The sequence below is a fragment of the Falsiroseomonas sp. E2-1-a4 genome, assembly GCF_051433165.1.
GTDB lineage: Bacteria > Pseudomonadota > Alphaproteobacteria > Acetobacterales > Acetobacteraceae > Falsiroseomonas.
In genome coordinates this window covers 1-57,025 of record NZ_JBHMFS010000008.1, presented here as the reverse complement: position 1 = coordinate 57,025, position 57,025 = coordinate 1, and the positions used below count along the sequence as shown (strand labels likewise).

The 57,025-nt window shown below is 69.4% G+C and carries 48 protein-coding genes (1 of these 48 cut by a window edge); 23 read left to right on the top strand and 25 right to left on the bottom strand.

What is annotated here, in order from left to right; translation table 11 throughout:
• The 8 genes from ACFHNC_RS10670 to ACFHNC_RS10635 form a co-directional block, all read left to right on the top strand.
• Positions 1-82, top strand: the 3' portion of a protein-coding gene (locus ACFHNC_RS10670) for a glucan ABC transporter ATP-binding protein/ permease (RefSeq protein ID WP_437169199.1). It extends 1,682 nt beyond the left edge of the window; the window shows 82 of its 1,764 coding nt (coding positions 1,683-1,764); the start codon falls outside the window, past its left edge; the stop codon is at positions 80-82.
• Positions 83-225: 143 nt separating this feature from the next.
• Entirely contained in the window at positions 226-663 is a 438-nt protein-coding gene (locus tag ACFHNC_RS10665; RefSeq protein ID WP_437169198.1) for a CBS domain-containing protein, read from the top strand.
• 5 nt (positions 664-668) lie between these two features.
• On the top strand, positions 669-2,231 hold the full coding sequence (locus tag ACFHNC_RS10660) for an ABC transporter substrate-binding protein (protein ID WP_437169197.1): 1,563 nt from the start codon (positions 669-671) through the stop codon (positions 2,229-2,231).
• 78 nt (positions 2,232-2,309) lie between these two features.
• Complete coding sequence (locus ACFHNC_RS10655) at positions 2,310-2,576, top strand: hypothetical protein (protein WP_437169196.1); 267 nt, start codon at positions 2,310-2,312, stop codon at positions 2,574-2,576.
• A gap of 79 nt (positions 2,577-2,655) precedes the next feature.
• Positions 2,656-3,639 (top strand): TRAP transporter substrate-binding protein, encoded by a 984-nt coding sequence (locus ACFHNC_RS10650; RefSeq protein ID WP_437169195.1) that lies wholly within the window; start codon positions 2,656-2,658, stop codon positions 3,637-3,639.
• 142 nt (positions 3,640-3,781) lie between these two features.
• Complete coding sequence (locus ACFHNC_RS10645) at positions 3,782-4,765, top strand: TRAP transporter substrate-binding protein (RefSeq protein WP_437169194.1); 984 nt, start codon at positions 3,782-3,784, stop codon at positions 4,763-4,765.
• Positions 4,766-4,826: 61 nt separating this feature from the next.
• A complete protein-coding gene (locus ACFHNC_RS10640) occupies positions 4,827-5,306 on the top strand; it encodes a TRAP transporter small permease (RefSeq protein ID WP_437169193.1) in 480 nt (159 codons plus the stop codon).
• A 2-nt stretch (positions 5,307-5,308) separates the two neighbouring features.
• The gene (locus tag ACFHNC_RS10635) at positions 5,309-6,640 is read left to right on the top strand and encodes a TRAP transporter large permease (protein WP_437169192.1); all 1,332 of its coding nucleotides are present in this window, start codon (positions 5,309-5,311) and stop codon (positions 6,638-6,640) included.
• Between the two features lie 63 nt (positions 6,641-6,703).
• On the opposite strand, the gene ACFHNC_RS10630 is transcribed toward ACFHNC_RS10635, so the two are convergent.
• The 3 genes from ACFHNC_RS10630 to ACFHNC_RS10620 all read right to left on the bottom strand — a co-directional run bounded on the left by ACFHNC_RS10630 (position 6,704) and on the right by ACFHNC_RS10620 (position 12,762).
• On the bottom strand, positions 6,704-7,642 hold the full coding sequence (locus ACFHNC_RS10630; RefSeq protein WP_437169191.1) for a peptidoglycan-binding domain-containing protein: 939 nt from the start codon (positions 7,640-7,642) through the stop codon (positions 6,704-6,706).
• 220 nt (positions 7,643-7,862) lie between these two features.
• Positions 7,863-12,371 carry a DUF4011 domain-containing protein gene (locus ACFHNC_RS10625; RefSeq protein WP_437169190.1) on the bottom strand — a complete coding sequence of 1,503 codons (4,509 nt, stop codon included), beginning with the start codon at positions 12,369-12,371 and terminating at the stop codon, positions 7,863-7,865.
• A gap of 232 nt (positions 12,372-12,603) precedes the next feature.
• Positions 12,604-12,762, bottom strand: a complete 159-nt coding sequence (locus ACFHNC_RS10620) for a hypothetical protein (RefSeq protein ID WP_437169189.1) — start codon at positions 12,760-12,762, stop codon at positions 12,604-12,606.
• 222 nt (positions 12,763-12,984) lie between these two features.
• Here ACFHNC_RS10620 and ACFHNC_RS10615 point away from each other — a divergent pair, with 222 nt between their 5' ends.
• Positions 12,985-13,494, top strand: coding sequence for a ferritin-like domain-containing protein (locus ACFHNC_RS10615; RefSeq protein ID WP_437169188.1), 510 nt, complete (start codon positions 12,985-12,987; stop codon positions 13,492-13,494).
• A 34-nt stretch (positions 13,495-13,528) separates the two neighbouring features.
• On the opposite strand, the gene ACFHNC_RS10610 is transcribed toward ACFHNC_RS10615, so the two are convergent.
• From ACFHNC_RS10610 to ACFHNC_RS10575, 8 genes are all read right to left on the bottom strand, one after another.
• On the bottom strand, positions 13,529-14,803 hold the full coding sequence (locus tag ACFHNC_RS10610) for an ATP-binding protein (protein ID WP_437169187.1): 1,275 nt from the start codon (positions 14,801-14,803) through the stop codon (positions 13,529-13,531).
• Positions 14,803-15,648 (bottom strand): response regulator transcription factor, encoded by an 846-nt coding sequence (locus ACFHNC_RS10605; RefSeq protein WP_437169186.1) that lies wholly within the window; start codon positions 15,646-15,648, stop codon positions 14,803-14,805. The genes ACFHNC_RS10610 and ACFHNC_RS10605 overlap by 1 nt, the downstream gene beginning before the upstream one ends.
• A gap of 161 nt (positions 15,649-15,809) precedes the next feature.
• Complete coding sequence (locus tag ACFHNC_RS10600) at positions 15,810-19,877, bottom strand: PAS domain S-box protein (protein ID WP_437169185.1); 4,068 nt, start codon at positions 19,875-19,877, stop codon at positions 15,810-15,812.
• Positions 19,878-20,053: 176 nt separating this feature from the next.
• A complete protein-coding gene (locus ACFHNC_RS10595; protein WP_437169184.1) occupies positions 20,054-21,106 on the bottom strand; it encodes an Ldh family oxidoreductase in 1,053 nt (350 codons plus the stop codon).
• Positions 21,107-21,116: 10 nt separating this feature from the next.
• A complete protein-coding gene (locus ACFHNC_RS10590; protein WP_437169183.1) occupies positions 21,117-22,217 on the bottom strand; it encodes a 4-oxalomesaconate tautomerase in 1,101 nt (366 codons plus the stop codon).
• Between the two features lie 20 nt (positions 22,218-22,237).
• Complete coding sequence (locus ACFHNC_RS10585; protein ID WP_437169182.1) at positions 22,238-24,208, bottom strand: tripartite tricarboxylate transporter permease; 1,971 nt, start codon at positions 24,206-24,208, stop codon at positions 22,238-22,240.
• Between the two features lie 66 nt (positions 24,209-24,274).
• Positions 24,275-25,381, bottom strand: coding sequence for a Bug family tripartite tricarboxylate transporter substrate binding protein (locus tag ACFHNC_RS10580; protein WP_437169181.1), 1,107 nt, complete (start codon positions 25,379-25,381; stop codon positions 24,275-24,277).
• Positions 25,382-25,583: 202 nt separating this feature from the next.
• Positions 25,584-26,522, bottom strand: a complete 939-nt coding sequence (locus ACFHNC_RS10575) for a LysR substrate-binding domain-containing protein (protein WP_437169180.1) — start codon at positions 26,520-26,522, stop codon at positions 25,584-25,586.
• 138 nt (positions 26,523-26,660) lie between these two features.
• On the opposite strand from ACFHNC_RS10575, the gene ACFHNC_RS10570 reads away from it, so the two are divergent.
• Positions 26,661-27,911 (top strand): CaiB/BaiF CoA transferase family protein, encoded by a 1,251-nt coding sequence (locus ACFHNC_RS10570; protein ID WP_437169179.1) that lies wholly within the window; start codon positions 26,661-26,663, stop codon positions 27,909-27,911.
• A 79-nt stretch (positions 27,912-27,990) separates the two neighbouring features.
• Positions 27,991-29,778 carry a DEAD/DEAH box helicase gene (locus ACFHNC_RS10565; RefSeq protein ID WP_437169178.1) on the top strand — a complete coding sequence of 596 codons (1,788 nt, stop codon included), beginning with the start codon at positions 27,991-27,993 and terminating at the stop codon, positions 29,776-29,778.
• An 88-nt stretch (positions 29,779-29,866) separates the two neighbouring features.
• Here the strand turns inward: ACFHNC_RS10565 and ACFHNC_RS10560 are convergent, their stop codons facing one another.
• On the bottom strand, positions 29,867-30,841 hold the full coding sequence (locus tag ACFHNC_RS10560) for a Bug family tripartite tricarboxylate transporter substrate binding protein (RefSeq protein ID WP_437169177.1): 975 nt from the start codon (positions 30,839-30,841) through the stop codon (positions 29,867-29,869).
• A gap of 106 nt (positions 30,842-30,947) precedes the next feature.
• On the opposite strand from ACFHNC_RS10560, the gene ACFHNC_RS10555 reads away from it, so the two are divergent.
• The 11 genes from ACFHNC_RS10555 to ACFHNC_RS10505 all read left to right on the top strand — a co-directional run bounded on the left by ACFHNC_RS10555 (position 30,948) and on the right by ACFHNC_RS10505 (position 42,881).
• A complete protein-coding gene (locus ACFHNC_RS10555) occupies positions 30,948-31,652 on the top strand; it encodes a hypothetical protein (protein ID WP_437169176.1) in 705 nt (234 codons plus the stop codon).
• A gap of 45 nt (positions 31,653-31,697) precedes the next feature.
• Positions 31,698-32,630, top strand: a complete 933-nt coding sequence (locus tag ACFHNC_RS10550) for an aminotransferase class IV (RefSeq protein WP_437169175.1) — start codon at positions 31,698-31,700, stop codon at positions 32,628-32,630.
• 18 nt (positions 32,631-32,648) lie between these two features.
• The gene (locus tag ACFHNC_RS10545) at positions 32,649-33,662 is read left to right on the top strand and encodes an extracellular solute-binding protein (RefSeq protein ID WP_437169174.1); all 1,014 of its coding nucleotides are present in this window, start codon (positions 32,649-32,651) and stop codon (positions 33,660-33,662) included.
• Complete coding sequence (locus ACFHNC_RS10540; protein ID WP_437169173.1) at positions 33,659-34,840, top strand: ABC transporter permease; 1,182 nt, start codon at positions 33,659-33,661, stop codon at positions 34,838-34,840. The genes ACFHNC_RS10545 and ACFHNC_RS10540 overlap by 4 nt, the downstream gene beginning before the upstream one ends.
• Positions 34,840-35,640 carry an ABC transporter permease gene (locus tag ACFHNC_RS10535; RefSeq protein WP_437169172.1) on the top strand — a complete coding sequence of 267 codons (801 nt, stop codon included), beginning with the start codon at positions 34,840-34,842 and terminating at the stop codon, positions 35,638-35,640. Before ACFHNC_RS10540 ends, ACFHNC_RS10535 begins: the two co-directional genes overlap by 1 nt.
• Positions 35,637-36,701 (top strand): ABC transporter ATP-binding protein, encoded by a 1,065-nt coding sequence (locus tag ACFHNC_RS10530; RefSeq protein WP_437169171.1) that lies wholly within the window; start codon positions 35,637-35,639, stop codon positions 36,699-36,701. The genes ACFHNC_RS10535 and ACFHNC_RS10530 overlap by 4 nt, the downstream gene beginning before the upstream one ends.
• 83 nt (positions 36,702-36,784) lie before the next feature.
• Positions 36,785-38,317: an ABC transporter substrate-binding protein gene (locus ACFHNC_RS10525; RefSeq protein ID WP_437169170.1), complete on the top strand. Its 1,533-nt coding sequence runs from the start codon at positions 36,785-36,787 to the stop codon at positions 38,315-38,317.
• Positions 38,317-39,267, top strand: coding sequence for an ABC transporter permease (locus ACFHNC_RS10520; protein WP_437169169.1), 951 nt, complete (start codon positions 38,317-38,319; stop codon positions 39,265-39,267). The genes ACFHNC_RS10525 and ACFHNC_RS10520 overlap by 1 nt, the downstream gene beginning before the upstream one ends.
• Positions 39,264-41,084: a dipeptide/oligopeptide/nickel ABC transporter permease/ATP-binding protein gene (locus ACFHNC_RS10515; RefSeq protein WP_437169168.1), complete on the top strand. Its 1,821-nt coding sequence runs from the start codon at positions 39,264-39,266 to the stop codon at positions 41,082-41,084. Before ACFHNC_RS10520 ends, ACFHNC_RS10515 begins: the two co-directional genes overlap by 4 nt.
• Positions 41,081-42,055: an ABC transporter ATP-binding protein gene (locus tag ACFHNC_RS10510; protein ID WP_437169167.1), complete on the top strand. Its 975-nt coding sequence runs from the start codon at positions 41,081-41,083 to the stop codon at positions 42,053-42,055. The genes ACFHNC_RS10515 and ACFHNC_RS10510 overlap by 4 nt, the downstream gene beginning before the upstream one ends.
• Positions 42,056-42,068: 13 nt before the next feature.
• Entirely contained in the window at positions 42,069-42,881 is an 813-nt protein-coding gene (locus ACFHNC_RS10505) for a creatininase family protein (RefSeq protein ID WP_437169166.1), read from the top strand.
• A gap of 21 nt (positions 42,882-42,902) precedes the next feature.
• Here the strand turns inward: ACFHNC_RS10505 and ACFHNC_RS10500 are convergent, their stop codons facing one another.
• The 7 genes from ACFHNC_RS10500 to ACFHNC_RS10470 form a co-directional block, all read right to left on the bottom strand.
• Positions 42,903-43,868, bottom strand: a complete 966-nt coding sequence (locus ACFHNC_RS10500) for an NAD(P)-dependent oxidoreductase (protein ID WP_437169165.1) — start codon at positions 43,866-43,868, stop codon at positions 42,903-42,905.
• 19 nt (positions 43,869-43,887) lie between these two features.
• Positions 43,888-45,582: a gamma-glutamyltransferase gene (gene ggt / locus ACFHNC_RS10495; RefSeq protein WP_437169164.1), complete on the bottom strand. Its 1,695-nt coding sequence runs from the start codon at positions 45,580-45,582 to the stop codon at positions 43,888-43,890.
• Between the two features lie 63 nt (positions 45,583-45,645).
• The gene (locus ACFHNC_RS10490; protein ID WP_437169163.1) at positions 45,646-46,686 is read right to left on the bottom strand and encodes an L-idonate 5-dehydrogenase; all 1,041 of its coding nucleotides are present in this window, start codon (positions 46,684-46,686) and stop codon (positions 45,646-45,648) included.
• 60 nt (positions 46,687-46,746) lie between these two features.
• Positions 46,747-47,241, bottom strand: coding sequence for a hypothetical protein (locus tag ACFHNC_RS10485; protein WP_437169162.1), 495 nt, complete (start codon positions 47,239-47,241; stop codon positions 46,747-46,749).
• 71 nt (positions 47,242-47,312) lie between these two features.
• Positions 47,313-48,293 (bottom strand): tripartite tricarboxylate transporter substrate-binding protein, encoded by a 981-nt coding sequence (locus ACFHNC_RS10480; RefSeq protein WP_437169161.1) that lies wholly within the window; start codon positions 48,291-48,293, stop codon positions 47,313-47,315.
• A 40-nt stretch (positions 48,294-48,333) separates the two neighbouring features.
• Entirely contained in the window at positions 48,334-50,139 is a 1,806-nt protein-coding gene (lepA, locus tag ACFHNC_RS10475; RefSeq protein WP_437169160.1) for a translation elongation factor 4, read from the bottom strand.
• Between the two features lie 107 nt (positions 50,140-50,246).
• Positions 50,247-51,239 (bottom strand): Bug family tripartite tricarboxylate transporter substrate binding protein, encoded by a 993-nt coding sequence (locus tag ACFHNC_RS10470; protein ID WP_437169159.1) that lies wholly within the window; start codon positions 51,237-51,239, stop codon positions 50,247-50,249.
• A gap of 82 nt (positions 51,240-51,321) precedes the next feature.
• Here ACFHNC_RS10470 and ACFHNC_RS10465 point away from each other — a divergent pair, with 82 nt between their 5' ends.
• On the top strand, positions 51,322-51,708 hold the full coding sequence (locus ACFHNC_RS10465) for a RidA family protein (protein WP_437169158.1): 387 nt from the start codon (positions 51,322-51,324) through the stop codon (positions 51,706-51,708).
• Here ACFHNC_RS10465 and ACFHNC_RS10460 read toward each other — a convergent pair whose 3' ends face one another.
• The 6 genes from ACFHNC_RS10460 to rpmI form a co-directional block, all read right to left on the bottom strand.
• Positions 51,709-52,083, bottom strand: a complete 375-nt coding sequence (locus ACFHNC_RS10460) for a PIN domain-containing protein (RefSeq protein ID WP_437169157.1) — start codon at positions 52,081-52,083, stop codon at positions 51,709-51,711.
• On the bottom strand, positions 52,076-52,360 hold the full coding sequence (locus tag ACFHNC_RS10455) for an AbrB/MazE/SpoVT family DNA-binding domain-containing protein (protein ID WP_437169156.1): 285 nt from the start codon (positions 52,358-52,360) through the stop codon (positions 52,076-52,078). Before ACFHNC_RS10455 ends, ACFHNC_RS10460 begins: the two co-directional genes overlap by 8 nt.
• Before the next feature lie 30 nt (positions 52,361-52,390).
• Complete coding sequence (pheT, locus tag ACFHNC_RS10450) at positions 52,391-54,865, bottom strand: phenylalanine--tRNA ligase subunit beta (RefSeq protein ID WP_437169155.1); 2,475 nt, start codon at positions 54,863-54,865, stop codon at positions 52,391-52,393.
• Between the two features lie 3 nt (positions 54,866-54,868).
• A complete protein-coding gene (gene pheS, locus ACFHNC_RS10445; protein ID WP_437169338.1) occupies positions 54,869-55,954 on the bottom strand; it encodes a phenylalanine--tRNA ligase subunit alpha in 1,086 nt (361 codons plus the stop codon).
• A gap of 81 nt (positions 55,955-56,035) precedes the next feature.
• Positions 56,036-56,401, bottom strand: a complete 366-nt coding sequence (gene rplT / locus ACFHNC_RS10440) for a 50S ribosomal protein L20 (protein ID WP_168054450.1) — start codon at positions 56,399-56,401, stop codon at positions 56,036-56,038.
• Positions 56,402-56,416: 15 nt separating this feature from the next.
• Positions 56,417-56,623, bottom strand: a complete 207-nt coding sequence (gene rpmI / locus ACFHNC_RS10435) for a 50S ribosomal protein L35 (RefSeq protein WP_437169154.1) — start codon at positions 56,621-56,623, stop codon at positions 56,417-56,419.
• Positions 56,624-57,025: the final 402 nt, after the last annotated feature.

The following is a 57,025-nucleotide window of genomic DNA, read 5'->3' as shown; positions in this document are numbered from 1 at the left end:
CTTCGCCGGGCTGGTGGCACTGGGTGGGCGCTTCGCGGAGCTGGTGCGGACGCAGTTGACCGGGGAAAGCACGCCCGCCTGAAATTGCGGCGCTGCACAATGGCTGCGTGCAGCGCACTCCATCCCCCGCACGCAATGCTTGCCGCGAAGCTGTCCTGCCTGTCACCATCCCTGCCTCGGCAGGACGGCTTCGGCCGCGCCTTCCGCAATGGGAGGACAATGACCATGACCATCGCCATCATCCTGAAGCGCAAGGGCACGGAGGTGATCTCGGTGTCCGCGCAGGATACAGTCGGCCAGGTCGCGCAGATTCTCGCGCAGCATCGCATCGGTGCCGCGCTGGTGCGCGATGGCGGCGAGGATGTGCTGGGCATCGTCAGCGAACGCGACCTGGTGCGCGCCATCGGCGCCCATGGTGCGGAAGCGGTCATGATGCCGGCGGCGCAATTGATGACCCGCGCGCTGCACACCGTCACGCCCCGCACCCGCATCGCGGAGGCGCTGGAGCTGATGACGGATCGGCGCGTTCGCCACTTGCCGGTGCTGGAGGAGGATGGCAGCCTCGCCGGCATGGTCTCGATCGGTGATCTCGTGAAGGCGCGGATCGAGGAAGCGGTGCATGAGGCCGAGGAATTGCGGCACTACGTCGAAAGCGCGGGGTGACACGAATGCGGCTCGGGGTTCTGACGACCATCTTCGCGGCGGCCAGCACGGCAGCCTTCGCCCAGAACCTCACGGTCGCAACGGGGGCCCCGCCCACATCCGTCGATCCGCATTTCTACAACGCGGCACCGAATTTCGCGCTGTCCATGCACATCTTCGACCGGCTGGTGGAACGCGATGCGGAGGTGAAGACCTATCCCGGCCTAGCCGAATCCTGGAACGCGATTTCGCCCACCGTGTGGGAGTTCAAGCTGCGCCGCGGCGTCACCTGGCATGACGGCACGCCCTTCACGGCGGAGGATGTGGCGTTTTCCATCGCGCGTCCGCCGACCGTGCCGAACACGCCGGCCAGCTTCGCCCCCTTCGTGCGCGCCATCCAGCGCACGGAGATCATCGATTCCCACACCGTGCGTTTCCACACCGCGGCGCCGCATCCGCTGCTGCCGGTGGAACTCGGCTCCATCGCCATGGTCGCGAAACATGCGGTGGAGGGCCGCGGGACGGAGGATTTCAACGCCGGCCGCGCCGCCATCGGCACCGGGCCCTACCGCATCACCAATTCCATCCCCGGCAACCGTTTCGAGCTGGCGCGGAACGAGTCCTGGTTCGGCCCGCGCCAACCCTGGGAACGTGTGACCTATCGCGTCGTGGCGAATGATACCGCGCGGGTTTCCGCGCTGCTCGCCGGCGATGTGGATCTGATCGATCAGGTGCCCTCGACCGACCTTGCACGCCTGCGCCGCGACAGCCGCGTTTCCGTCGCGGAGGTCCAGGGCCTGCGCCTGATCTTCATCGCCTTCGACCGCTCGCGCCGCGGCAATCTGCCGCAGGTCACGGATAATGACGGCCGGCCGATGGAGGTGAACCCCTTCGACGATGTGCGGGTGCGCCGCGCGCTGACCATCTCGGTGAACCGGGAGGCGCTGGTGGACCGGGTGATGGAGGGTGCGGCCGCGCCCGCCGGCCAATGGATGCCGCCGGGCACCACCACCCATGCGCCGGAGGTCCCGGTGCCGGAATTCGACCCGGACGGCGCGCGCCGCCTGCTGGCGGAGGCCGGCTATCCGGACGGCTTCCGGATCACCCTGTTCACGCCGAATGACCGCTACCCGAATGACGCCCGCACCGCCCAGGCGGTGGCGCAGATGTGGGCGCGAATCGGGGTCCGCACGGCGGTGGAGGCGCTGCCCTGGACCAGCTACTCCGCCCGGTCCGCGCGCCAGGAATTCCCCATCCGCCTGGCCGGCTGGGGCAGCAGCACCGGGGAGGCCGGCAGCTTCCTGATCAGCGTGCTTGGCACCTTCGACCGCGCGGCCCGGCGCGGCGCGGCCAATGCGGCGCGCTACGCCAATCCGGAGCTGGATTCGCTGACCGACCGCGCGGCGACGCTGCTGAAGCTGGAGGATCGCGCCGCGGTGCTGCGACAGGCCATCCGGCTGGCGACCGATGATGTGGCGATGGTGCCGCTCTACAACATCACCAATACCTGGGCGACCCGCCGAGGCCTGGTGCATGAGCCGCGAATGGATGAGCGCACGGTGGCCATGGGCACGCGTCCCGCCAACTGACCTCGCTTGATTCAGGTCAAGGACCCGCGCGCCGCCTGGGTGGAGACTGTCCTGGTCACAACGGCAGGGACCACATTGATGAACCACCAGCACCGCAAGGTTCTCCACGCGCTGTTCGCGCATCCGGTCAGCGCCAATATCGACCCGAAGCAGGCCTTCGCGGTGATGGAGGCGGTGGGCGCGGAAGTGACGACTGGTGGGCACGGCCAGGTGAAGGTCGCCCTGGCCGGCCACACGCACGGCTTCCACGACACGCGCCACAGCCTGTCGAAGGAGGAGGTGGTGGAGATGCGGAAATTCCTGACCACCGCCGGCATCGATCCGGCGCGCGACTACCCGCTTTAGGCTCAAGGGGGTTGCCCAGTCGGTCGATTGGGGGCGATGCTCGCGCCACGGAGAGCAACATCCGAGGGACAGCTTCACCATGATCGACCGCCGCCACCTCCTCGCCGCCACCGGCGCAGCCCTTGCCCTGCCTGCGCTGACGCGCGGCGCCTCGGCGCAGACGCGCTGGCAGATGGCCACGCCCTACGCCGACGGCAATTTCCACACCCGCAACATCCGCCAGATGGTGACGGATATCGAGGCCGCGACCAGCGGCCGCCTCTCCATCCAGCTGCATACCAATGGCGGCCTGCTGCCGATGCCGCAGATCAAGCGCGGCGTGCAGACCGGCCAGGTGCAGGCAGGCGAGATCCTGCTGACCGCCTATTCGAATGAGGACGTCTTCTTCGACGCGGATGCCATTCCGCAGCTCGTCACCAACTTCCCGCAGGCGAAGAAGCTGGCCGATCTGCAAAAGCCCTATATCGAGACGCGCTTCGCCCGCCAGGGCCTCAGCCTGCTGTATATGCTGCCCTGGCCGCCGGCCGGCCTCTATGCCCAGAACCCGATCCCGACCATCGAGGGTCTGCGTGGCCTGCGCTTCCGCACCTTCAGCCCGGCGACCAACCGCTTCGCCGCCCTGGTCGGCGCGCAGCCCACGCTGGTGCAGTCCGCCGAGCTGGCCCAGGCCTTCGCCACCGGCGTGGTGCAGGCGCAGATCACCTCCGCCGCCACCGGCGTGGACACCGCCGCCTGGGATTACGCGAAGGTCTTCACACCGCTCGGCTTCTCGATGACCAAGAACGCGGTGCTGGTGTCTCGCCGCGCGCTCGATGCGCTGTCCCCTGCCGACCAGGCCGCCGTCCGCACCGCCGCCGCGGCCGCCGAAACGCGTGGCTATGAATTGAGCGCGGAGGCGCAGCGCAGCACGGAGGCCACGCTCGGCCAGCGCGGCATGCAGGTGATTCCGCCGACCGAGGAATTCCTCGCCGGCCTGCGCCGCATCAGCGCCACCATGACCGATGAGTGGGTGGCCCGCGCCGGGGCCGATGGTGCCAAGCTGATCGCCGACTACCGCGCCTGATCTGAAAGCCCTCTCCCCCCCCAGCGCGGGGAGAGGGTTGCCTGAAACGTTCGCTGCACCGCAACACCCTCTTGCGCGCCGCGCCCTTTGGCCCCGATGATCGCCGGCAGAAATAACACGCTGCCAACCGGGGGCTTCAAACATGCTTCTTTCTCGCCGCACCATTCTGGCGGCTGGCCTCGCTGTTCCCGCGCTGCCCCGCTTGGCCCAGGCGCAGGCCCGCTGGCAGTTCGCCACGCCCTATCCGGACGGCAACTTCCACACCCGCAACATCCGGGACTTCATCACGGCGGTGGAATCCGGCTCCGGCGGCCGGCTTTCCATCCAGTTGCACAGCAATGGCGGGCTGCTGCCGATGCCGCAGATCAAGCGCGGCGCGCAGACCGGCCAGGTGCAGCTCGGCGAGATCTTGATCTCGGCCTATGGCAATGAAGATCCGCTGCTGGAAGTGGACAGCATCCCGCAGCTCGTCACCACCTACGCCGGTGCCAGGAAGCTGGCCGACCTGTCCCGTCCGATGCTGGAGGCGCGGCTGGCGCGGCAGGGGCTTTCCCTGCTGTACACGGTGCCCTGGCCGCCTTCGGGCTTCTACACCAACTTCCCGGTCGATACGCTGGAGGCGCTGCGCGGCACCCGGATGCGCACCTTCAACGTCATGACGAACCGCTTCGCCACGCTGGTCGGCGCCACGCCCACGCTGGTGCAGGCGGCCGAGATTCCGCAGGCCTTCGCCACCGGCGTGGTCAATTCCATGGTCACCTCGGCGGCCACCGGCGTGGACAGCGCCGCCTGGGATTACGCGCGCTTCTTCACGCCCATCGGCTTCACCTGGACCAAGAACGCCGTCTTCGTGAACCGCCGCGCGCTGGAAGCGCTGCCGGCGGAGGTGCAGGCCACCATCCGCAGCGCCGCCGCCGCCGCCGAGACGCGCGGCTGGGCGATGAGCGAGGCGGCGCGCGATTCGACGCAGGCCACGCTCGCGGCCCGCGGCATGACCGTGACCGAAGCCTCGCCCGCCCTGATGGAGGGCATGGCCCGAATCGGCGCCACCATGGCCGATGAATGGGCCGGCCGGGCCGGGGAGGATGGCCGCAAGATCATCGCCGATCTGCGGGCGGCCGGCTGAGATGGGCACGCTGCGACGGGGCTTGGATCTGTTGTACCTCGCTGGGGGGATTGCCGGCGCCATGACGCTGGCCAGCATCGGCATCATCATCGCGCTGCAGGTGATCGGCCGGCAGTTCGGCCTGTCGCTGGACGGCGCGGATGACCTGACGGCCTTCGCCGTCGCCAGCTCGGCCCTGCTGCCGCTGGCCTATGCCTTCCGCAACGGCGCGCATATCCGCGTCGACCTCATCATCGGCCATGTGAAGGGCGCGACCCGCACCCGGATGGAGACACTGGCTTTGCTGATCAGCACCGGGCTTGCCGGCTTCCTCGCCTATGCGGTCGGCGACCTGGCCTATGATTCCTGGCAGTTCGAGGATGTGGCGCAGGGCACCGTGCCCTGGCTGCTCTGGGTGCCGCAATCCGCCTGCGCCGTGGGCTGCACATTGTTCGCGCTGGCGCTGCTGGATGATCTGGTGGTGCATCTGGCCGGTGGCACGCCTTCCTACCGCCGCGCGGCGGAGGTATCGGCCCTGGAACGCGCGATGGGGGAAATCTGACCATGGACCTCGCGCAGACCGAGGCCGGGCTTCTGCTGCTCGGCGCCTTGTTCCTTATTCTCGGCCTTGGTGTCTGGATCGGGCTGGGATTGCTGATGACCGGCCTGGTCGGCGTGGTGGCGCTGCCCATGCTGATGACCGGCATGGCAAGCTTTCCGGCGGAGAAGGTGCTGGGCAGCGCTGTCTGGGGGTCGCTGGCCAGTTGGACGCTGGCGGCGCTGCCGCTGTTCATCTGGATGGGCGAAATCCTGTTCCGAACGAAACTATCGGACGACATGTTCCGCGGCCTGGCCCCCTGGGTGCAGTGGCTGCCGGGGCGGCTGATGCACGTAAACGTGCTCGGCTGCGGCATCTTCGCCGCCGTCTCCGGCAGTTCGGCCGCCACCACGGCCACCATCGGCAAGATGTCGCTGCCTGCGCTGACAAAGCGCGGCTACCACCAGCCGATGGCGATCGGGTCACTCGCCGGGGCTGGCACGCTCGGGCTGCTGATACCGCCCTCGATCGTGATGATCGTCTATGGCGTGGCGGCGGAGGTTTCCATCGTCCGGCTGTTCATCGCGGGGCTGGGGCCGGCGCTGCTGCTGATCGTGCTGTTCTCCGGCTACATCGCCATCTGGTCGCTGCTGAACCCGAAGCTGGTGCCGCCGGCCGATCCGCCGATGCCACTGCGGGAGAAGCTGCGCGCCAGCGGGCAGTTGTTTCCGGTGCTGATGCTGATCGGCTTCGTCATGGGCAGCATCTATTTCGGCTGGGCGACGGCGACGGAGGCCGCGGCCTTCGGGGTGGCCGGCGCGCTGGCACTGTCCGCCTGGGGCGGCACGCTGAACCGTTCCTCCTTCACCGCCAGCCTGATGGGTGCGGTGAAGCTGTCCTGCATGATCAACCTGATCCTGGCGGGCGCGGCCTTCCTGACCAAGGCGATGGCCTATTCCGGCATTCCGGCGGCGATGGCCACCTGGGTCGGCAGCCAGGGCTTCAGCCCCTTCATGATCATCGCCTTCCTGACGATCATCTACCTGCTGCTCGGCTGCTTCATCGACGGAATCAGCATGATCGTGCTGACCGCCTCGGTGGTGCTGCCGATCATCGCGCAGACCGGCTTCGACCTGATCTGGTTCGGCATCTTCATCGTGCTGGTGGTGGAGATGGCGCAGATCACGCCGCCCGTCGGCTTCAACCTGTTCGTACTACAGGGGCTGACGGGGAAGGGGATGATGACGGTGGCCAGCAATACGCTGCCGTATTTCTTCCTGATGGTCGTCGCCGTGGCGCTGGTGACCGTCTTCCCCGGCATCGTCACCTGGCTGCCCACGACCATGATGGGGAGCTGATACGAAACGCAGAAAGGGCCGGAGGCTTTCGCCCCCGGCCCTTCCCATGTCGGCCTGCTGCGCTCAGCGGCGCGGCATGACGCCGCCGGTCCCGCCACCCGAACCGCCCGTTCCACCCGTGCCCGGATCGGCATCGGTCGCGACGCCGCGACGCTCCGCCGCCGTGCCGGAAGAGTTCGGCGAGCCAGCGACGCCAGGGCTGGTCGGCCGCGTGACCGCGCCACCACCCGATCCACCCGTACCACCGGTGCCCGGATCCGCACCCGTCGCCGTACCGCTGCGCTCCAGCGGATTGGTCGTGCCGCTGCCGCCGTAGTTCGGGCCGGTCGGCGCCGAGGTGCTGCCGCCCGAGCCGCCGGTCCCACCGGTGCCTGGATCCGCATCGGTCGCCACGCCGCTGCGATCGGAGTTGGTCTGGCTCATCCGCATGCCGCTGGCGCCATCGCCGACCATGCCGCCGCCCATATAGGCGCTGTTGCGATCGTTACGCCGCGGGGTGCCGCGCATGGATTGCGGGCTGCCGCTGATATTCAGCGCCGACACCGTCGCGGCATCGGCACGGCCGGTGGCCTCGAGGCCGTTGGCACGCTGGAAATCGCGCAGCGCGCCGCGGGTGCGCGGGCCCATGACACCGTCGGCGCCACCTGCATTGAAGCCGCGCTGGGTCAGCGCACGCTGCACGTCACGCGTGGAGGCGCTGGCACTGCTCGATGTGCGCGTGTCGGTCACGCCAGGCACGCGGGTCGCCGGATCGTTCCAGATCGGGCGGCCGAGGTTGACGTCGCTGGGTGAGGTGGTGGCACCGGCCACGGCACCCGCACCGCCACCGATTGCCGCGCCCGCGAGCGCGCCCACCGGCCCGCCCAGTGCGCCGACGCCGGCCCCGGTCGCAGCCCCTGCTGCCGCGCCACCTGTCACGCGTTCCTGCGGATCGGTCCCGCAGGCCGCAACCATCAGGCCCAGCGCCGCGGCGCCGAGGAGACGTGCCTTGTTGGTCATCATGTCGTTCCTTCCGTCGTGATGGCCCTGCTCTCAGGGCCATTCGTGATGCCGGAGGAACGCAGCTTGGTGTGAAATGGTTGCGACCGATGCGCCGATGGACCCTGTGCGGGCGTCGTGGGTGCGGCTGCGCGGCCCCGCGCAGACCAAATTCCGCGGATCGTGACCGATCCTCACGGCAGGCGCCCATTCGGGCGCAGGTCGCAATCAATGGAATTTGGTATCACGCAGCCGTCGGGCGGATCACCCCGGCGCCGACCAGCGCCGCGATGCGCGCTGCGATGGCGGGTGACGCGGCCGCCTCCAGCCCCAGCAACCGCACCACACCGGCTACCAGTTCATCTTCGGTGGAGCCGGGCAGGGCGGTGAGCAGCGCCTCGGCTGCCGCCTGCACCTCCGCCGGCGGCAGCAGGGCGGCGCGGCGCAGATGCGGTGCGGCGGCGCGGCGGTCCCGCGGCTGCGCCGGGCCAGCGCCTTCCGCGGTCCAGAAGCCGGCTTCCTCCGCCACGCCCTCCAACTGCCGCGCCAGGCGCAGCGCCTGTTGCAGCGCGGCGCGGTCGGCGGGGGACAGCGCCTCCTGCCCGAACAGCAGCCGCGCGCGTTCCAGCACCGCATCGCCATGCACCGGCTGTTCCACGCGGATCACCTCCGCCAGCATCGCGGCCAGGCGAGCGAAGGGCAGGTCCGGGATGCGGCCCTCCGGCACCTGCGGCGCCGCCTCCACATAGGGCTGGGCGAGGCCGGGATCGGCCGTTGGGGGTGTGGCTTGCGCTTCCTCCGGCGCGGCGCCCAGGGCGGAACGCAGCCGCGCGCGTTCCGCGTCCGGCCGTTGCAGCCAGGCGAGGCTCCAGGCCCGGTGCAGCCGCCAGCCCATGCGGCCGAGCGCGGCGCCGCGGCCATTGTCACGATCCCGCGCGCCGCGCAGCGCCGCCCAATGCGCGGCATCGGCCTCGACGCCCAGCAGGTAATCGCCATCCCGTCGCGCCGCGACATCGAGGAACAGGCCGGCGCTGCCGACGCGCGCCACCGGTTCCATCCCCGCCGCGCTGATGTCCTCGGCGATGAGGCGGGCCAGCGGTGCCGCCGCCTCGCCGCCCGTCGCGCGCCGGTCCTCGCCGCCTTCGGCAAATTGCAGAAAGGCCTTCAGCGCGGCGACGCCGGCGCCCGTCGCACGCTCCAGGTCGATGTCCTCTGCGGTGATGCCGGAGAAGACGACGCAGCGCGTCTTGGCGCGGGTGATCAGCACGTTCAGACGCCGCTCGCCGCCCTCCGCGGAAAGCGGGCCGAAGCGCATGGCGAGCCGGCCATCGGCACCGCGCGCATAGCCGACGCTGATGAACATCGCGTCGCGCTCATCGCCCTGCACGTTCTCCAGATTCTTCACGAAGAAGGGCTCGTGCGGATGCGCGGTGAAGAAGCTTTCCACTGATTCATCCGCGCGGCGCAGCGTCTCCACCGCGTCCAGGATCGCGTCGCGCTGGCGCAGCGAGAAGGCGGCGACGCCGAGCGTTTCGCCAGGCGTCTCCTTCGCATGGCGCATCACGGCTTCCGCCACCGCCTGCGCTTCAACCTGGTTCACCCCGGCGCCCGCCTGCCACTGCCCCGCCACCTTCACCATCGACAGGCCGAGCGCCGGCGACCGGCCGCGCGGCGAGGGCAGCACCATCAGCCGCCCGCCGTAGAATTGCGCGTTGCTGGTGGCGATCAGGCTTTCGTGCCGGCTGCGATAGTGCCAACGCAGCATGACATTCGGCACGCCGCGCGCATTGGCGAGGCCCAGGATGCTCTCCACCTCCCGCGCCGCCACCGTCTCGGTCGCGTCCTCATCCTCCGGCATGTCGTCCTCGGAGGTCATGCGCTGGAAGAAGCGGGTCGGCGGCATCTGCCGGTCATCGCCCACCACCACCACCTGGCGGCAGCGCGCGATGGCACCCAGCGCATCGACCGGCTCGATCTGCGACGCCTCATCCATCACCAGCAGGTCGAAGGTAAGGCCGGGCCGCAGACCATGCGGTGGCGCCAGCATCTGCGCGACGGAAAGCGGCGACATCAGGAAGACGGGTTTCGCCGCCTGCACGGCGGGGCCGGCGCGCAACAGCAATTCGCGCACCGGCAGATGGCTGCGCTTCTTCTCGAACTCGCCGAGCAGCAGGCGATAGCCCGGCATGCCGCGCACCCGGGCGACGGCGGCGGCATGGGTGGCAGCGACCTCGCGGCGGGCGAGGGCGATTCGGTCCCGATCGGCGGCGGCGAAATCGGTCAGCAGGCGGTCGAAGCCGGCGCCGTCGAAGGCGGCGAGTTCCGGCCGGGCGCGCATCGCGGCCTTCAGCAGCGCCTCATCCACCGCATCGTCGAGCGCTTCCGCGGCGGCATCGGGCGGCAGGCTGCCGGTGGAAAGGTGCTGCACCAGCGGGGCCAGGTCCTCACCCGCCGCGTGCACGGCGCGGCGCCAGGCGAGCCAGGGCGTCAGCGCCTCCGGCTGCGCCGCCCAATCGCCTAGTCGGGCGGCGATCTCCGCCAGGGACGGATCCGCCTGGCCGAAACCCTGCGCCAGGTCGAATTGCGTTGCCGACTCCAGTTCCGCCCAGGCCTCCAGCGCCGCCTGGACTGCCGTGGCGTCCAGCACCGGCATCCCGGCGGCGAGCGCGGCGGCGGCGGCGGCGCCGTGCTGGCGGCGCCAGGCCAGCAGGGCGGCCATCGCCGTGGCGTCGCCCCAAACTGTGCCGAAGGCGGCGCGGCCGGTGGCCTCGCCAGCCGCCAGGGCGCGGGCGGCGGCGTGGCCGGCGATGGCGGCGTCCAGCGCCGGGAGCACTGGCGCGCCGTCGGCCACCACCTGCGCGGACAGCGCCTTGGCGGCGCGCTGGCTTGCGGAGAGGAAGGCGAAGAAGCCGCCGCCCTCGGCCAGCGTGGCGCGTGCCGCCGCCAGCCCCTCGACCGCCAGCGCGCCGGGGCGCAGCCGCGCGTCGCGCCCGGCGGCATCCAGCACCGCGGTGGCTTCTGCCAGCGTGGCCAAGGGGCCGGGCTCGGTCTGCCAGGCGGCATGCGCCAGCGCCGCGGCGTCATGCGCCGGTGCGGCCGCGATGGCCGCCGACAGCGCCAGCAGATGCGCCGCCCTCGCCGGCCCGGGCTGCGCCTGCACCATGGCGGCGGGGCTGAGCGCCGCGGCCCCGGCGGTCAGCGCCCGGATCAGCGCGGGCAGCCGCGCCATCAGCCGGTCCTGCGTCAGTGGGCCAATCCCCGGGCCGACGCCGCGCCAGATGCTGCCCGGCCCGCCGGCCGCCGCGCAGGCCGCCAGTTCCGCCACGGCGCCGCGGGCTGCCGCGATGCGCGCCGCATCCCAGTCCCCGGCCGGCAGCATGAAGTCGGGTGCCGCCGCGCCCATCGCGCGCCGCGCGGCCAGCCTGCCGACCACCGCATGCAGCGGCCGCCCGCTTTCGCCCACCGCCGCGCCCATGGCGCGCGCATGCTGGTTCAGCCGGCCGCGCAGCGACCCGAGGCGCCGCAGCACCGGCGCACGGTCCGGCATCGGCACCGGCGGCAGGGCCAGCGTCGCGCGCAGCTCATCCAGCACGGCGCGCTTCGATTGCTTCTCCGCATGCAGTTCCAGGCAGGCGGGGCCAAGGCCGATCTGGCCGAGCCGGCGTTCCACCACCTCCAGCGCCGCCAGCTTTTCCGCCACGAACAGCACGCTGCGGCCATCCAGCACCGCCTGGGCGATGATGGTGGCGATGGTCTGGCTCTTGCCCGTGCCCGGCGGGCCTTGGATCACCACGTGGCCGGGCGCGTCCTCGCCCGCACCGCGGCGCACCGCCTCCGCCGCCAGCGCCTGGCTGCCATCCATCTCGACGACATGATCGAGGCGTTCGACCGGAATTGCCTCATCCACATCGGTATCCGGGCCGAAGGGGGGCGGCGCATCCAGCGCCTCGCCGCCGACCAGCGCGCGGATCATGCCATGCGTCAGCAGGCCGGGATTCACCGTGGGGTCCAGGTCCCGCCACATCAGGAATTTCTGGAAGGAGAACAGGCCGACGGCCAGCGAATCCACCTCCACGCGCCAGCCCTCCCGCGCACCGATCGCGACCTCGACCGCCTCCGCCCAGGCGGCCGGGGCGAAATCCTCGGCCGGGAAGGGCGGCAGCTCGACGCGGAACTCGGCCTGCAGCTTCTGGCGGAGCGAGAGGTTCTCCTCTACCTCATCCGCCGCCGCGCGTAGGCGAAACACCTGCGACACGCCCTGGCGTTCCAGCAGCACTGGCAGCAGGGCGAGCGGCGCCAGGCGTTCCGTCTCTGGCGTGGCGGGGTCGCGCCAGGCCAGCGCGCCGATGGCGAGCGAGAGGGTGGCGATGCCCGTTTCCTCCCGCGCCGTGCGGGCATCCTGCATCAGGTCGCGCAGGCGCCTTGCCAGATCCTCCCGCGGCAGTTTCACGCGCAGGCGGTTGTCGCGTCGCGCCTCCTCCCGGCTCTGCGCCGCATCGGCCTGGGCCACCCCTTCCACCCGCACGGCGCGGCGGGCGCGGCGGGGGGCGTCCTCGGTGGCCTCTGCGGAGGCTTCGAAGGTGAAGCTGCCGCCCTCGGCCAGCGCGGCCAGGACGAAGCCCGCATCCTCATCATCCAGCAGCACCACACCGCGGGACCGGCCAGGCTGCGGCAGCGACAGCAGGCGGTTTCGGGTGGACAGGTCCAGCAGGCCGCGGCGCGCCGCCTCAAGCTGTTCGGGCAGCAGGCTCATCGAGCCCCCGGCAGATGCAGGATGCGCAATTCCTCAAGGTCCATTTCACGTTCCAGGCTGGCCAGCATCATGTCACTCAAGGCGCCCTCACGGTGCTGGTCCAGCAGCGCGCGGCGGCCGGCGCGGAGTGCTGCCAGGCCGCGCGATCAGGGTCAGCACGGCCTGCACGATTTCCATCCCGCAGCCTATCCGGCCAGGCCGGCCCGCTGGCAAGAATTGTTGCGCGGCGCGGCTACTTCTTCCGGGTCAGGGCCAGGGCCAGCACGATGGCGGCGATGATCACCACCGCAACCATTCCCTCCACCACCGCGAAATTCGGCGCGTCCCGCGCCACGAACAGGGCGGCGATGGCGCCCGCCGCCACCAGCAATCCGCGCAGCAGCAGGCCCATCCGCCGTCTCCTTGCCGAATGGCCGCCGACCCATGCTTGCGTCCGCGGCAGCCAGACCGCCGCATCTTCCCACCGCGGATCGGGGGCGGGCAAGGCGCCCGCGGGCGCTCGCACGGGCCGCGTAATCACCGCCTCGTCATGAGGCAATGCACCGGGCTGGCGCGTTCGCTGGGCACGGACCCATCCGAAAACGGGGCCGCACCCCTTCGAACGGAGAGCACCATGCCAGAGAGTATCCGCGAGATTTACGTGTCGGGCCTGGTCAATGCCCGCGCGCTGGAAACCGAGGCGATCCAGTTGCTGTCACGCCAGGTGGAGCGGCTGGAGAACTACCCGGAGGTGGAGGCCCAGTTGCGGCGCCACATCAGGGAAAGCGAAGTGCAGCGGGACCGGCTGGACGAGCTGCTGGAATCGATGGGCACCTCGCATTCCGCGTTCAAGGACATGGTCACGGGCTTCATGGGCAACGTGGCCGCGGCCGGGCATGTGCTTGCCTCGGACGAGGTGCTGAAGAACGCGCTGGCGAACTACGCCTTCGAGCATTTCGAGATCGCCAGCTACCGCTCCCTCATCACCCTGTCCGAACTCGCGGGCCACGCGGCCGCGCATGCCCCGCTGGACCTTTCCCTGCGGGAGGAGGAGCGGATGGCGCAATGGTGCGAAGACAATCTGGAACTGGTGACGCGGCGCTATGCGAGCCTGCGGAGCCAGGGCAAGACGGCCGGCGTGTAGCCGGCACACGGTGCCGAAACGTGGCGGCGGCGGGTCAGGCGGCAGCCGGAAGGTGGGCCGCCGGCAGTTCCAGGCAGGCCTCGGTGCCGCCGCCATCCACGGCGGACAGCCGCAGCCGCCCGCCATGCGCGGCGGCCACGCGGGTGACCAGCGCGAGCCCCAGCCCGGCACCGGGCCAGTTGCGTGTCAGCGACATATCCGCCTGCAGGAAGGGCGTGCCGATCTGGCTCTCCAGCCCCTCCGGCAGGCCCGCGCCCTGGTCGCGAACCAGGATGTCGATGCCCTGGTCCTGCCGTACCGACCAGCCGAGCAGCACGGTGCCGGCGGCCGGCGAGGCCTTGATCGCATTGTCCACCAGGAGCCCAAGCGCGGTCGCCAGCAGGCGCATATCGCCGCAGACCACGGCTTGCGCCGCGCCATCCGCCAGTTCCAGCCGGACGCCTTGCGCCGCCGCCTCGGCCGCCTGTGCGGCCAGCACCCGGGACAGCAGGCGGGGCACCGTCTCCTGCAACCCCGGCCCAAGGCCACGCCCATGTTCGAGTGCCACGATATCGAGCGCGGCCTCGATCAGCGACAGCAGGCATCGCGCGCCCGAATGGATCAGCCGGCCGTAATCCTTCACCTCGGCCGCCGGCAGCGCCATGCCGCCGGCCAGGATCTCGGAGAAGCCGAGGATCGGGATCAGCGGCGTCCGCATTTCATGTGAGATGACGGCCAGCAGGTCGCTGCGCATGCGCTGGCTGGCGGCCAGCGCGGTCTGCACGTCATCGAGCCGCGCGGAGGAGGCCGAGAGCCGATCCACCAGCCGCGCCCGCTCGGCCTCCGCCGCGCCAATGCGCAGATCGACCTCGGCATCGCGCAAAGCGCGCGCACGCCGCCCTCGGCAACTGGCCAGGGCGCGTTCCGCCACCGCCGCCACCTCCGCCAGGCGCAGCGGCTTCTGCACCAGGTCGAAGGTCCGGGCACGCAGGGCGCCGAGCGCGACATCGGCCGTGGCACCGCCGGTGAGCAGCACGACCTCCAGCGCACGCGCCTCCTCCCGGTCACGCAGCAATTCCTCGGCGAGGGCCAGGCCGGTCTGCCCGGGCATGCGGACATCGGAGAGCAGGACGCCGATGCCCGGATCGGATTCGATTGCGGCCTTGGCGGCGGCCGCGTCGTGCACGCCCTTCACCAGGAAGCCGCGCTGTGACAGCCCACGCACCAGCAGCTCGACGATCGGCCGCTCATCATCCAGCACCAGCACACTGAGCGGCGGCGGTATGCCCGGCGCGGCCGCTGCCGCGGGATTGGCGGGTGAATGGGTCATCACCAGACGAGCCGATAGCCCCGGCCGCGTTGCGCCGCGATGGTTATCTGCCCGGCGGAGGCGCCGAGCAGCTTCTGCCGCAGATTGGAGGCGAGCTGGTCCACACCGCGCTGCTCCGGCAGCAGCTTGCGCCCAAGAACACGCTCCGAAATGGTCGACCGGTCCGCCAGATGGTCCGGCTCGGTCAGAAGCAGGGCCAGCAGCCCGGCCTCGGCGCCGGTCAGCCGGGTTTCACTGGCATCCGCCGCCACCAGGCGAAAGCGCGATGGCTGCAGGGAGACGCCGGCGATACTCCACGCTGCCGGCTCCGCCACGGTCGTTCCCGGCGCCCACTCCGCATCATGCGGCACCGGCGCGGCCGCCTGCGATTCCTGCAGTCCCCGGTGCGACACCGGGGATACAGCGCGAGATGCGGCCGGGGTCACGACCGCGTCGAGCCGCCGGCTCAGCGCACGGACACGCGCAACCATTTCACGCAGGGAGAACGGCTTGGTGAGGTAGTCATCGGCGCCGACCTCAAGGCCGATGACGCGATCCACCTCCTCGGCGCGGCCGCTGACGACAATGATGCCGAGGTCCGCACAGCCGGCCGCTTCCCGGACAAAGGCGATGCCGTTGCCATCCGGCAGGCCGAGATCGGCGATGACGAGGCGCGGATTGTCGCGATGCAGCCGCAGCCGGCCCTCCGCCAGGGTGGTGGCCATCACGGTGGTCCAGCCATCCCGCGCGAGAGCCGTGCAGATGGTGGCGGCCACCGCGGCGTCGTCCTCCAGGACCAGGACGGGCCTTTGCTGCCTCGGCTCATCGCCGGCCGAGACGGGGTTGGGGGTGGAACGGGCAGCCATGGGCGCTCCCCCGGTTTTGTTAATCAATCGTTGATTCGGAATGTATGGTCCCGCGACGGGCCTGTCCAACCCTGCGGCATCGTCGCGGAAATCCCCGTGGCCCGCGCTGCATCCGCGCAGCACGGTCATCATGCCCCAGAAGGATGGGTTTCGGCGGTTGGTCACGCCTTCGGCGGCGGGGCGGGTGCCTCGCCGCTGTCCCAGGTATCGTCCAGCGCCTGGCGAATCTTCTCCGCCAGGTCACGCCGCCGGTACGGCTTGTTCAGCAGCAGGACTCCGGGATCGAGCCTGCCGTGGTGAACGATGCCGTTCTGCGTGTAGCCGGATGTGAACAGCACGCGCAGTCCGGGGTGAAGCTGGCGCGCTTCCTGCGCCAGCGCCGGCCCGTGCATCCCACCCGGCATCACGACATCGGTGAACAGCAGGTCGAAATCCGCCTGCTGGTGCAGCGCCGCCATCGCCTCCGCGGCCTGGCTCGCCACCACCACGCGGTAGCCCAGGTCGCGCAACTGCGCCGCCACATGGTCGCGCACCAGCGGGTCGTCCTCCACCACCAGCAGCTTCTCCGTCCCGCCCCGCAGCACAACGCCCTCCGCACCGCGCAGGGTGCGCACCGACGGCACCGAGGCGCGCGGCAGGTACATCTTCACCACGGTGCCGTGCCCGAGTTCGGAGTAGATCTTCACGTGCCCGCCGGACTGCTTCATGAAGCCGAACACCATGCTGAGGCCGAGGCCGCTCCCCTGGCCGACCTCCTTGGTCGTGAAGAACGGCTCGAAGGCACGGGCCGCGACCTCGGGTGTCATGCCGCTGCCCGTGTCGGAGACGGCGATCAGCACATAGGCGCCGGGCGCAACCTCCCCCTCCGCCTCCGCATAGGCGTCGTCGAGATGCACATTGGCCGTCTCGATCACCAGCTTGCCGCCGGCACCCATCGCATCGCGCGAATTGATGCACAGGTTCAGCACCGCATTTTCGAGCTGCGGCGGGTCGATCATGGCCTGCCAGAGCTCCGGCACGCTCGCGATCCGGATCTCGATGTGCTCGCCGAGTGTCCGCTGCAGCATCTGGTTCAGCCCGGCCAGCAGGCGGTTGACGTCGATCGCCTTGGGGTCAAGGGCCTGGCGGCGGGAAAACGCGAGCAGGCGGCTGGTGAGGGCGGAGCCGCGTTCCGCCGCGGCCATGTTCATCGCCGCCATCTGCTGCAGTTCCTCGTCATGGCCGAGGCTGTCTGCCAGCATTTCCGAATTGCCCAGGATCACGGTCAGCAGGTTGTTGAAGTCGTGCGCCACCCCGCCGGTGAGCTGGCCGATCGCCTCCAGCCGCTGCGCCTGGCGCAGCTTCTGCTCCAGCTCCAGGCGTTCCGTGATGTCCGTGTTCACGGCCAGGATCGCGCGCGGCCCGCCTTCCGCGTCCCGCACCAGGGACCACGCCCCTTCCACCACCAGTCGCGTGCCATCCTTGCGGTACTGTTCGATCTGTCCGTTCCACTCACCATGCGCCAGCACGGTGGCGGTGGCTGCGCGGAAGGCGCCGGCGTCGCGGTACAGCAGGTCCACGACGGACCGCCCGATCACCTCCTTCGCCGTCCAGCCATAGAGCCGTTCGGCGCTGCGATTCCAGTACAGGATCCGATGGTCCGTGCCGCGCACCAGGATCGCATCCCGCGCCTGGTCCAGCAGCGCCGCCTGTTGCTCAAGCTGGATCTGGGCGAGTTTGCGCTCGTTGATGTCGCGTTCGACCGAAACCCAATGCGTGGCAACGCCGCGATCATCGACGACGGGTACGATATCCAGCTCGAACCACAGCTCCTGCCCATCCTTGCGGTACTTCAGCAGCTCCGCACGGATCGGCTGCTGTGCGGCGAATGCCGCATGTATCCGCGCCAGTTCCTTCGCATTGGTCCGCGGGCCGTGCAGGATGCGCGGCGTCAGGCTGGTGACCTCCTCGGCACGGAATCCGGTCAGCCGTTCCAGCGCCTGGTTGACGAACAGGGTGCGCGGGCCCGTGAGCCCCGACGGCCCCGCCTCCGCGATCATGATGATGTCGTTCAGCTTGTTCGCCGCCACTTCCAGCAGCCGCAGCCGCTCATCGCGCCGGTGCTGTGCGGTGATGTCGCGGAAATAGACGGTCAGGCCGCGCCGCGCCGGATAGATGGCGATATCGAACCAGGTTTCGAAGGAGGGGAAGAAGAACTCGAATCGCCGCGTCTTGCGTTGCTGTGCGACGAGGCGGAGTTGCTGCTCCGCCTCGGTTCCCAGCACTTCGGGGAAAACATCCCACAGCGACTTGCCGATCAGCGCTGCGGAATCGCGCCGCAGCAGGCGTTCGGCATGGATGTTGACGCGGGTGAAACGCCATGCGTGATCGAGCGTGTAGAGACCGTCGCTGATGCTCTCGAAGGTCGCGTCCAGTTCCACCGTCAGCTCACGCGCCGCGGCTTCCGCGCGCAACCTTTCCGTCACGTCCCAGACAACGACGAGCCGCGCCTCTCGGCCACGGAAGTCGATCATGCGCGACAGGATCTGCACCTGCCGGACTTCGCCGCTGGCGGTACGATGCTGCCAGGGGCCAGCGATGCGCATTCCCTCGAAGCTCTGCCGCGCAAGGTTCTGTACCACCTCGCGCTGGTCCTCTGGCCGGACGTCGAGCACGGTCATGCTGAGGAATTCCTCGCGCGACCAGCCATAGGACGCGATGGCGGCCTCATTCACCTCGAGGAAGGCCAGCGTGTCCTTGTCGAATACCCACATCGGCGCGGGGTGCTGGTGGAACAGGTCGCGGAACGCGGCTTCGCTTTCGGTCAGCGCCTGCGTCTCCGCCCGCTGGGCGGAGATGTCGCGCTGGATCGACATCCAGTGCGTCCGCCAGCCGGTTTCATCCACGACCGGGGAAATGTTGAGCTCGACCCAATAGGCCGAGCCATCACGGCGCCGGTTGAGGATCTCCTGGCGGATCGCCCGGCCCTCCCGCAGGGCTGTGCGAATTGCGAGCAGCGCTTCCGGCGCCGCATCCGCATGCGTCAGCATGCTGGGGGAAAGGCCCGTCACCTCCGCCGCGCTGTAGCCGGTCTGGCGCAGGAAGGCGGCGTTGACGTAGCGGATGCGAAGCCCCGGCACACCGCAGGGCTGGATGTCGCTGATCACGACGGGCTCGCTGCTGGCATCCACCACACGGCGGAACAGCTCCGTCTCCTCCGCGTCGCGCAGGCGGCGCAGCAAGGGCCGCAACGTGCTGGCCGCTTCCTGCAGCCGCTCCGCCATCAGCGGAAGGTCAGGGCGTGCCGGGCCGAAGCCGAGGGCGAAGCAGTAGCGCTCGGCACCGACCGAGGTGGGCGTCAGGATCATCGCCGCCATGCCCTGCGCGGCGGACAGCGCCGCACCCGGCAGGTGCCGCAGCATCTCCGGCGTCAGCGCCTCCATGACCAGTTGCCGGTCCTCGCGGATCGCGCGACCGGCGCCGGTGTTTTCGATCGTCATTTCGAGTGCGCGCAGCTTGGCGAAATGGGACGGCTCGGCCAGCGCACCGTGGCCCTGGGCCGCGACGAGTTGCAGATGGTGGCCATCGGGTGCGAGGCGCAGGAACAGGCACAGCAGGCTGTCCGTCTCCTCGCGCAGCGCCGTCATCGCTGCATCGATCGCGGCCTGGAAGGTGGGTGTTTCCGCCACGCTACGCAGCAGCCGCTCCCGCAGCGCGGCGCGCGCCATTTCGCGTTCACGCGCGCGGAGTTCGCGGCGCAGTTCCATCTGCGCCATCACCGCCGCGGCCAGATCCTCCAGCGCCTGGGCCTGCTGCGCGTCCAGCTTGGGGCGCGGTACCGTGTCGATCACACATAGGGTGCCCAGCGCCTGGCCTTCGGGTGTCAGCAGCGGCGCCCCCGCATAGAAGCGGATGCCTGGGTCCGCGACGACCAGCGGACTGTCGGCGTGGCGCGGGTCCAGCACGGCATCCGGAACCTGATAAACTACGGATCCCTCGATCGCCGTGTTGCAGAAGGCGATGGCACGCGGGGTTTCATCCGCCTCAAGGCCGATCCTCGCCTTGAACCACTGCCGGTCTGCATCGATGAAGGATACGAGCGCGATCGGCATGCCGAACAACTGCGCCGCCAGCCGAACGATACGGTCAAACGCCGCTTCCGGCAGCGTGTCCAGCACATCGTAGCGGCGCAGCGCCGCCAGGCGCTCAGCCTCATGCTCCAGCGGTGCTGGTGGGGGTGGCGGCGGCAAGGCGTTGAACTCCGCAGCGCGAGCGCCCGTATCCTGCTAGATTGTCACAGGTGTCGGGCCAACCCGAAGGGAATGAGACGATATCCTGCCACCCTGACAGGTCAATCGTTTCCTGGCCCGTAAGATGCTCGGATTTGTAGGGCAATGTCAGGCCTGAATGACACGCCGCTGGCGCCCTACGACGCTGTCCCTGTCGCGCGCGCGCCGCCCGCCAGTTCCCGCAGGATGCGCAGCTCCGCGGCCTTCACCCGCACACCCTCCGCCCGCTGGCGCTTCAGCGTCGTCAGTTCGCGCTCGCCCGGCACCAGTACCTTCTGCGCCGGATCGGCCGGCGGCGTCGCGTGCAGGATGCCGATGAAATCGGCCATGCGCGAGGCGAAGGACTCGCGGCTGGCGAGCTTCGTCGCATCGATGGCGATGAAGATATGGCCGAGATTCTGCGCCACCTCCGGGTTCTTGTCCCAGGCCTGCACATGGGTGAGGTAGGCCGCGCCGGAGAGCAGCCCGGCCAGCAGATCCACCATCACCGCCAGGCCATAGCCCTTGTGACCGCCCACGGGCAGCAGGAAGCCGGCGAGCGCCGCCTTGGCATCCGTGGTTGGGCGGCCTTCCGCATCCGTCGCCCAGCCTTCCGGCAGCGGCGCGCCGCTTGCCGCTAGGTCGCGGATCTTGGCGCGTGCCGCGACCGACAGCGCCATGTCCAGGATGACGGGATCGCCGCCCGAGTTCGGCACGCCGATGCCGATCGGGTTGTTGCCGAGCCGGGTATCCTTGCCACCCCAGGGCGCGATGGTGGTGGTGGCGTTGGAGGCGATGAGCGTGACGAAGCCCTGCTCCGCCGCGATCAGCGCATAGGGCAGGATCGGCCCGAAATGGTTGCTGCCGCGCGCGAAGGCGGCTCCGATGCCGCAATCCCGCGCGCCAACCATCGCTTCCGCCAGCCCCCGCATGCCGATCAGCGGGCCGATGCCGTTGCGGCCATCCACCATGGCCAGCGCGGGCATGAGCCGCATCACCTGCAGATCGGCCCGCGGATCGATGCCGCCGACCTTTACGCGGTTGAGGTACTGCCCGACGCGGCTGATGCCATGCGTGGTCAGCCCCGCCAGTTCCGCCAGCACCAGCACCCGCGCCGCCTGCGCCGCCTCCTCCGCCCGCATTCCGCCATGGGTCAGGGCGCGGATGGTGAGGTCGAGAAGCGCGGCCTCGGCGATGGTCTCGGCGTTCACCTGCCGGGACTCACGTGTTGGGCCAGACGCTGGCGGGGATGTAGACCTCGCCCTTCATGATGCGCCGCGCGGTGCGCAGCGTGCCACCGCCGAGGATGGTGGCGCTGCCATCTTCGGCGCGGCCGGTGGTGATCACCGCCTCCATCACGCCGGTCGGGTGTTCCAGCGTCACCATCTCCCGCGCCTCGGCATTCACCACGGCGATGCCGGCGGCGACCGTGCCGGGCAGCTTGCAGGCGCTGGCGATGCAGATGCCGCCTGTGACGGCCATCGCCTCGTGGCAGGCCAGCGGCGTGAAGTAGCGCGCGGCGACACCCGTGCCGCCGGCCGGTTCGCCGACCATGGCGAATTTCGGCATCACCTTGCCGGCCACATCGCCCATGCCCATGGCGAGGCCGGCGGCGCGGCGGATGCGTTCGATCCGCGCCATGAAGTCCTTGTCGGCGTCGAGTTCCTTGGCGGTCTCGCGCGCCGTCTTGCCGAGGTCCTTCGCGCGCGCGATCACCACCGGCATGGCGACGTCGAGGCAGGTGACGTCCACACCCTCGATGTGATCCAGCGGGTTGCCCGTGGGCATCAGCTTGCCGGTCGCGCCGCCGACCGCATCGGCGAAGTTCAGCACGATGGGCGCGGCCGTGCCGGGCACGCCGGCGATGGCGGCGTCGCCATCATAGGTCACGCGCCCGCCGGGGGTCTGCACCACCGCCTCGATCAGCGCGCCGGTGTTGACGGCGCGGATCAGCACGCGGGTTTCGCCATCCTCGGCCGGCACCAGGCCTTCCTCGATGGCGAAGGGGCCGATGCCTGCCAGCATGTTGCCGCAGGTCGGGCCCCAATCGACGACATCCTTGTCTACCGAAACCTGTGCGAACAGGTAGTCCACCTGCTGCTTCTCGCCCGGCGCGGCCTTGCTGACCATCACGGTCTTGCTGGTCAGCGTGGTGGCGCCGCCGAGGCCGTTGATCTGGCGCGCATCGGGCGAGCCCATCACCGCCAGCAGCACGCGCCCTGCTTCCTCCCGGCTTTCCGGCAGGTCGCCACGGTGGAAATACGGGCCGCGGCTGGTGCCGCCGCGCATGAAGGTGCAGGGGATCGCGGTCTGGAGCGGCATCGATGGGTCCTTGCAGGCGCTCAGCGGAATGGCCACGGCAGGTCGAAATACTCCTGCAGCAGGCCGCCAGGGAAGACCAGGTTCAGCGCATTGGCCAGCACGAGCATCAGGCCGGCCGCACCGGCCGTCAGTGCCACCGACTGAACCCAGGAGGACTTTGCCACCACCCGCAGGAAGACCATGAAGAAGCCGACCAGCGCTGCGAAGAAGCCCACCAGCCCGATCGCGCCCATGAAGCCCAGGAACCACAGCAGGAAGCGCCACGGCCCGCCATCGCTGGCCCGCGCCTCGCTGTCGAAGTTGGCAGAGCCCGCGGCGACCGGGCCACGCACCTGTTGCACCAGCAGCAGCAGGGTGGCGAGGCCGCCGACAATGCCCACCGCGATCGGGAAGATCTGCGCCAGGAAGGACACGCCCAGCCCCTGCTGGATGGCGAAGCCGAAGCCCACCAGTACGACGCCGGAGAAGATGATCTGCGGCGTCATGTTGCGCGCGACGGAATACTCCGCCGAGCCTTCGGTATGGATGCTGCTGCCGCTTTTCGTGCCGCGCAGACCGGCCCAGATGGAGATGATGGTGATGGCCGCGATCATCAGCACCAGCGGCCGCGTCACGAAGCCCCAGCCGTAGAACTGCACGGCTTGGTACAGGTAACGCTCCCCACCCAGCGCCAGCACGAAGCCGATCAGGAAGGCGGGGCGGGACCAGCCGAAGCGGCGCAGGAAGATGCCGAGGATGCCCATGACCAGTAGCGCCATCAGGTCTTCGAAGCTGCGCGTTGCCTGGAAGGCGGCGAAGCAGATCACCATGATCATGAAGGGCGCGATCAGCGCGTAGCGCACCGCCGTCAGCTTCGCGATGCCCGGCGCCAGCAGGATGCACATCGCCGTGCCGATGACGTTCGCAATCGCGAGCGACCAGATGATGGTATAGGTGATGCCGAGGTCGTTGCTCGCCATGCCCGGGCCAGGCTGGATGCCGAGCAGGATCATGGCGGCGAGGAAGATCGCCATCGATCCCGAGCCCGGAATGCCGAACAGCAGCGTCGGCAGCAGGGCGCCAGCGGCGGTGGCGTTGTTGGCGGATTCCGGCGCGATCACGCCGCGGATGTCGCCCTTGCCGAATTGCGATTTGTCCTTCGTGGTCTGCACCACATGGCCATAGGCGATCCAGTCCACGACGCTGCCGCCGATGCCCGGGATGGCGCCGATCAGCGCGCCGATGCCGGAACAGCGCAGCGTCAGCCAGAAATTCGCCAGCGTGTCGCGCACGCCGCGGAACCAGCCTTTGCCGAGTTGCGCGCCCTGCGCGATAGACCCGCCGCCGCGCAGCAGATCCAGAATTTCCGGCAGCGCGAAAATGCCGAGCGCCACGGTGACCAGCGGGATTCCGTCAATCAGGTAAAGCATGCCGAAATCCATGCGGTACTCGCTGGTGGCCGGCGCCGCACCGACCAGGCCGAAGCCGAGGCCGAGGCAGGCGGAAGCGATGCCCTTCACCATGTTGGCGCCGGACAGCACGCCCACCATGGAAAGCCCGAACAGCGTCAGCATGAACAGCTCGGCCGTGCCGAAGGCCAGGATGATGGGGGCCGCTATGAGGACGGCGAAGGTCAGCAGCAGCGCGCCGAACAGCCCGCCGATCATGGAGGCCGCGAAGGCCGCCGACAGCGCCCGCGCCGCCTGGCCCTGCTTGGCGAGAGGGAACCCATCCAGCACCGTGGCCTGGGAGGCGGAGGAGCCGGGGATGCCCATCAGGATGGAGGTGAAGGTATCAGCGGTCGGGATGATGGCGAGCAGGCCGATCAGCATGGCGAGCGCCGAGGTCGAGTCCATGCCGTAAAGAAACGGCAGCAGCAGCGACAGGCCGGCAATGCCGCCCACCCCCGGCAGCACGCCAATCACCAGGCCCAGGCTGACGCCGGCCATCATGTAGCCCATATGCTGCAACGTCAGCAGATTGCCGAGGGTCGCGAAGAACAGATCGATCATGGGGTGGGCAGCCTTCGCGGCGCAGGATGGCGGGCAGGCGCTTTCGCGCCCCGCCCGCCCGCCCGCTCAGAAGCGGACGTTGTGGTTGGTTGCCAGGAAGTTCCGCACCCATTCGCGGGCCTCGGGCTTGATGGTGGTGGCGATGCGAAAGACCGCCTCCACGTCATCGCCTACCGCCTGCTCGTAGTCACCCAGCACATCGCCCTTGCGCGCCTGCAGCTCCGGGTCCGCCACCGCATCGGCGAAGGCCTTGCGGTAGGTGGCGACGATGTTGGCCGGCGTGTTGGGCGGCAGCATCGCCGGCTTCTGGCCGGCGAAGCCGGAGGCGAAGAAGGCGAGGTAGGCATCGTATTCCACGCCGGACGGCTTGCGGCCGTTCAGCATCTCATACACTTCGACGAAATGCGGCAGGTTCGGGAAGGACGGGTCGCGCTGCACATTGCCCTGGGCGTCGAGCACGCCGTAGGAGAACATCGGCACCGCCGTGCCCGCTTCCACCATCGGCATCACCTGCGTGATGAAGGCGGAGGAGGTCTGGTAGTCGATGGTGATCTCGCCGCGCATCAGGCCGAGCCGCGCCTCGCCGCGCCCGCGCATGCCGAAGACGAAGCGCACATTCAGCCCAAGCAGGCGGAAGGCCAGCATCGGCACCAGGTCCAGCGACGTGGCGCCCTGGCTGCCATAGACCAGTTCCCGGTCGCGCAGCCGGCCGAGCTGGGAGGCGTTCTCGATGCCCAGGCTCTTCGGCAGATAGACCACGCCGCCGGTGGGGGAGACATAGGTCGGAATCATCTTGGTGTAGTCGTAGCGCACCCGCGGGTCGCCCAGCAGATAGGGGAACTGGGTGGAGCCGGAGGTGCCGATGAAGCTCAGCCCATCCGGCCGCGCGCGCTGGTAGAAGGTGTTGGTGCCGGTGATGGACCCGCCGCCGGGCACGTTGCGGACGATAACATTCGGCTGGCCCGGCAGGTGCTTGCCGAGGAACGGCGCCATGAAGCGCGCCCAGACATCGCTGCCGCCGGCCTCGGCGAAGGGAATGACGAATTCGATCGTGCGCCCGGCAAAATCCTGCGCCTGTGCGAGGCCCGGCAGCGCGGCGGCGGCGCCAAGGCCGGCACCCGCGCGCAGCAGGCTGCGGCGGCTGGACAGAAAGGGGGTGGTTGGCTGTGTCATCTGAAGTCTCCCGAAATGGCCGCTGGTTGGCTCCGCGCGGTCGATGAACCCATTGCAATGATTGCACCGAGCGAACGCGCCAGGCGCGAAGCTCACGCCTCGCTCTTTGTCGCAATTCCGCATCGGCGTCCATGCCGGATGTTGCGCCGGGCGAGCAGGCCGGATTTTTCGGAAAAACGGCCGCTTCGGGCGCGCGCGCCGTTCAGGCCAGCGTCGCCGCCACCTTCACGGCGCTCTGTTCCGAGAGGATTTCCCGGATCGCCTGGCGCAGCAGGCGCACGTCTCGAATTCGACTGAATCCCGGTCGGTGGAACAGCGCGACGTCGCGCCCCATGCTGCCATCGCCGATGCGGCGATAGGCCACCATGTCGTCCAGCAACGCGCCGATCTGCACGGCAAGCTGCGGCATGAAGGACACGCCGACACCGGCCGCGACCATCTGGCGCAGCGTCTCCAGGCTGGCCGCCTGCAATTCCGGGCGGTCCACCTGCAGGCGGGTGGGGCAATAGGCCAGGGCGTGGTCGCGCAGGCAGTGGCCTTCGCTGAGCAGGATCAGCTCCGGCACCGGAACATCCTCCCGCGCCACCTGCTCGACGCGGGCCAGCGGATGGTCGCGCGGCACCACCAGCACGAATTCCTCGCGGAACAATTTGAGTTCGGTCAGGTCCGGGCCGGGCAGGGGGGAGGCGGCGAGGATCGCATCCAGCTCCCCATCCTCCACCTGCCGCGCCAGGTGCCGCGTCAGCCCTTCCGACAGCAGCAGGCGAAGCTGCGGGAAGCGGGCGCGCAGCGGCTTCAGCAGGAAGGGCACCAAATAGGGGCCGAGGGTGGAGATGACACCGAGGCGGAAGGTGCCTTCCAGCGGCGCGGCACCGGCGGCCGCAATCTCGAACATCCGCCGCGCCTCCGCCACCACCAGCCGGGCCTGCGCCGCAAGCTCCGCACCGCGGGGGGTGATGAGCACGCCGCGCGGCGCGCGCTCGAAGCACTCGACCTGCAGCAATTCCTCGATCTTGCGGATCTGGGCGGAGAGGGTGGGCTGGCTGACGGCGCAGGCCTGCGCGGCGCGGCCGAAGCTGAGATGCTCCGCCACCGCCAGCAGGTATTCAAGGTCACGCAGGGACAGTCCGGCGAGCGTCATGGGCAAAGTCCGGAAACGCAGACTGCAACTGATACGCATCTGGGCGCAAACCGTCCAGCGCCCGGCCCCTTCGCGGGCGCCCGGATTGACCGGGGCGGAGCCGGCGCCCTACGCCTTCAATTCGGGGAGGGCCGCGTTTTGGAACCACAGGAAAAGCCACGCCAGCCGAAGCACCGGCGGCAATTCGACCCGGCGGCCAAGGGTGCGTTGGATGGGCTGCGGGTGGTGGACCTGTCCCGCCTGGTCGCCGGCAACATGCTCACCAAGGTGCTCGCCGACCATGGGGCGGAGGTGGTGAAGGTGGAACCGCCCGCGGGCGACAGCCTGCGCGCCTGGAAGGTCGGCGGCATCGAGACCGCCTGGAAGACCTGCTGCCGCAACAAGCGCAGCCTGTGCCTCGACCTTCGGCGGGCAGAGGCTGTGGCGGTGGTGAAGCGGCTGGTGGCCGATGCGGCGATGTTCGTCGAAAGCTTCCGGCCCGGCGTGTTGGAGGAGATGGGGCTCGGGCCGGAGGAATTGCTGGCGATCAACCCGGCGCTGGTGATCATCCGCGTTTCCGGGTGGGGCCAGACCGGGCCGTTCCGCCACAAGCCGGGCTTCGGCACCCTCGTCGAGGGCTATGCCGGCTTCGCCGCGCTGAACGGCTTCGCGGATCGGGAGCCTGTGCTGCCGCCGATGTTCATGGCGGATGCCTATGCCGGGCTGTACGGCGCCTCCGCCGCCATGATCGCGCTGTGGCATGCGAAGGCGACGGGGCAGGGCCAGGTGGTGGACCTCTCGCTGTTCGAGCCGATCTTCGCGGTGCTGGAACCGCAGATGGCGAATTGGCGGATCAGCGGCCAAGTCAAGCCGCGCACCGGCAGCCGCAGCACCAATACCGCGCCGCGCAACGCCTATCGCACGCGGGATGGCGGCTGGCTCAGCCTGTCCACCAGCACCCAGGCGGTGTTCGTGCGGCTGATGCAGAGCATCGGGCGGCCCGAACTGGTCGACGACCCGCGCTTCCGCACCAACCCGGACCGGCTGGCGAATATCGAGGTCATCGACGGCGTCATTCGCGATGCACTCGGGAAAATGGACCGCGCCGAGGCGCTGGCGCAATTCGACCGGGATGGCGTGACCATCGGCCCGATCATGGATGTCTCGGAACTCGACGAGGATCACTATATCGCGGAGCGGGAGGCGCTGATCGAGGTGCCGGACGAGGACATGCCGGATGGCTGGCTGCCCATGCATGGCGAGGTGCCGCGCCTGTCGGTGACCCCCGGCATCCTGCGCAACCCCGCGCCGAAGCTGGGCGCCGACAATGACGCGCTGCTCGGGCCGTTGCTGGGGGTGGAGGAGGTGGCCCGGCTGCGGCAGGCGGGGGTTGTGCTGCACGGGGCGTAGGGCGCGCGGGGCTGCCATGCTGCGCCGCGGCAAGGGAGTTCGTGCGGAATCGCGCCGTCTGCGCTAGACACCCGCCACAATGCCCTTTCCCGATCTCCCCGAACGTCTCGCCCAGGCCCTGGCCGAGCGCGGCTACGCCGAACCCACCCCCGTCCAGGCCGCCGTGCTGGACCCCGCAGCCGTTGGGCGAGACCTGCTGGTCTCCGCCCAGACCGGCTCCGGCAAGACCGTCGCCTTTGGCCTCGCCATCGCCGAGCAGGTTCTGTCCGGCGGCCGCAGCCAGGTGCCGCTGGCCCTCGTCATCGCGCCGACCCGCGAATTGGCGATGCAGGTGCGGGACGAGCTGGCCTGGCTGTATTCCGGCACCCCCGTGCGCGTGATTTCCTGCGTCGGCGGCACCGATGTGCGGGCCGATCGCCGTGCGCTGGGGATGGGCGCCGAGATCGTCGTCGGCACACCGGGCCGTTTGCGGGACCATCTCGACCGCAACAACATGGACCTGTCCCAGCTCCGCGCCGCCGTGCTCGATGAGGCGGACGAGATGCTGGACATGGGGTTCCGGGACGATCTGGAAGCCATCCTCGAAGGCGCGCCGGAATCCCGCCGCACGCTGCTGTTCTCGGCGACGGTGCCGCGGGAAATCGTGGCGCTTGCCGCTTCGTACCAGCGCGGCGCGCTGCGGATCGCGGCGACCGTCGAGGGCGAGCGCCATGGCGACATCGCCTATCGCGCCATGCTGGTCGGACCGCGGGAGGTTGAGGCCGCCGTGGTCAATGCGCTGCGCTGGTACGAATCCGGCGGCGCGCTGGTGTTCTGCAACACGCGCGAACAGGTGAACCGGCTGCATGGCAGCCTCTCGGAGCGCGGCTTCTCGGCCGTGGCGCTGTCCGGCGAACTGACCCAGGCGGAGCGCAACCGCGCTTTGCAGGCCCTGCGCGACCGTCGCGCCCGCGTCTGCGTCGCCACCGACGTGGCCGCCCGCGGCATCGACCTGCCGGACCTCGGCCTGGTGATCCATGCCGAGCTGCCGCGCGACAAGGAAACCTTGCAGCACCGCTCCGGCCGCACCGGCCGCGCGGGCCGCAAGGGCGTGGCCGTGCTGCTGGTGACCCATACCCGCCGCCGCCTGGCCGAACGCCTGCTGTCCAACGCCCGCATCCAGGCCGAATGGTCCGGTCCGCCGACCGCCGAGGATGTCCGCGCCAAGGACCGCGAGCGCCTGGCCGCCCAGGCCCGCACCGCCGTGGATGCGGTGGCGGATGAGGACGACATGGACCTCGCCCGCGCACTGCTGGTGGACAAGACCCCGGACCAGGTGGCTGCTGCGCTGTTCCAGGCGCTGCGATCTTCCTTGCCCGCACCCGAAGAACTGTCTGCCCCGCCGCCGCCCGCCCCGCGCCCGCCGCGCGAACAGGGTGCGGAGGGCGTGTGGTTCCGCCTGTCCATCGGCCGGCATGATCAGGCCGACCCGCGCTGGATCCTGCCCTTCATCTGCCGCAAGGGCGACCTGACGCGGAAGGAAGTGGGCCGGATCGAGGTGATGGACCGCGAAACCCGCGTCGAGATCGCCCCCTGGGCCGCCGCGCGCTTCGCCGCCTCCGCCCAGCGCGTCTCCGGCGACGATGACGACCGCATCCGGATCGAGCCGATGGCCAACGCCCCGGCGCCGAGCCGCGCCCCGCCGCGGGAGCCGCAGCGCGACCGCCCGGCGCCCCCGCGTCCGGAACGGCCGCCCGGTCCCCCGCGGCCGGAACGGCCGCCCGGCCCCCCGCGGCCGGACCGGGCGCCGCGCGCCTATGCCGGCCCGCCGCGCGGCGACAAGCCTCGTGCGCCCTATGCCGGCGCGAAGCGTCGCCCGCAGAGCTGAGCCATGAAGCCCTCCCCCGTGTGCGGGGGGGGTTGCGGCACCGCCGCAACGCCGAGGGCTGGTTGGGTGGGGGCTCTGCGCGCGCCCCTCAGTTCACCTGGATCCGGGCCTCACGCACCACCCGGCGCCAGCGTGCCAGATCATCCGCGATCAGCTTGCCCAGCGCCTCGCGCGAGGTCGCATCCACCGCGAAGCCGACATTGGCCAGGCGCTGCGTCACCTCCGGCGTCTTCAGCGACGCAACGATCACCTCATTCAGCCGCGCCAGCGCCGGCTCCGGCGTCCCGGTCGGGGCGACGATGGCGGTCCAGGAACCGGAGACATGGTCCGGCAGGCCCTGTTCCGTCATGGTCGGCACATCCGGCGTTTGCGGAAAGCGGTTCGGGCCGCAGACGGCGATGCCGCGCAGCCGGCCGGCCTGCACATGGACGCCCACCGTGGCCGCGTTCAGCACGGCGAATGGCGCGGTGTTCTGGATCACGGCGGTGGCCGCGGCCGGGCCGCCGGCAAAGGGCACGGGCAGCGCCTCCGCCTGCGTCAGCAGCTTGAACAGTTCCATGCCCAACTGCTCCGACGACCCGACGCCGGAGGAGGCATAGGCCGGGCCGCCGGGGATGGTCTTCATCCAGGCCACCACCTCCGCCACCGTCGTCGCAGGGACGGAGGGATGCACCACCAGCATGTTGGGCGCCGTCATCACCAGCGTGACCGGCACGAAATCCTTCTCCACATCATAGCCCGGCGTCCGCAGCACCACCGGATTGATGGTCAGCGTGCCGCTGGCGGCGACCAGCAGCGTGTGGCCATCCGCCGGCTGCTGCGCCACGTAGCGGGACCCGATGGCGCCCGTCGCACCCGGCCGGTTGTCCACCACCACGGGCTGGCCGAGGGCGGCCGACATGCCCTGCTGCACCACCCGCGCCGCCAAATCGGTCGGCCCGCCGGGCGGGAAGGGCACCACCAGCGTCACCGGGCGGGTGGGCGCCCAGGCTGGTTGTGCTTTCGCCGCCTGCGGCAGCAGGAAGGGCGCGGCGAGCATGGTCAGGGCGTGGCGGCGGAGCATGTTTTACCTCTTGGGCCTGTTTGACAGGACAATCTGACCCGAACCGTGCCGATGACGCCAGCCCCGCCGGCTTGACCGCCCCGGTGCCGCTACGGACACTCATCGCATGGAACGATCCCCCGATGATGTTCGTCGCGCATTGGAAGAAATCCGCGCGGCGCGCGGCTTCGTGCTGCCGCATCACGGCGCCATGGCCGCCGCCCTGCCGGAACTGCACCAGGCTTATGAGGCGATGTATCGCGCGCTGACGCTGGAGCAGCGTCATCTGGCGCCGCTGGAGAAGGAGGTGGTGTGGCTCGCCATCCTCGCCGCCTGCGAGGAGCCGGTCGGCACGCATCATCTGCACAAATTCCACCAGGCCGGCGGCGATGATGCGCTGGCGGCCGCGGTGTTTCGCCTGGTGGGCTGGGCCGCGGGCTCGGCGCGCTATGCCTGCATCGCGGCACACTGGCAGGCGCAATTCCCGGCCCTGCCGGCGGCGCGCGAATATCTGCAAGGCTGCGATGCGCTGATTGCCGGCACGCCGCTTTCCCCGCGCCTCGCGCGGATCGCGCTGATCGGCGTGCACACGGCCTGCGAGGAGATGTGGGGCCTCGGCGCCGTGCTGGAATCCGCCTATGCGCTGGGGGTGGAGGAGCCGCGGATGGCGGAGGCGATGAGCCTGGCCATCTGGCCACGCGGCGTGAACCGCTTCGTCAAGGCGACGGCTGCGTGGCTCGACCTGCTGCGCTCCGGCCGCGTCGCGCCCTCACCGGCCTTCCGGGCCTGGGCGGAGGTGGCGGGGCAGGGGGCCTTCAAACCACCTGTTTGACGGGGCACATCGCGGCTTCCTATGTTCGCGCATAAGGAGCGCCCGATGGCCGAGGCTTTGCAGGTTCCCACGCACCTGACCGTGGCGAACGCGGATTTCAGCCGCGCCCTCGGCTACATCGACGGGGAAGTCGTGCCGCTGGCCGAGGCGAAGATCCCGGTCCGCGACCTCGGGCTGATGTATGCCGACATGACCTATGACGTGGTGCATGTCTGGCAGGGCGGCTTCTTCCGCCTGGAAGACCATCTGGACCGCTTCTTCGCCTCGATGGCCGGGCTTCGGCTGGATGCGGGCATGGACCGGGGTGCCATGCGGCGCTTGCTGGCGGATCTGGTGCGGCAGAGCGGCCTGCCGGATGCGTTGGTCTATTTCGCCTGCACCCGCGGCATGACGGTGCCCGGCACGCGCGACCCGACCAAGGCGACCAACCGCTTCTTCGCCACCGTCACCCCGCTGATCCTGCGCGGCCAGCCGGCCGAGATGCAGCGCGGCCAGAACGCCCTGCTGGTGCGCGACGTCGCGCGGATTCCCGCCAGCGCCGTGAACCCGGTGTGGAAGAACACCCATTGGGGCGACTTCGTTCGTGCCGCCTTCCTGGCCAAGGATGCCGGCTGCGACGTGCCCATCCTGTGCACCACCGATGGCGCGGTGGCCGAGGCCCCAGGCTTCAACGTGGTGGCCGTGATCGATGGCGGGCTGGTGACGCCGGATGTGGGCGTGCTGGAGGGCATTTCCTGCCGCAGCATGTTCGAGATCGCGGCCGATCTCGGCATTCCCGCCCGTTATGGCCGGCTGATGCCGGAGGCGCTGGCGGCGGCGGATGAGGCCTTCCTGACCGCCACATCCTGCGGCCTGTTCCCGCTGACGCGGCTGGATGGCGCGCCGATTGGCGATGGCGTGCCGGGGCCGATCACGACGCGCTTGCTCAATACCTACTACGCCAGGAAGAATGCCGGCTGGCACATCACGCCCATCTGACGATCGGAGACCAAGACAATGCGGCGCCTGTTCGCCCCCCTTGCCGCCCTCCTGCTTGCCGCAACGCCGGCCATGGCGCGCGACCTGACCATCGTGGCCGGCGGCGGTGCGCTGCAGGACCATATGCGCAGCACGTTGTTCGGCACTTTTCCCGGCGGGCCGGTGGTGGATACGGCGTATGACTACAATGTCGGCCCAATCCGCGCGATGGTGCAGGCCAATAACGTCACCTGGGACGTGGTGATGGTGGAGGCGCCGGACCTGGTGCGCGGCTGCGAGGATGGAATCTTCGAGCGCATCGATTGGTCCGTGGTGAACCGCGACAAATTCATGCCGGGCGGTGCGACCACTTGCGGCGCGGGCGCCATCGGCTGGGGCGTCTCCGTCTTCTACGATGAGGCGCGGCACCCGAACGGTCCCGCCAATTTCGTCGAGTTCTTCGACACCGCCCGCTTCCCCGGCCGCCGCAGCATGCGCCGCGGTGCGCGGATGACGCTGGAGATCGCGCTGATGGGCGATGGCGTGCCGCCCGCCGATGTCTACAAGGTGCTGGCGACGCCGCAGGGCCAGCAGCGCGCCTTTGCCGCCCTCGACCGGCTGCGGCCGCATGTGACCTTCTGGACCGGCGGTCAGCAGCCGATCGAGCTGGTGAACAGCGGGGAGGTTGCCTACGCGGTCGGCTTCGTCGGCCGTGTTGCCAACGGCATCCGCGCCGGGGCGCGCTACAATCTGCGCTGGTCCACGCTGCTGTACGCCTATGACAGTTGGGCGGTGGTGCGGGGTTCGCCCAATGCGGCGCAGGGCATGCGGCTGATCGAGCACATCACCAGCCCCGGGCCGTTGCTGGAACTGACGCGGCTGTGGCCGATCAACCCGGCGGTGCAATCCGTTGCCAACGACCCGGATGTGCGCGCCCGCAACCCGCTGATGATGACGAATCACCAGGCCGGTGGCCTGGAGATCGATACCGAGTTCTGGCTGGAGAATGGCCCGGATCTGGAGCAGCGCTTCGCCTCCTGGCTTAATCGTTGAGGCGCACGAACTGGCTGGCGGCGCTGCTGATCGCGCCGCTTCTGCTGCTGATTATCGGCAGCTTCCTGTTGCCGGTGGGGCTGACGCTGTTCCGCGCCGTCGCCGACCGGGAGGTGGCCGCCGCGCTGCCGGAGACCAGCGCGGTGCTGGCGGCCTGGGATGGGCAGGGGCTGCCGCCGGAACAGGCCTTCGCCGCCATGGCGCGCGAATTGGCCGCGGCGCTGGATGAACGCCGCATCGGCGACGTGGCGCAGAGGATGAATTTCGAGCGCACCGGTTTCCGCACGCTGCTGCTGCGCACCGCGCGCGCCGGAGACCGCCTGCAGGCGCCCTATGCCGCTTCGCTGATCGCGCTGGACGCGCGTTGGGGGGAGTCCGAGACTTGGAAGATGCTGCAACGGGCCGGAGGACCGACCACCTCGCTGTACCTGCTGCGCGCCCTGGATTTTTCGCGCGGGCCTGATGGCGCGATTGAACAGGTGCCGGCCGACGAAAGACTGTTCCAGACGCTGTTCCTGCGCACGCTCTGGGTCAGCCTGCTGGTCACCGCGATCTGCGTGCTGCTGGCCTATCCCGTGGCCTATACCATCACCCGGCTGCGCGCGCCCTGGTCTTCCGTGGCGCTGACGCTCGTGCTGATCCCCTTCTGGTCCTCCGTGCTGGTGCGGACCACGGCCTGGTATGTGCTGCTGCAACGGGAAGGGCCGGTGAATGATGCATTGCTGGGGCTCGGGATTCTGGATGCGCCGGCGCAGATCCTGGGCACGCGCATCGCCGTGCTGCTGGCGCTGGTGCATGTGCTGCTGCCGTTTGCCATCCTGCCGATGCACAGCGTGATGACGCGGCTGGACGCCACCTATCTGCGTGCCGCGGCGTCTCTCGGCGCGAATGGCGTGCAGCGATTCTTCCGCGTCTGGCTGCCGCTCAGCCTTCCGGGCGTCGCGGCAGGCGGGGCCATGGTGTTCCTGCTTTCGGTCGGCATGTACACGGCGCCGGCCCTGGTCGGCGGAGACCGGGACCAGATGGTGACCTGGTTCATCGCCAATTTCATGACACGCGAAGTGAACTGGGGCATGGCAGCGGCGCTGTCCGCCTATCTGCTGGCGATGAGCGGCGCCGTCATCGCACTGACCCGCATCCTGACCGGTGGCACCGTCCAGACCGGGGCACGCGCCTGATGCGCGACCATCCGCTGGCGCGCGGGCTGCTGCGCGGCGCCACGGTTCTGGTGCTGGCCTTCCTGATGGCGCCGATGCTTGCCGTGGTGGTGCTGTCCTTCTCCCCCACCGAGCTGATGGTGCTGCCGCCGCGCGGATTCTCCCTGCGCTGGTATGAGGATTTCCTGACGGCCGGGCGCTGGGTCCTGGCCACGCGCAACAGCTTCGTCGTCGCCATCGCCACCACGCTGCTGGCCACGCTGCTGGGCACGGCGGCGGCGATCGGGCTGCAGCTTGGGCGCTTCCGCGGCAAGGCGCTGCTCGTCACGTTGCTGACGCTGCCGCTGGTCACGCCCTACATTGTCACCGCCGCTTCAATGTATTTCGCCTATTCGCTGGCTGGCCTGACCGGCTCGCTGCTGGGGCTGGTGCTCGGGCACACCGTGGTGGCCGTGCCTTTCGTGGTGATGGCGGTGCTGGCGACCTTGCAGACCTTCGATGCCAATCTGCTGCGCGCCGCCGCCTCGCTCGGCGCGGCACCGTTGCCGGCGATCCTGCGCGTGGTCGTGCCGAACATCTGGCCGGGCATCGCGGCTGGCGCCGTCTTCGCCTTCGCCACCTCGCTCGATGAATTCGTCATCACGCTGTTCCTGGCGGGCCCCGGGCAATTCACGCTGCCGCGGCAGATGTATGCCTCCGTCCGCGAATTCCTGACACCCACCATCCTGGCCGCCGCCACGCTGCTGTTCCTGTGCTCGTTGCTGTTCCTGCTGGCGAGTGAGGCACTGCGCCTGCGCGCTGCGCGCAAGGTGGCGCGATGACCGACCCGCTGGTGCGCTTCCGCGACGTGACGAAAACCTATGACGGACACACGCAGGTTGTAGCCGCGCTGAACCTCGATGTGCATCGTGGCGAGTTCCTGACCCTGCTCGGCCCCTCCGGCTCCGGCAAGACCACCACGCTGATGATGCTGGCGGGCTTCGAGGACCCATCCTCCGGCCGCATCGAGCTGGATGGCGCACGCATCGACACGGTGCCGCCGCATCGCCGCGGCATCGGCGTGGTGTTCCAGAATTACGCGCTGTTCCCGCACATGACGGTGGCGGAGAACCTGGCCTTCCCGCTTTCCATCCGCCGCATGCCCCGCGCCGAGATTGCCACCCGCACGCAGCGCGCGCTGGAGATGGTGCGCCTGCCCGGCTTCGGCGATCGCCGCCCGCAGCAATTGTCGGGCGGTCAGCAGCAGCGCGTGGCGCTCGCCCGCGCGCTGATCTTCGAGCCGAAGCTGGTGCTGCTGGACGAACCCCTCGGCGCGCTGGACAAGCAGTTGCGGGAGGAGTTGCAGGCCGAGATCCGGCGCATCCACGCGCAGCTCGGCGTCACCATGGTCTATGTCACGCATGACCAGGCGGAGGCGTTGACACTGTCGGACCGCATCGCCGTGTTCAACGAAGGCCGTATCCAGCAGCTCGGTACGGCGGAGGCGGTGTATGAGCATCCCGCCAACCCCTTCGTCGCCGGCTTCATCGGGGAGAACAACCGCCTTCCCGCACGCGTGCTGGATGCGACGCGGCTGCGGCTCGGCGATGGCAGTACCTTGACCACCACGCCGCACGACCTGCCGGCAGGGGCCGCCGTGCTGCTCTCAATCCGGCCGGAGCGTGTGGTGCTTGGCGCCGCCGCGCAGGGCATGGCGAACACCGCGACGGCGCGGGTGGAGGAGGTGGTGTATTTCGGCGACCATTCGCGCCTGCGCCTGGCGCAGGCGGGGCGCACGGATTTCATCGTGAAGCTGCCGCGGCAGGATGTGGTGCCGCAGCCGGGTGCGATGGTGCAGCTCGGCATCCCTGCCGCGGCCATCACGGTGTTTCCGGCTGTCTGAGCCAGATTGCGCTTGACAGAAGTCGTCTTCCCGCGTGGCATTCGAGACGAATTTGCTGCATCGCACCCGCCGAAGGAAAGCCCATGCCCCATTTGACCCGACGCACGCTGTTCGGTGCCGCAGCCGGCCTGGGCGCGGCGCCGATGCTGACCAACCCGGCTCGGGCGCAGCAGCGGCCCGGTGTGATCCGCATGGGGCTGTCCGCCTGGCCGCCTAACCTCCAGCCCTGGCCCTCCACCGGCGCCTCTGCCGGTACGGTGAAGATGCTGATCCACCGCCGCCTGATGCGCTTCGATGAGAAGGGTGAGTTGCAGGGCGAGCTCGCCTCCGAATATTCGCGCGATGCCGAGGGCGCCTGGGTCTTTAAGCTGCGCCCGGATGCCGTGTTCCACAATGGCGAGAAGGTCACGGCGGAGGACGTGAAGTGGTGCATCGAGCAGATCGCCGGCGAACGCTCCACCGCCTACTACCGCACACAGATGCAGCAGATCGAGCGTGTGGAGGCGCCGGATGCGCATACGGTGCGGCTGGTGATGAAGGCGCCGAACGTGACCGCGCCCCTGTGGTTCGCCAACTACAATATGGCCATCGTCTGGCGCGGATCGCGCGACATGGCCAATGCCGTGGGCTGCGGGCCCTATCGTGTCGCGTCGCAAGAACGCGGCACCTGGATTCAGCTCGAGAAGGCGAACAACTACTGGGTGCCCGGCCTGCCGCGCACGCCGGTGATCCGCATGGTGGTCTATGCGGATGAGAATCTGCGCCTCGCCGCGCTGCAATCCGGCGATGTGGACATGGTGGAATACGTCCCCTGGTCCGGCATGGCGGCGGTGGAGAACGACCCGCGACTGAAGCTGGACGCGCAGATGGGCCCGTTCATGGACATCCTGTTCAACGGCACCCGCCCGCCCTTCAACAACCCGCTGGTGCGCCGTGCCGTCGCGCATGCGGTGAAACGGGAGGATATCGTGCGCGTTGCCTTCTCCGGGCGCGGCAAGCCGATTGAGGGCATGCCGATCGTTGAAGGCACGCCCTGGTACGATGCGGAACTCGCCAAGGGCCATGCCTATGACCCGGAACGCGCCAAGGCGCTGCTGGCGCAGGCGGGTTTCCCCACCGGCTTCTCCACCACGCTGCTGGCGACTTCGCAATTCGGCATGCACAAGGACAGCGCCGAGATCAGCCAGCAATACCTCGCCGCCATCGGCATCCAGGCGGAGCTGCGGCTGACGGATTGGTCCACCCGCGTCTCCGCCGGCATCCGCGGGCAGTACGACATCGCGGTGCATGGCGTCTCCGCTGACTTCAACGACCCGGATGGGCTGACGGTGGTTCTGGACACCTCGCTGTCCGATGCGCATGGCCGTTCCTTCCGCCTGTCCACGCCGCGCACGGTGGAGCTGCTGGCGAAGGGCCGCACGGAGTTCGACCAGGCGAAGCGCGTCGAGATCTACAAGGACATGCAGCGCGCGGCGCTGGAGGAAGTGCCGGTGGTTGCCCTCGCCTGGCGCGAGCAGGGCTACGGCTTCGACCGCCGCATCACCGGTTTCACCAATCTGCCGGGCGCGCTGACCACGTCATCGGGGGCGTTGCTGGAGTTCGCGGCGTTCGGCTGATGTGGTGGCTGGCAAAACGTGTCGGGTTGTCGCTGCTGCTGATGTGGGTGGTGGCGAGCATCGTCTTCCTGGCGCTGCACATGGTGCCAGGCGATCCGGCTGAGATGCTGCTTTCCACCGGCGGCGCCATGCCGGATGCCTACGCCATCGCGGAGCTGCGCGAACGGCTCGGCCTGAACCGGCCGATTCTGGAGCAGTATGGCGCCTTCCTGTATGGCCTCACGCAGGGCGATCTCGGCACGTCGCTGGTCGATGATTATCCGGTGGCCGCCGAGATCGCGCTGCGCCTGCCGCGCACGCTGGAGCTGATCCTGGCGGGCACGCTGCTGGCGGTGGCGGTCGCGCTGCCGGCCGGCACCTTCGCCGCGGTGCGGCAGGGTGGCGCCTTCGACCGTATTGCCTCATCGCTCGCCGCCGTGTTGCAGGCGGTGCCGGTCTTCGTGCTGGGCACGCTGCTGATCCTGGTGCTGGCGCAATGGCTGCGCTGGATGCCGGCGGGCGGCTATGTCCCACTCGCGGAGGATCCGGTGCGGCATCTGGTGCTGCTGTCACTGCCGGCTGTCGCCGTCGCCAAGGGGCTGGCGGCGACCATCTTCCGCATGACGCGCGCGTCCGTGCTGGATGCGCTGTCGCGTGACCATGTCCGCACCGCGCGGGCGAAGGGGCTGACGCCACAACGGGTTCTGCGAAGGCACGTGGTGCGCAATGCGCTGATCCCGGTTACCACCGTGCTCGGCCTGCAGATGGGCACGCTGCTGGGCGGCACGGTGCTGGTGGAGTACGTCTTCAACTGGCCTGGCCTGTCCACGCCGCTGCTGCGCGCGGTGGAGGCGCGGGATTATCCCATGGTGGTGGGCATCGTCATCACCGTCTCCGGCCTGTTCCTGCTGATCAACCTGGCGATGGACCTGATCTACGCCGCGCTCGACCCGCGGATCACCCGTTCATGAAGCGGCTGTGGCTGCCGGCCGGTCTTGTCGCGCTGATCGTGCTGATCGCGGCCGCCGCGCCGCTGCTGCCGCTGATGGATCCGGTACGGCAGGATGTGGCGAACCGCCTGGTCGCATACGTGCCCGGCAGTTGGATGGGGCGCGACGAATTCGGGCGGGATGTGATGTCCCGGCTGATCTGGGGCGCACGATCCTCGCTGGCTGTCGCCTTCGCCTCCGCGGCCATCGCGGCGGTGATCGGCACGGCGCTGGGCCTGCTTGGCGGCTGGTTTCGCGGGTTGGCGGAGGTGTTCGCGATTCGTGGTGCGGATGTGGTGCTGTGCTTCCCGCCGGTGCTGCTGGCGCTGCTGGTGGTGACGCTGCTCGGCCCGGGCACCGGCACGCTGATCCTGGTGCTGTCCGTGCTGTATCTGCCTGGCTTCATCCGCGTGAGTTTTGCCGAAGTCCTTTCGGCGCGCAGCCAGGATTATGTGGAGGCGGTGCGCGCGTTGGGCGCCCGCACGCCGCGCATCCTGCTGCGCACGGTGCTGCCGAACATTGCCGGGCCGGTACTGGTGCAGGTCTCGCTGGCCGTTGCCTCCGCCGTGGTGTTGGAAAGCGGTTTGTCGTTCCTCGGCCTTGGCGTGGTGCCGCCGACACCGTCCTGGGGCCTGATGATCCGCGGTGCGCGCGCCACCATGGAACAGGCGCCGATGCTTCTGCTGTGGCCCTGCCTGGCGCTCACCGTTACCATCCTGGCGATGAACTTGCTGTGCGATGCGGTGCGCGACGTGGCGGACAAGCGCGGCGGTGGCGGCGGGCCGAAATTGCGGCTGGTGGACCGTCTGCTGCCCGGCCTGTTCCCCGCACCCGCCGCGCCGCAGCCGCTGCTGGATGTGCAGGGACTGACGGTGGAGATCGCAACGCCAGGCGGCATCATCCGGCCCGTGGAGGATATGTCCTTCCGTCTTGATACCGGGCGCACCCTTGCGATTGTCGGCGAAAGTGGTTCCGGCAAATCCATGGCGGCCACCGCGATCATGGGCCTGCTGCCGCCGGCGGCGCGCGTGGCCGATGGCGTGGCGCGCTTCGACGGCGAGGATCTGCTGCGCATGCCGGAGCCAGCCCGCCGAAAACTGCGCGGTGGCGCCATGGCGATGGTGTTCCAGGACCCGATGAGCAGCCTGAATCCCGTGCATCGAGTCGGTGACCAGGTGGCGGAGGCGATTCGCGCGCATCGTGACGTGCCCGCGTCGGAGGCGAGTGCGGAGGCGGTGGCGTTGCTCAAGCGTGTCGGTATCGCGGACCCCGAACGCCGTGCGCGCGCCTATCCGCACGAGCTCTCGGGCGGCATGCGCCAGCGCGTGATGATCGCGATGGCCATCGCCAACAAGCCGCGCCTGCTGATCGCGGACGAACCCACCACGGCGCTGGATGTGACGGTGCAGGCCGCGATCCTCGATCTGCTGGCGGAGTTGCGGCGCGAGGAGGGGATGGGCCTGGTGCTTATCACCCACTCGCTCGGCGTTGTCGCCGAAGTGGCCGAGGATGTGGTGGTGATGTACGCCGCGCAGGTGGTGGAACGCGGCCCCGTCGCGCAGATCTTTGCCAACCCGCTGCACCCCTACACCCGCGCGCTGCTGGCCGCCGTGCCGGATGGCGACATCGAGCCTGAGGGCATTCCCGGCGTCGTGCCGCGCCCCGATCGCTGGCCGCCCGGCTGCCGCTTCGCACCGCGCTGCGCCTTCGCCACCGCTGCCTGCGAAACGCCGCCGCCGCTGGAGGAGGTGCAGGGCCGGGCGGTGCGCTGCGTGCGCTGGCGGGAGCTGCGCGCATGACCGAACCGCTGGTGATCGCCGAGCGTGTTGAAATGACCTTCGCGCCTCGCGGCATCTTCGCGCTCGGCAAGCCGGTGCGGGCGGTGGCGGGCGTGGATGCCACGGTGGCGCGGGGCGAGGCGCTGGGCGTGGTGGGCGAAAGCGGCAGCGGCAAATCCACGCTCGGTCGGGTGCTGCTCGGGCTGCTGGCCGCGACGGGCGGCGCCGTGCGCTTCGATGGCAGGGTTTTGCCTAAGCCGGGCAGCCCCGCCTGGCGGGCGTTGCGCGCGCGCATGGGCATCGTCTTCCAGGACCCTTTCGGCAGCCTCGATGCGCGGCGGAGTATCGGCGCACAGGTCGAGGATGGGTTGGCGATCCACACCAAGCTCTCCGCCGCCGAACGCCGCGCGAAACTGACGGAGATGTTCGTGCGCGTCGGCCTCGATCCGCAGCGGCTTGGCGCCTATCCGCATGAATTCTCCGGCGGCCAGCGCCAGCGGCTCGGCATTGCGCGCGCGCTCGCCACCAACCCGGATTTCCTGGTGGCGGATGAGCCAGTTTCGGCGCTGGATGTCTCGATCCAGGCGCAGGTGGTAAAGCTGCTGGCGGAGCTGCGGCGCGACCTTGGCCTGGCGATGCTGTTCATCAGCCATGACCTGCCCGTGGTGCGGCATCTCTGTGACCGCGTCATCGTCATGTATCTCGGCCGCGTCATGGAGGAAGGGCCGGTGGCGGAGGTTTTTGCCCGACCCTCGCACCCCTATACGCGCGCCTTGCTGTCGGCGACGCCGATGCTGGACCCGGCGCGGCGGCTGACGCGCGAGATCCTGCCGGGCGAGCCGCCCAGCCCCTCCGACCCGCCCTCCGGCTGCGTGTTCCGGACACGCTGCCGGCATGCGCGGCCGGATTGCGCGCAAGCCGTGCCCCCCCTTCGCGCATTCACCGGGCCAGCGCATCGTGTGGCCTGCATCCGTGCCGATGAGATCAACTGAGGAACCCGCCAGCATGACTGAGATATCGCCGACGAAAGTCCGCATGGGCGAGATCACGGGCGATGAGGCCCGCACGCTCTACCCGCAGAACCCGGTGATCCTGCTGCCGATGGGCAGCCATGAGGATCAGGGTCCGCATGCGCCGATGGGCGACTATTTCCTGGCCGAGAAAATGGCGGCGCTGATCGCGCTGCGCGCCACCGCGGAGGGCACCCGCACCGTCGTCGCGCCGGTGCTGCCCTTCGGCAAGGGCGATTTTTTCGGCCCAATGCCCGGCGGCATCGCCCTGTCCGCCGCCACCTTCCGCGCCGTGCTGGACGAAATGTTTGGCGAGTTGCTGCGGCACAAGCTGACGAAGCTCATCGTCATCAATGGCCATGGCGGCAACGTCAACGTCGTGAACGAGGCGACGCGCGCGGTGATGCACAAGACCGGTCTGGTGATCCCGGCGCTGTATCTGTGGCGCATCGCCTATGCGGAGATGCCGAAGCTGCTGGGGGCGGAGAAGGCCAAGGCCGTGTCCAGCCACGGCGCCGATCCGCTGACCAGCCTCGGCATGCATCTGTTTCCCGAGCGCATCCGCACCGACCTCATCCCCGAACCCCGCAGCGGCAACCCGATGGCGCTCGGCCTGCCTTTCCAGGGCTGGGGCTCGCTGAGCTTCCAGGGCGCCGAGGTGACGGTGCCGATCGAGTATGACGCAGTCAGCCCGAATGGCCTCGGCACCGGCGATCCGCGGCTGTGCAGCGCGGAATCCGGCAAGCTGATCGCGGACCGGTTGACCGAGATCGGCGCCGGTTTCTGCCACCACTACGCGAAGCAGTAGCGGCGGAGCAGCGGGGCCGCGTCAGACGACGCGGTCCTGCTCCGGAATCGGCTCGCCCTTCGAGACGCGTACCATGTTGCCCAGCCAATGCTGGATGCTGCGGCGGCTGTTCTCATAGGCCGTGCTGGCGCAGTGCGGCGTGACGATCACGTTGTCCATGTGCAGCAGCGGGTGATCGGCGGGCGGCGGTTCCTGGTCGAACACATCGACGGCCGCGGCGCGGATGGTGCCGGCCTTCAGCGCGGCAACCAGATCCGCCTCCACCACCACGCCGCCGCGCGCGACGTTGATAAGCATCGCGCTGGGCTTCATCCTGGACAGCGCCGCGGCGTTGATCATGCCGGTGGTCTCCGGCGTCAGCGGGCAGTTGAGCGAGAGGAAATCGACCTCGCCCAGCAGGTCATCCAGCGCGCGATATTCCACGCCGAGCGCGCGCGCCTGATCCTCCGGCAATTGCGTGCGGGAGTAGTACAGCACGCGGCAATCGAAACCCTGCAGGCGCTTCGCCACACCCTTGCCGATGGCGCCGAGACCAATGATGCCGACGGTCTTGCCGGTCAGCATCACCGACTGCTTCCACACCTCGTTCTTCGCCCAGCCGCCGGCGGCGGTGCTGTTATGCGCGGGCACGATGCGGCGTGCGAGGGCCAGCATCAGGCCGATGGTGAAATCCGCCACAGGGGCCGCATTGCTGCCGGTGGTGCGCGCCACCTGGATGCCGTGCTTGCGGCAGTAATCCAGGTCGATGTTGTCGATGCCCACGCCCCATTTATGCAGCAGCTTCAGCTTCGGCCCCGCGGCCAGCACCTCCGCCGGCACCGGCACGTCCCACCACAGCGCGTAGTCGGCATCGGCGACTTCGGCCTTGAGGTCCTCCACGCTGCGGCCCTTCACCGCCGTGGCGGTAAAGCCCTCCGGCAGCAGGGACTGGATGATCTCGGCCATTTCGCCGGCGATGGGCTGCAACAAGGCGATCTTTTGGGTCATTTTGCGATCCTGGGGAGGGTCAAACAGGTTTGCCGGTTTCCAGCACGAAGCGCACGCCGGCTCGCGCCAGCCCGCCGCCCAATGCCACCACCGATCCATCGGCGCGCCAGCAGGCGGCGCCCGTCATCGTGCCATCGGCGTTGAAGGCAATGCCGTTCATACCGCCGCCGATCGTCGCCACGCGCCGCACGGCATGCCCGCGCGCGGCCAGCGCGGCCGCCACGGCATCCGGCACTGCCGGCTCCAGCTCCAGCGCCAGGCCCTGCGTCCAGATGCGCGGCGCTTCCACCGCCTGTTGCAGCGTCATGCCATGGTCGATCAGGTTGAGTACCGCCTGGAAAGCGGACGGAAAGATCTTCAGCCCGCCGGGCAGGCCGAGCGCGAAAGCGGGCTTGCCGTGCTTCAACGCGATGGTCGGCGCCATCGAGGTATAGACCCGCTTGCCCGGCTGCACAGACAGCGCGAGCCCCGGCCGCGGGTCGAAGTTGTGCATGTAGTTGTTGGCGATCAGCCCGGTGCCGGGGATGGCGATGCGGGCGCCGAACAGCGCGTTGATGGTCTGCGTCGTCGCAACGATGTTGCCCGCGGCATCGGCCACCGTGACATGCGTGGTGCAGTTCGATTCGCCCAGTGAGGGATGCGCGGCCCACTCCTGCGCCCGCGCCATATCGATCTCCGCGCGGCGCAGATCGGCATAGGCGCGGGAGGTCAGCTTCCCGACCGGCACGGTGACGAAATCCGGGTCTGCCGTGGCCACCGCGCGATCGGCGAAGGCCATCTTCAGCACCTCCGCCACCAAATGCCAGGATTCCACCGTGCCGAAGCCCATCCCGGCGACATCGAAGCCGTCCAGCAGGTTCAGCATCTGCGCCACATGCACGCCGGCTGAGGCGGGTGGCGGCGGCGCGAACACCTCATAGCCGCGATACTGCGCGCCGATCGGCGCACGCTCGATCGGCCGGCTGGCGCGCAGGTCGGCGCGGGTGATGATGCCGCCGCTGGCGGCCAGTGCATCCGCCACCAGCCCGCCCAGCGCGCCGTCATGCAGCACATCCGGCCCGCCCTGCGCGATGGCGCGCAGCGTCTCCGCATACGCGCCCTGCACGAGGCGCTCCCCGGCCGCGCGCTTCGCACCACCCGGCAGGAAGCGAGCGGCGAGATCCGCATCGCGCGCCAGGTCCGCGGCGGCATCGCCGATGCAGTCGGACAGATACGGCGTCACCCGGAAGCCATTCGCGGCCAGGTGGATGGCCGGCGCCATCACATCCGCCAGCGACCAGGTGCCGAAGCGTTCCAGCGTCTGCGCCCAGGCGCGCAGCGATACCGGCACGGCGACGGAGAGGGCACCCAGTGCATTGGTGCGGCCCTCCACCTCCCGCTCCTCCGGCGGCATGTCGGTGCGCGGCGTGTACATCGTGGGCGTGGCGGCGGCCGGTGCGGTGGACAGGCCATCCATCACCGCGTGCCGCCCATCCGCCATGCGGATATGGCCCACGCCGCCTCCCAGCACGCCGACCATCATCGGCTCCACCACCGTCAGCGCGAACAGCGTGGCGATGGCGGCATCCACCGCATTGCCGCCCTCCAGCAGCACCTGCGCGCCAGCCGAGGACGCCATCGGGTGGTTGCTGGTGACCACGCCGCGAGAGCCGGTGGCGGGCGTCTTCTCCAGCGTCAGGGGAAAGCCGTTCTGCCCTACGGAAACCGATGCCATCGCCGGACCCATCTGCTGCATGCCGCGCAGTCTGGTCCGCGATGGCGAAAGCGGGAAGGGGGGCTACAGCGCCAACTGGACCTTCATGGCGCGGGATCGGTCGGCGGCCAGGTCGAAGGCGGCCACGGCGTCCTCCATCGGCAGCACTTCGGTCAGCAGCGGCATCGGGTCTATCGCGCCGCGGGCGAGCGCATCGACGGCCAGCGCGAACTCCTCATGGAAGCGGAAGGTGCCGCGCAGCGTGATCTCCTTCGCCACCAGCGTGTTCAGCGGCACGGAGGCATCGCCGCCGATGCCGACCTGCACGATGGTGGCCCCCGGCCGCGCCGCCGCGATGGCACCCGCCAGCGCCAGGCCGCTGCCAGCGCATTCGAACACCACGTCGAATGTGCCCTTGTCTGCGCCATAGGCCGCCAGTGCCTCCGGCTCCGCCCGCAGATCATGCGCCGCATCGGCACCGAGTTCACGCGCCAGGGCCAGCGGCTTCGGCGCCAGGTCGGTCATCACCACCTGCCGTGCGCCGGCGTGGCGCGCGACTAGCAGGCACAACATGCCGATCGGGCCGGCGCCGGTGATCAGCACGCGCGCGCCCATCAGCGGCCCGGCCTGGCGCGCGGCATGCAGGCAGACGGCGAGGGGTTCGGCGAAGGCGGCGCGGCGCAGGTCCATGCTTGCCGGCAGCTTCACCGCCTGCGCGGCTTCGCAGACCAGGTGCTGGCGGAAGCCCCCATCGACATGCGGCATCCGCATCGCGCTGCCGTAGAAGCGCATGTCCAGGCAATGCTGCGCCTGCCCCGCCAGGCAGTAGCGGCAGGCGCCACAGGGGCGGGACGGGTTCACCGCAACGCGGTCGCCCACCGCGAGGCCCGCAACCCCCGCGCCGAGCGCCGCAACCTCGCCGGCAATCTCATGCCCCAGCACCATCGGCTGGCGCACCCGCACCACGCCGAAGCCGCCATGCAGGTAGTAGTGCAGGTCGGACCCGCAGATGCCACCCTGGCGAATGCGCACCGCGACCTCGCCCGGGCCAGGTGGCGCGGAGTCCCGTTCCTCCACGCGCAGATCGCGCGCGGCGTGGATGATGATGGCCTTGGCCGCCTGCATGTCCGGTCTCCCCAATGTTCCGATGCTTGACGCTTTGGGCCTCGTGATCAAGCGTCGCCATCATCCGTTGCTGATGGGGCGCCACCAGCGGTTGATGGCCTCGGCGGTCAATTCGGCACCCCGGCCCCTGGCGAAGGTCCTGGAGAGCGGCACGCGGCGCTGGTCCGCCCCCAGTATCAGCACCGCGCGATGGGTGGCGGCCTGCCGCCGCTTGCCGGAGCCGAAGGCGCGCCGGCTTTCGACCTCGGCGCCGTGCAGTTCTGACAGGGGGAAGCTCTCCTCCCTGGTGCCGGTGGCCTTGGTCCGGCGCAGGCGGATCAAGCCCTCCGCGCGATCCAGGCGCAGCTGCACCACCTCGATCAGCACGCCGAAGGTCAGGGCTGTGGTGCCAATGGCGAGTGCCAGCGTGCCGAAGGCCGCGGACAGGTCCCCGGCAAGGGCGTCCGAAATCCCCCGCCAGGCAAAGCCCAGGATGAAGATGGCCATGAACACGCCGAGGAAGACCGGGCGATCTTCCAATGCCAGGCGTTCGCCGGTGCTTTCGATGACCTTCATGCGGCGGTCTCGGACCGGGTCGGCGGATCGGGCGGCCCAACCGGCCCACCCGCCCGCGCAGCCTACCGAAATCAGTCGGCGTATTGGCCCGCGGCCTGGATCAGCGGCCGCCACTTGGCGATATCCGCCTGCCAAAATGCGCGATGCGCTTCCGGCGTGGCGCGCGCCACCGGCACCGGCGCGGTGCCGAGGGCGGCGAAGCGGGTGCCCACATTGGCATCCTGCAGCGCCGCCACCAGCGCCTGGTTGAGCCGGGCGATCACCGGCGCCGGCGTGCCCTTCGGCGCATACAAACCGTGCCAGACGCTGACCTCGAAGCCCGGCAGGCCGCCCTGGGCCGCGGTCGGCAGGTCGGGCAGCGCGGCGATGCGCTCCGGCGTGGTCACGGCGAAGCCGCGCACGCTGCCGGCCTTGATCTGTTCCGTCGTGTTGGTGGTCTGGTCGCACATCAGATCGACCGTGCCGGCCAGCAGGTCATTCATCGCAGGGCCGGTGCCGCGATAGGGCACGGTGGTCATGCGGGTGCCGAGCGCCTGTTGCAGCAGCAGGCCGCACAGGTGGCTGGCGGCGCCGATGCCCGCATTGGCGTAGTTCAGCTTCTCACCCTCGCGCCGCACCAGGGCGGCAAGTTCGGTCATGTTCTGCGCCGGCAGGCTGTTGCGGCCGACCAGCGTCATCGGGACCTCGGTCACCAGGCCGATCGTCTCGAAGCCATTCAGCGGGTCGTAGGCAACGCGGCGATACAGGGTCGGGATGGTTGCCATGCCGATATGGTGCAACAGGATCGTGTAGCCATCAGGCCGCGCCTGCGCGCAGCGCTGCGCGCCCAGCGTGCCGCCGGCGCCGCCGACATTCTCCACCACCACGGTCTGGCCGAGGGAGGCGCCCATCGCCTGCGCGATCAGCCGCGCCACCGTATCGGTCGGCCCGCCAGCGGCGAAGGGCACGATCATGTTGACGGTGCGCGACGGGAATGCCGCCTGCGCGAAGGCCGGCGCGGCGATCGCGGCGCCGGCGAGGCCGAGCAGGCCGCGCTTTCCGATCTTGGTCATCTTGGTTTCGTTCCCTCGGGCGGGCAGGTCGATTGGGGGTTCAGGCATCCATCTTCAGGGCGGCGATGAAGGCGCTTTGCGGGATTTCGACCTTGCCGAACTGCCGCATCCGCTTCTTGCCTTCCTTCTGCTTGTCCAGCAGCTTGCGCTTGCGGCTGATGTCGCCGCCATAACATTTTGCGGTCACGTCCTTCGACATGGCGCTGATCGTCTCACGCGCGATCACGCGGCCACCGATCGCGGCCTGGATCGGGATCTTGAAGAGCTGGCGTGGGATCAGCTCCTTCAGCTTCTCGCAGATCTGCCGGCCGCGGCGGTCCGCCTGGGTGCGGTGCGCCATGAAGGACAGCGCATCCACCGGCTCCGCATTCACCAGGATGGAGATCTTCACCAGGTCGCCCGGCTGGTAGCCATCCACCGTGTAGTCGAAGCTGGCATAGCCGCGGGAGACCGATTTCAGCCGGTCGTAGAAGTCGAACACCACCTCGTTCAGCGGCAGGCGATAGACGGCCATCGGGCGCGTGCCGACATAGGTCAGCTCCACCTGTTCGCCACGGCGTTCGTTGCACAGCGTGAGGACGGAGCCGAGATACTCCTCCGGCACCATGATGGTGGCCTTGATCCAGGGCTCGCTGATTTCCTCGATCACGCTCGGGTCCGGCATGTCGGCTGGGTTGTGCAGCTCGGATTCCTCGCCATTCGTCTTCGTGATCTTGTAGACGACGGAAGGCGCCGTCGCGATCAGGTCCAGGTCGAACTCGCGCGACAGGCGTTCCTGCACGATTTCCAGGTGCAACAGGCCGAGAAAACCGCAGCGGTAGCCGAGGCCCAGCGCCGCGCTATTTTCCATCTCGTAATGAAAGCTGCTGTCGTTCAGCCGCAGCTTGCCCACGGATTCGCGCAGCTTCTCGAAATCATCCGCATCCACCGGATACAGCCCGCACCAGACCACGGGGATGGAGGGCTTGAAGCCGGGCAGGGCTTCGGTGGCCGGGTTGCGGTCATCGGTCAGCGTGTCGCCGACATTGGTATCCGCCACGGTTTTGATCGCCGCGGTGACATAGCCCATCTCGCCCGGGCCGAGGCTGTCCACCGCCACCATCTTGGGCGTGAAGACGCCGACCTGCTCCACCGTATGGGCGGTGCCGTTCGACATCATGCGGATCTTCATGCCCTTCCGCAGGCGGCCATCGCGCACGCGCACCAGCACCACCACGCCGAGATAGGCGTCGTACCAGCTATCGACCAGCAGGGCTGTCAGGGTCTTGTCGGCATCGCCGGTCGGCGGCGGCAGGCGGGTGACGATGGCCTCCAGCACGCCCTCGATGTTCAGGCTGGTCTTGGCACTGATCATCACGGCATCCGAGGCATCGAGGCCAATGACATCCTCGATCTGCTGCTTCACCCGCTCCGGCTCCGCCGCCGGCAGGTCGATCTTGTTGAGGACCGGGACGATCTCGTGGTTCGCGTCCAGCGCCTGGTACACATTGGCCAATGTCTGCGCCTCGACACCCTGGGAGGCATCGACCACCAGCAGCGAGCCTTCGCAGGCGGCGAGCGAACGGCTCACCTCATAGGCGAAGTCCACATGGCCGGGCGTGTCCATCAAATTGAGGATGTAGGTCTCGCCGTCATTCGCCTTGTATTGCAGGCGGACGGTCTGCGCCTTGATGGTGATGCCGCGCTCCCGCTCCAGCTCCATATTGTCGAGGAGCTGTTCCTTCATCTCGCGTAGCGCCACGGTGCCGGTGGTCTGGATCAGCCGGTCGGCGAGCGTGGACTTCCCATGGTCGATATGGGCGATGATCGAGAAGTTGCGGATGCGGGAGAGGGGTGTGTCGGTCATCTGGTTCCGGGCGCCGGCCATGGCGGGAAAGGCCCGCCTGCGTTACCCGGGAGATAGGGCAGAACCGGGATAAGTCCAAACTTTTCCGGGTGCGGCGCGCGCCCTGGCTATTCGATCCGCGCGCCGCTGATCTCCACCATCTCCTGCCACCGCGGCCGGTCGGCCAGGATGCGGGCGCGGGTGGCGGCCGGGTCCGTCGGCGGCAGCGGCAGCAGGCCATTCGCCCGCAGCCTGTCCTCCAGCCCCGGATGGTCGGCGGCGCGGCGCAGCAATTCCACCGTCCGTTCCTGGAGTTCCGGCGGCAGGTTGGCGGGGCCCGCCAGGATGTTCCAGCTTTGCAGGTTGATCTCGCCGATGCCGTGGCGGGCGAATTCGCCCAAACCTGGTACCTCCGGCAGGAATGGCACTCGGGCGCGGGACCCCACGGCCATCGCCTTCAGCGTGCCGGCCGCGACATGCGGCAGCAGGGCCGGCATGAAGTCAAAGGCCATGTCGATATTGCCCGCCAGCAGATCATTCAGCGCCGGCGAACCGCCCCGATACGGCACCACGATGATGGCCGCGCCGCTGCGCCGGGCGATGGTCGCGGTCAGCAGGTGCGAAGCGCCGCCGCTGCTGGCCGCGCCATTCGTCAGTTCATTCCCCGGCCGCTTCGCCCAGTCCAGCATCGCGCCGAAATCCGTCCAGCCCCGCGCCGCCGCCCGATCCGCCCGCACGCAGCACAACGTGGTGGAGGTGACGACGCTTGTGATCGGCGTCACATCCCGGTCCACATCCAGTGGCATCCGCGCCATCATGGCGGGCAGGGAGGTGAAAAGGGTGATGCTGAACAGCCCGGTCGTCAGCCCATCCGGTGCCGCCTTGGCCACCGTGTCCATGGCGATCAGCCCGTTGGCGCCGGTGCGGTTCTCGATGACCACGGCCTGACCGGACGTGGCCTGGATCGCCTCCCCATACAGCCTGGCGATGGTATCCGACTGCCCGCCCGGCGGGTTCGGCACGATCAGGCGCAGAAACCGGGTCGCCGAGATTTGGGCGAGGGCCGGGCTGGCCAGGGGCGAGGTGGCTGCGGCGGCAAGCAGGGTGCGGCGGTCGATCATGCAGAAAAGGGTGCCGTGTCCATCGCGACGGCGAAAGAGCAAATATCAAACCCGTCGGATCATCCCAAAGGAGCCCAAGGCCATGCCCAAGCGCGCTATCGCATCCCCCAAGGTGTTCAAATCCAGCCGCCCCTTCGCCCAGGCAACGCTGGCCGGCGGCTTCCTGTTCGTCTGCTCCACGGGGCGAGATGCGGAGGGCAAGTTCGTGGTCGGCGATGTCCGCGCCCAGACCCAGCAGACGCTGGACAATATCCACGCCCTGGTTGAGGAAGCCGGCGGCACCATGGACGACGTGGTGAAATGCACCGTCTACGTGACGGACCGTGCGAATTGGGAGCCGATGAACGAGGTCTACTTCGCCAATTTCGTCGAGAACCCGCCGCACCGCGTCTCCTGCATCGTCAGCGGCTTGGGCTCCGTCGATTGCCTGGTGGAGATCGACGCCACGGCCTATCTCGGCCGCGACTGATCAGCGGATCAGCCGGACCTCCACCGCCAGACCGAGCGTCCCCCAGACCCGATCGGCCGTGAGCACGGGCAGCGCCTGCCGCGCGGCGGTGGCGAGGCAGGCGCAGTCACCAAGCGACAGCACGCCGCGATGGGCGGCAAGCAGGCGGGCGGCGGCGTCCGCCTCGGCCGCCGTGAAGGGCAGAACTGGCAGCGATAGCCGATCCAGCGCCGGCGTCCCGTCGCCCCCGAAGCGCGCCAGCCGCCCGAGGATCTCCGAGCGGGTTACCGCCGAAATCAGCGCCGTCTCGATCGCCTCCGCGACGAAATCGGCACCCGGTTCCGCTTGCAGCAAGGCGAGGACGGCGGAGGCGTCGAGCAGGGCGGCCTCAGCCATGCGGCCGCGGCCCGGCCCCCTCCGCCAGTTCGCGCGCGGCGTCGGCCCGGCGCTCGGCGATCAACTCCTCCGCCAGGCTCAGGCCGGAAGGGACCATCGCGGCCACCATGGCCTGGGCCTCGCGGATCGCGGCATCGCGGGGGCGGATGTGCAGGCGGCCATCGCGGGCCTCCACCAACACCTCGCCACCGCCCTGCACGCCAAGCGAGATGCGGACTTCCTCCGGCAGCACCAGCCGGCCCTCCGCATCCACCTGCACCGTCACGACCCGGCCCATCGCAGCCTCCTGCCGCCCCCTTGGAACAGCCTACCCTCGTAGCACCGCGCCGGTCGCCTTCGCCACCGCGGCGACGATCCTGGCAGTCACGCCCTCGATCTCCGCATCGGTCAGGGTACGCTCCCTCGGCTGCATGGTAGCCTGGATGGCCAGGCTGATCTTGCCCTCCTGCATCCGCTCGCCGACGTAGCGGTCGAACAGCACCACCTCGGTCACCAGCGTCTTGTCCGCGCCACGGGCGGCACGCAGCACCTGCTCCGCCGGCACAGTGGCATCGACCACGAACGCAAAATCGCGCTTCAGTGGCTGGAAGGTGGGCAGGTCGGGCAAGCCCTTCTTGCGGCGCTTCGGCTCCGCGATCGCGTCCAAAAACACCTCGAAACCCACCAGCGGCCCGGCCAGGCCAAGCGCCTTTACCACTTGCGGATGCAACTCGCCGAAAGTGGCCAGCACCGTCTTCGGCCCCTGGCGCAGCACGCCGGACCGGCCCGGGTGGTAGAAGCCCGGCGCATCCGTGGTCAGCATCACCGCTGTCATCGGCACGCCAAGCGCGCCCAGCACCGCCAGCGCATCCCCCTTCGCATCCAGTGCATCCACCGGCCGTGCCGGCGCGGCCCAATTGGCGGCCGTCTGCCCGGCGCGCACGCCGGCGGCCACCGCCAACTGGCTCGCCCCCGCCGACGGGTCGCGATAAGCGCCGCCGATTTCCCCGAGTGCCACATCGCCAAACCCGCGCGCCGCATTGCGGGCCGCCGCCATGGCGAGCGACGCGACCGGCGTCGGCCGCATCTGGTCCAGGTCGCTGGCGATCGGGTTCTCCAAATGCAGCCCATCCGGCGTGTCACCGAACAGTGCCGCCGAGGCGCGGTCCAGGAAGCCGTAGGTCACGCAATCCTGCATCCCGCGCGCCGCCAGCACCCGCCGCGCCAGCGCCGCGCGCACCTGCTTCGGCGACAGCGTCGGGCGCGGCACCGCGGAGGTCACGGGCAGTGACACCGCCGGCACCGCATCCAGCCCGCCGAGGCGCAGCACCTCCTCAACCAAATCGCATTCCGGCTCGATTTCGGCGCAGCCCTCGGCGGCGATGCGGGCGCGGTCGGCGGGCAGGGAAGGGTCCTGCGCCAGTGCGCCATGGCCGGCGATGTCGTTGCGCCAGGACGGCACGGCCACCGTCACGCGCGCCGCATCCCGCTGCGCCACGGTGAAGCCGAGCCGTTCGAGCCGGCCGACAACCTCGGCCTCATCCAGCTCCAGCCCGCCGAGGTCCCGCACGCGGGCGAAGCGCAGCGTTGCGTCCCGCTGCCACGCAGGCTCCGCGCCCGCCTCGGAGATCTCGGAGGCCTCGCCGCCGCACAATTCCTGGATCATCCGCGTCGCGGCCTCCAGCGCCTTGGGCAGCAGCGCCGGGTCGATGCCACGCTCGAAGCGGGACCGCGCATCGGTCCGCACATCATGCCGGCGGCCGGACAGCGCGATGCGCACCGGGTCGAACAGCGCGCATTCGATGAAGCACTCGGTGGTGCCCTCGTCGCAGCCGGAATGCTCGCCGCCGATAACGCCGCCCAGCGCTTCCGCGCCATTGGCATCGGCGATGACGCCGTCCTCATTGGTCAGCGTGTAGGTCTTGCCGTTCAGCGCCAGCAATTCCTCGCCCGGCTGCGCCATGCGCATGGTCAGCTCGGTGCCCGCAACCTTCGCCACATCGAAAACATGCAGCGGGCGGCCGACCGCGAAGGTGAAGTAGTTGGTGATATCGACCAGCGCGCTGATCGGTCGCAGCCCGATCGCCACCAGCCGGTCCTGCAGCCACTGCGGCGAGGGCCCATTCTTCACGCCCCGCACCGCGCGGCCCAGCACCCAGAGGCAGGCACGCGGATCGGCGATGCGCCACCGCAACGGCGCGGGATAAGCGGCCGCGACCGGCGCCACATCCCAGGCTTTCAGCGTGCCCAGCCCCGCCGCCGCCAAGTCCCGCGCAATGCCCCGCACCGAGAGCGCATCGCCCCGGTTCGGCGTGACCTTGATCTCGATCACCGGATCATCGAGGCCCGCCCACTTCACATAACTCTCGCCGAGCGGCGCATCATCCGGCAGGTCCACGATGCCCGAATGGTCGTCGCCGAGCCCCATCTCGCGCGACGACAGCATCATCGCCTCGGATTTCACGCCACGGATTTCACCCAACTTCAGCGTGATGCCGGTGCCCGGGATGAAGTCACCCGGCACCGCCAGCACGCCCTTCATGCCCGTCCGCGCATTCGGCGCGCCGCAGACCACGGACAGCTCGCGCCCGTCGCCCACATCCACGCGCAACTGCCGCAGCCGGTCCGCATTCGGGTGCTGCACCGCCTCGATCACCCGCGCGATGCGGAAGGCGCCGAGCGCCGCGGCCTTGTCCTCGATGCCCTCGACCTCGATGCCGATGGCGGACAGCGTCGTGGTGATCGTCTCCAGCGTCGCATCCGTCTCCAGATGCTCGCGCAGCCAGCTCATGGGGAATTTCATGGCTCAGATCCCCTCATGCAGGCTGGCTGGCGCCAGCGGGTCGGCGGCCCAATGGCGCAGCCAGCGCAGGTCGCTTTCGTAGAAGGGGCGCAGGTCCGGCATGCCATGCTTCAGCATGGTGATGCGCTCGATCCCCATGCCGAAGGCGAAACCCTGCCATTCGCGCGGGTCCAGCCCGCAGTTGGCCAGCACCTTCGGATGCACCATCCCTGAGCCCAAAATCTCTAGCCAATCCCCGCCGCCGCCGAGTTCGCCGGTCTTCTTGTTCCAGCCGATATCCACTTCCATGGAAGGCTCAGTGAACGGGAAGTAGGACGACCGGAACCGCACTGGCAGGTCCGAAATCCCGAAGAAGGCGCGGAGAAAATCCGTCAGGCAGCCCTTCAGATGACCGAGCGTGATGCCGCGATCGATCACCAGCCCCTCCACTTGGTGGAACATCGGGCTGTGCGTCGCATCATGGTCGGCGCGATAGGTGCGGCCCGGCGCGATGATGCGGATCGGCGGCGCCTCGCCCAGCATGGTGCGGATCTGCAAGGGCGAGGTCTGCGTCCGCAGCACCAGGCGCTGCCCCGCCGCATCCGTGCCCGGCATGTAGAAGGTGTCGTGGTCCTGCCGCGCCGGGTGATGGTCCGGGATGTTCAGCGCGCCGAAATTGTACCAGTCACCCTCGATATCCGGCCCGTCCACCACCCGGAAGCCCATGGTGCCGAAGATCGCCGTCAGCTCCTCGATCGTCCGGCTGATCGGGTGGATGCCGCCATCGGCTGCCGTGCCCGGCGCGAAGGGCCGCGGCGGCAGGGACACATCCAGCCGCTCCGCCTTCAGCCGCGCCGTCAGCGCCTCCGCCTCCAGCGCCGCCTTGCGGGTTTCCAGCAGAGCCTCGACCTCGGCCTTCAGGCGATTCAGCGCCGCACCACGTTCCTTGCGCGCCTCCGCCGGCACCGCGCCCAGCCCCTTGAGCAGCCCGCTCAGGCTGCCGGCCTTGCCGAGCACCGCCACCCGCACCGCATCCAACGCCCGCAGATCCGCGGCGCCGGCCAGCGCCGCCTCCGCTTCCGCACGCAACACCGCAAGGTCATCCGTCATCATGCCAGCATCCGGATACGGAAAAGGCCGCCCCCTGCGGGACGGCCCTCCTGTTTGGTCTGAAGTCCGAACCCGAAAGGTTCAGGCCTGCGCGGGGAGGGCACCCTTCGCCTTCTCGACGATGGCCGCAAAACCTGCCGCGTCGTCGAAGGCGAGCGCCGCCAGCATCTTGCGGTCGATCTCGATGTTCGCCGCCTTGATGCCCGCCATGAAGCGGGAATAGGTGATGCCGTGCTCACGCACCGCCGCATTGATGCGCTGGATCCACAACCCGCGGAAATCACGCTTCTTGTTGCGACGGTCGCGATAGGCATACTGCAGCGCCTTCTCGACCCGCTCCAACGCGGGACGATAGGCGGTAGACGACCGACCGACATAGCCCTTGGCGAGCTTGAGGATCTTCTTGTGACGGGCGTGCTTGGTTACGCCCCGCTTCACACGTGCCATTTCTCAGATCCTCCCTTACCGGCCTGCACCGTAAGGCATCCACTGCTTCACCGTGTCGCTATCCTGCTTCGGGAGCAGGGCGGTGCCACGGTTCTGCCGCTTCATCTTGTTCGTCTTCGCCGTCAGCATGTGGCGCTTGTTGGCGACGCCTGCCTTCACTCGGCCGGACGCCGTCAAAGTGAAGCGCTTCTTCACGCTCGACTTGGTCTTCATCTTGGGCATTTGGACCTCCAAGGTCTGGCCGGTCCCACCTCACCCCGACCCCCCTCTCAGAGAGTCAGACCGCACCATGCGGCAGGGACACGTATCCGCGGCCAGGCATGCCCAACCAGAGGCCATGACACGCGGAGCGCGGCTTGTAGCGGCGCGAGCGCGGGGGCGCAAGCGAGAGGTGGCGCTTGGTGCTTGCAGGGGGACGCTGTCCCCCATCGGGCGCATGCGCCCGATCCCCTGCCGAGGGTCAGTGGACCCTTGGAACCCTTGAATCATGAGCAGGAGTGGAGAGGGGGCCAGCGGTGCCGCCGAACAAGCGGTCGCTCCGGCCCCCTCACCACTCCTGCTCAAAGGTCCTGAGAACCGGGAGGCCACTGCCTCCTGGCGGGGAGGTGCAGGGAGGGCAGCGCC

Bases quoted from the DNA above. Each gene is read 5' to 3' on its own strand.
- ACFHNC_RS10545 (WP_437169174.1), top strand. From the start codon at position 32,649: ATGCGGCGCCTGTTCGCCCCCCTTGCCGCCCTCCTGCTTGCCGCAACG.
- ACFHNC_RS10575 (WP_437169180.1), bottom strand. From the start codon at position 26,522: ATGACGCTCGCCGGACTGTCCCTGCGTGACCTTGAATACCTGCTGGCG.
- ACFHNC_RS10470 (WP_437169159.1), bottom strand. From the start codon at position 51,239: ATGATCGACCGCCGCACCCTGCTTGCCGCCGCAGCCACCTCGCCCCTG.
- ACFHNC_RS10485 (WP_437169162.1), bottom strand. From the start codon at position 47,241: ATGAAGGTCATCGAAAGCACCGGCGAACGCCTGGCATTGGAAGATCGC.
- ACFHNC_RS10610 (WP_437169187.1), bottom strand. From the start codon at position 14,803: ATGACCCATTCACCCGCCAATCCCGCGGCAGCGGCCGCGCCGGGCATA.
- ACFHNC_RS10530 (WP_437169171.1), top strand. From the start codon at position 35,637: ATGACCGACCCGCTGGTGCGCTTCCGCGACGTGACGAAAACCTATGAC.
- ACFHNC_RS10500 (WP_437169165.1), bottom strand. From the start codon at position 43,868: ATGACCCAAAAGATCGCCTTGTTGCAGCCCATCGCCGGCGAAATGGCC.
- ACFHNC_RS10460 (WP_437169157.1), bottom strand. From the start codon at position 52,083: ATGGCTGAGGCCGCCCTGCTCGACGCCTCCGCCGTCCTCGCCTTGCTG.
- ACFHNC_RS10625 (WP_437169190.1), bottom strand. From the start codon at position 12,371: ATGAGCCTGCTGCCCGAACAGCTTGAGGCGGCGCGCCGCGGCCTGCTG.
- ACFHNC_RS10480 (WP_437169161.1), bottom strand. From the start codon at position 48,293: ATGACCAAGATCGGAAAGCGCGGCCTGCTCGGCCTCGCCGGCGCCGCG.
- ACFHNC_RS10510 (WP_437169167.1), top strand. From the start codon at position 41,081: ATGACCGAACCGCTGGTGATCGCCGAGCGTGTTGAAATGACCTTCGCG.
- ACFHNC_RS10565 (WP_437169178.1), top strand. From the start codon at position 27,991: ATGCCCTTTCCCGATCTCCCCGAACGTCTCGCCCAGGCCCTGGCCGAG.
- ACFHNC_RS10580 (WP_437169181.1), bottom strand. From the start codon at position 25,381: ATGACACAGCCAACCACCCCCTTTCTGTCCAGCCGCCGCAGCCTGCTG.
- ACFHNC_RS10550 (WP_437169175.1), top strand. From the start codon at position 31,698: ATGGCCGAGGCTTTGCAGGTTCCCACGCACCTGACCGTGGCGAACGCG.
- ACFHNC_RS10655 (WP_437169196.1), top strand. From the start codon at position 2,310: ATGAACCACCAGCACCGCAAGGTTCTCCACGCGCTGTTCGCGCATCCG.
- ACFHNC_RS10660 (WP_437169197.1), top strand. From the start codon at position 669: ATGCGGCTCGGGGTTCTGACGACCATCTTCGCGGCGGCCAGCACGGCA.
- ACFHNC_RS10465 (WP_437169158.1), top strand. From the start codon at position 51,322: ATGCCCAAGCGCGCTATCGCATCCCCCAAGGTGTTCAAATCCAGCCGC.
- ACFHNC_RS10620 (WP_437169189.1), bottom strand. From the start codon at position 12,762: ATGGGCCTGCTGCTGCGCGGATTGCTGGTGGCGGCGGGCGCCATCGCC.
- ACFHNC_RS10585 (WP_437169182.1), bottom strand. From the start codon at position 24,208: ATGATCGATCTGTTCTTCGCGACCCTCGGCAATCTGCTGACGTTGCAG.
- ACFHNC_RS10645 (WP_437169194.1), top strand. From the start codon at position 3,782: ATGCTTCTTTCTCGCCGCACCATTCTGGCGGCTGGCCTCGCTGTTCCC.
- ACFHNC_RS10605 (WP_437169186.1), bottom strand. From the start codon at position 15,648: ATGGCTGCCCGTTCCACCCCCAACCCCGTCTCGGCCGGCGATGAGCCG.
- ACFHNC_RS10630 (WP_437169191.1), bottom strand. From the start codon at position 7,642: ATGATGACCAACAAGGCACGTCTCCTCGGCGCCGCGGCGCTGGGCCTG.
- ACFHNC_RS10525 (WP_437169170.1), top strand. From the start codon at position 36,785: ATGCCCCATTTGACCCGACGCACGCTGTTCGGTGCCGCAGCCGGCCTG.
- ACFHNC_RS10635 (WP_437169192.1), top strand. From the start codon at position 5,309: ATGGACCTCGCGCAGACCGAGGCCGGGCTTCTGCTGCTCGGCGCCTTG.
- ACFHNC_RS10515 (WP_437169168.1), top strand. From the start codon at position 39,264: ATGAAGCGGCTGTGGCTGCCGGCCGGTCTTGTCGCGCTGATCGTGCTG.
- ACFHNC_RS10455 (WP_437169156.1), bottom strand. From the start codon at position 52,360: ATGGGCCGGGTCGTGACGGTGCAGGTGGATGCGGAGGGCCGGCTGGTG.
- pheS (WP_437169338.1), bottom strand. From the start codon at position 55,954: ATGACGGATGACCTTGCGGTGTTGCGTGCGGAAGCGGAGGCGGCGCTG.
- ACFHNC_RS10535 (WP_437169172.1), top strand. From the start codon at position 34,840: ATGCGCGACCATCCGCTGGCGCGCGGGCTGCTGCGCGGCGCCACGGTT.
- ACFHNC_RS10665 (WP_437169198.1), top strand. From the start codon at position 226: ATGACCATCGCCATCATCCTGAAGCGCAAGGGCACGGAGGTGATCTCG.
- ACFHNC_RS10520 (WP_437169169.1), top strand. From the start codon at position 38,317: ATGTGGTGGCTGGCAAAACGTGTCGGGTTGTCGCTGCTGCTGATGTGG.
- ACFHNC_RS10555 (WP_437169176.1), top strand. From the start codon at position 30,948: ATGGAACGATCCCCCGATGATGTTCGTCGCGCATTGGAAGAAATCCGC.
- ACFHNC_RS10640 (WP_437169193.1), top strand. From the start codon at position 4,827: ATGACGCTGGCCAGCATCGGCATCATCATCGCGCTGCAGGTGATCGGC.
- ACFHNC_RS10615 (WP_437169188.1), top strand. From the start codon at position 12,985: ATGCCAGAGAGTATCCGCGAGATTTACGTGTCGGGCCTGGTCAATGCC.
- ACFHNC_RS10490 (WP_437169163.1), bottom strand. From the start codon at position 46,686: ATGCAGGCGGCCAAGGCCATCATCATCCACGCCGCGCGCGATCTGCGC.
- rpmI (WP_437169154.1), bottom strand. From the start codon at position 56,623: ATGCCCAAGATGAAGACCAAGTCGAGCGTGAAGAAGCGCTTCACTTTG.
- ggt (WP_437169164.1), bottom strand. From the start codon at position 45,582: ATGGCATCGGTTTCCGTAGGGCAGAACGGCTTTCCCCTGACGCTGGAG.
- ACFHNC_RS10505 (WP_437169166.1), top strand. From the start codon at position 42,069: ATGACTGAGATATCGCCGACGAAAGTCCGCATGGGCGAGATCACGGGC.
- lepA (WP_437169160.1), bottom strand. From the start codon at position 50,139: ATGACCGACACACCCCTCTCCCGCATCCGCAACTTCTCGATCATCGCC.
- ACFHNC_RS10560 (WP_437169177.1), bottom strand. From the start codon at position 30,841: ATGCTCCGCCGCCACGCCCTGACCATGCTCGCCGCGCCCTTCCTGCTG.
- ACFHNC_RS10590 (WP_437169183.1), bottom strand. From the start codon at position 22,217: ATGCCGCTCCAGACCGCGATCCCCTGCACCTTCATGCGCGGCGGCACC.
- ACFHNC_RS10650 (WP_437169195.1), top strand. From the start codon at position 2,656: ATGATCGACCGCCGCCACCTCCTCGCCGCCACCGGCGCAGCCCTTGCC.
- rplT (WP_168054450.1), bottom strand. From the start codon at position 56,401: ATGGCACGTGTGAAGCGGGGCGTAACCAAGCACGCCCGTCACAAGAAG.
- pheT (WP_437169155.1), bottom strand. From the start codon at position 54,865: ATGAAATTCCCCATGAGCTGGCTGCGCGAGCATCTGGAGACGGATGCG.